A 57,336-nucleotide genomic window follows, 5' to 3' on the forward strand; every position below is an offset into this window, starting at 1 on the left:
TACGGGTGAAGTCCAGCTTGGCCGGATTCTGGAGTTTTTGCAGCAGGCCCTGGCCATAGTAGAGGTCCAGGTTCTTGTAGGCTCCCAGACTGTCCAGGCCGTGGGCCAGCAAGACCGATGCGGAGCGGGTGGTGGTCTTGCCATAGGACGCCCAGGCCATCTGCGCATAGAGCGTGCGAACCTTTTCCTCGCGCAGCAAGGAGGCCTGGCTGTCGGCCAGCTCGCGGCTGTAGTTGATGGCATACAGGCCTGCCGTGGTGCTGAGCTGGGTGGTATTGCTCAAGATCCAGGGGTGGCTGATATTGAAGTCCAACTTGCGCTGCTGCGTCAGGTCGTCGATGCCGGGAATACGCGTTGCCGGCGGGTTGAAGCTGCGGTAGTCGGAATAGCTGACGCGTGCCTGCGTGCCCTCCGGGGTCAGCTGCTGCGTGAAGCCAATGCTGCCAAAGCGCTCCTTGTCGGGGTTTTGCAGCATGGCTGAGGCCTGAAGTTGGCTGCCAGCCCACAAGGGGTCGTTCAGGGTGAGAGAGGCAATGATGCGCGGCGTGGGCTTGCGCGCCTCGCCCCCGACGGTGACGGCGATGGGCTTGTGCTTGGATTTGATGATCAGGGGCACGGCACCGTCCGTGGTGGTCGGCAGATTGGCCGATGCCGTGATCTGCACTCCGGGCAGGCGCGCCATCAACTGGGTCTGGTGCTGAAAAGTCTTGGTGGTCAAAGGCCTTTCGTTGAGCAGCGGCTGGGCAATTTCGCGTATCTGATCCTCGGAGCGGCCAAAATTGCCCTCCAGATTCAGGCTCTGCACATAGCCTTCGACCACGATGACCTGCACCGCGCCATTGGCAAAATCCTGTGGAGGAAGGTAGGCAAAAGACAGGGCGTAGCCATGGCGCTGGTATAGCTCGCTGACCTTCTGGGTTGCGGCATTGAGTTCACCGACCGTATGCGTGCCATTGATGAAGGGTGTGAAAAGCGCGCTGACCTCTTCGAAAGGAATCGCCGTGCTTCCCTGCACGTTGACGCCACGTACTGCGACCTGGAGGTTGATGAGATCCTGGGGACTTGGCGGGGGCTTGTCGATCTGCACCGGAACCTGCCTGGGCTGCTGTTGCAGATTCCTTGCGGATTCGGGTGTCTGGGGCAGGCTGTTGAGCGGATTGCCGCCCTGCTGTGACCAGGCCAGAGGAGCCCAGGCCGCAAGTGCCAGTGCCTGAATCCTGTAGCCGACGCGGCCCTGTGGTTTTGCTTTTGACTGCAAAAGTCCCTCCTGTTCTATTTTTATGGCTCTCATTGTTCCCTACATCCCCAGAACTGGGTATGGGGCTGTCGTAAAAAAGCCCGCCTGAAGGCGGGCCAGGCTCAAGCGGTGCACTGGCCACCGCCGTTTCCCTTACTTGCTGGTGGCTACCGCTCCACCGCCCAGGCCAAGCGCCAAGTTGCCACCCAGCAGACCGCCCAGCAGGCCGCCCGAGGCGCTTGTGCCACCTGCAGCACCTGCGCCAGCCGTGACATTGGTCACGCCGCCCAGCACGCCGCCCACGAGGCCGGTGACCGTGCCCACGGTATTACCGACCAGGCCCGTGACTGCGGTGCCGGCGTTGCCACTGCCTCCTGTTGCTCCGCCTGCTGATCCTGCGACACCGCCGACCAGCCCGGTCACGCTGCCCAGCACGCCGCCGACCAGATTGCCTGCTCCTGCAACTGGGCTGCCAGTATTGCCGCCGCTCACGCCACCGGTCACGCCGCCCACCAGACCCGTGACCGAGCCCAGCACGCCGCCGACGATATTGCCGGAGCCGCCGGCAGAGCCACCTGTGCCGCCCGTGACATTGCCGAGTACGCCACCGAGCAGGCCGCCGCTAGGCGTGCCGGGGCCTGTCGCCACGCCACCCAGGCCGGCCACGGTCTGGCCGACACCCGAAACCACGCCGCCCAGCGGAGCCACAACGGGAACTCCGGTGCTGGTGACGGAAGCTCCCACATGATTGACCACGCCGCCCACGGTGCCTAGCAAGCTGTTCACTGGCTGGCCCAGGCCCGTGGTCTGAACCAGGTTCTGGGTTGTGCCCAGGACAGTGCTCAACACCGGCGTTGCGACCTGGCTGACCTGAGTGGTCAGACCCGAGACCAGCGGGTTGCTGGTTAGCTGAGCAACCGTGCCTTCGACGCCGGAAACGGTGGTGCCGAGGATTTGCACCGTGCCGCCCGCCAGGCCCGCCACATCGCCGACCACGCCAAGCTGAGGGGTGTCCAGCGCACTGACCGTCTTGCCTGCCGAGGTGACCGCAGCGCCCAGATAGCCGACGGCGGGAGCCACGCCTTGCAAGGTGGTGCCTATGGGGTCGGCCGTCTTGCCGATTTGGCCCAGGCCCGCACTGACGCCACTACCGACGCTGTTGACGGCATTGTTCACGTTGCCAAGAATGCCGCTGGCAGGCTGGGCCACACCGCTCAGAGGCGTGCCGCTGGTGGCCGTGCCCAGAGTGGAGGTCACGATATTGTTGACATCGCTGATGACGCCGGTGGTGCCGGTCAGCGTTCCTGTGACATCGGCCACGGTTTCGCGCACGGGAGTCAGTGGGGTGCTTGCAACCGGCGGATTGCCCGTGCCGCCATCGCCGCCACCGGTGTTGCCGCCACCGGTACCGCCGCCCGTGCCCCCACCCGTACCGCCGCCGGTACCGCCACCTGTGCCACCGCCTGTGCCACCGCCTGTGCCTCCACCTGTGCCTCCACCGGCAACAACGTCGCCGCCGCCGGTGCCGTCGGGTCCGAGATCACTGCGCAAGGAGCCGCTGGAGCCGCAGGCTGCCAGGCTGGCAACCAGAGCCACGGCACACAGGCTTCGCAGACTTAACGGGGTCTTGCCGTTGATAGCGACAGACAAGGCCTTGCTGGTAAAACTAGTACGCATAAATCCTCCATCCCAAAAACAAGTGAAAAAATCCGTTAAATACGCGGTCCGTGGATCGGTAGGCGTATGTTCTTGTCAGAGGCGTGGCGCTGTCCAATTCAAAGTTTGAGACACGAAGTTATGCGCAATTAACAATTGCTATCAACTTCAAGATATCAGTAGGAGTTTGATTACTTGATGCATGGAATAGCGCCTACATAAAAGCCACTTCCTGTCTCTGGGGCGTTTCGCGCGCCACAATGGAAGCCTGCCGCTCAAGCAGCGACGAGATTCCTGTAGCGCTTTAACCAAAAAAACGTATGCAATTTGCCAAACGACTCGATAACGTAGAAACCTCTGCGATCCGCGAACTCTTCAAGCTGCTGGGCAAGCCCGGAATCATCAGCTTCGCGGGCGGCTTCCCAGACAGCGCCATGTTTGACGTAGCCGGCATCAGCGCAGCCTCTGCCGCAGCCCTGCAGCAGGAGGCGGGCGCCGCTTTGCAATACGGTGCGACCGAGGGCTATCAGCCGCTGCGCGAGCAGCTGTCGGCCTTCATGGCCGGCAAGGGCGTGCCCGATGTGGCGCCCGATCAACTCGTCGTCACCACGGGCAGTCAGCAGGCACTGGACCTGTTGGGCAAGACCATGCTGGGCGAGGGGGACAAGGTCATCGTGGAAGGGCCGACCTTTCTGGCCACGATCCAGTGTTTCCGCCTCTATGGCGCGCAGGTGATTTCCGCGCCTGTGGATGAGCATGGTGTGAAGACCGATGAGTTGGAAAAGCTGATTGCCGAGCACAAGCCCAAGCTGGTCTATCTGATTCCCACCTTCGGCAACCCCAGCGGGGCCATGCTGAGCCTGGAGCGCCGCAAGAAAGTGCTGGAACTGGCCGTCAAGTACCAGACGCTGGTGGTGGAAGATGACCCTTATGGCGATCTGTACTTCAACGAAGCCCCGCCTGCCAGCCTGCTGTCGCTGACGCGCGAAGTTCCCGGCAGCCGCGAGTGGCTGGCCCACTGCGGCTCCTTGTCCAAGGTGCTCAGCCCCGGCCTGCGTATCGGCTGGCTGATCGCCCAACCTGAATTGCTGGCTCGCGCCGTGATGTGCAAGCAGTTCAGCGACGCCCATACCAGCACCTTTGCCCAGGCCACCGCCGCCCAGTACCTGAAGTCCGGCGTCATGCCTCAGACCCTGGCCCATGTGCGCGAGGTCTATGCCAAGCGCGCCAAGATCATGGGCGATGCACTGCGTGAGCAACTGGGCGATGCCATCGAGTTCGTGCAGCCTGAGGGCGGCCTGTTCATGTGGGTGCGTCTGACGGGCGCTCGCGGCCAGCTGGCGGATGCCGGAGTGCTTGCCAAGAAGGCCATCGAAGAGGGCGTGGCCTTTGTGCCCGGTGCTCCGTTCTATGCGCAAAACCCCGACGCAGCGAGCTTCCGCCTTTCGTTTGCCACTGCCGATGAAGACAAGATTCGCGCAGGTATTGCCCGCCTTGCCAAGGCACTCAAGGCATGAGCGACAGCCAGGAAGCGCTGCAAGAGCGAATCATGGAGCTGGAGATCAAGGCCAGCTACACCGAGGATTTGCTCGAGCAGCTCAATATGACGATTTATCGCCAGCAGCAGCAGATCGAACTGCTGATTGGCGAAGTGCGAGAGCTGAAGCGCCAGGCGCCCGAAGGCGGCGGTGCCGCGGTGCGCAATCTGCGCGACGAATTGCCACCGCATTACTGACTGCGGCCGTGCCTGGAATTGCCGCTTGAACTGCGGCAGATTCAAGATGCCTGCGGAGGTTCGAGCCGCAGGCATCTCCGCTGCGGCTGCCTTCTCTGTTGGCGCAAAGCGGGCTTTGCCCGCATGAGATCGTGGGCCAGCGCATCACAGAGTGCCTATTTCTGAGTTTGAGGGAGGCCGGCGGCTCCAGCCAGGGATTGCCGGCCCGGCAACGGCCGCAGGGCCTTATTTTAGCGCCGCAAACTCTTTTCGGAGCGCCTGGTTTTTGCGCTGGTAGGCGCGTGGCGGCAGGCCGCACCAGCGCTTGAAGGCGCGGGCAAAGACGCGCTCCGATTCGTAGCCGCAATTCTCGGCGACCTGTACCAGGGGCAGGCCCGATTCCAGCTGCTGGGCAGCATGGGCCATGCGCTGCTGCAGCAGATAGGCCATGGGCGATGCGCCGACCAGTGCCTTGAATTTTTCGGCAAAGCGCGAGCGTGACATGGCGGCTTCCCTGGCCAGGGTCTGCAGGGTCCAGTCATGGCTGGGGTTGCCGTGGATGGCGGCCAGGGCCGTGGCAATCTGCGCATCGGCCAGGCCGCGCACCCAGCCCTGTTCGCTCTCCTGCTGAGCTGCAAAATAGTTGCTCAGCACATGGACCATGGCCAGTTCGCCAAGGCGCATCGCCGCCAGGCGCCAGCCGGGGCGCCGTGCCAGCGAGTCCTCTATCAGCGTCTGCAGCACATGGCCCAGGATGGCCGGCGGTGAGGCTTGCTGTGCCGGTATATGCAGCAGCGGTGGCAGCAGGGGCAGGATGGTGTGGCGGCAGTGGGCCGATATCCATAGCAGCACCGAATCGATGCGGCTGCTGGCCCCGCTGCCGCCATGCTCGAAGGTGAGGGGGTTCTCGTCCTTGGGACCTTGGGCAAAGCGCTCGATCATCTGGGCGAACGAAATCGGAGGCAGCGCCAGATCCGAGGCCATCACATGCGGGCTGCCCAGCGGCAGCAGCACCAGATCGCCCGGCATGACCTGTACCGGGGCCTGGCCTCGTACCTGCAGCCAGTATGGCTGCCCCTGGCCGATGCGGATCATGGTGCCAGGCACGCCTTCGGAGGCCAGCGCCCAGGGGGCGTTCAGGAAAAAGCGCGCCGTTACCGCACGCTCGGCCCGGCAGATGGCCAACACATCGCTTAAGTGGTCGCTGCTTTGCTTCATGGAGGATTTGGGACGATTTGTGCCATTTTAAGGATGTGCTGCGCTTCACGCCGCAGCAGCTCTTGCCGACACTGGCTGGCACCGGAATCGGGGTGCCTGCATGGACCGACCCGAGAAACCCATACCCATATCAAGGAGCAAACATGAGCAAGACAGGACTGAAGATAGGCATTGTGGGAGGCGGCATCGGCGGCCTGGCCGCCGCCAATGCGCTGCACAACTGCGGACACCAGGTGACGGTGTTCGAGCAAAGCCAGCAATATCTGCGCGTAGGGGCCGACATCAATCTGACGCCCAACGCCGTGCGCGCTCTTGATGGTCTGGGTGCCGGCATCGCGGCAGCCACCCGTGCCTCGGCGGCGCGTCCCACGCACCGCATCAGCCGCAACTGGGACAGCGGCGAGGAAACCTCGCGTCTGACGATGGGCAATGAAGCCGAGCGCCAGTACGGCGCGCCGCAGCTCACCATCCATCGCGCAGATCTGCTGGCGGCACTGGCCGATGCCTTTCCCGGTGATCAGGTGAAGTTCGGCAGACGCGTCAGCCGGATTGCCCAAGACGATGCCGGCGTTGCCGTGGAATTTGCCGACGGCGCGCAGGTTGAAGGGCTGGATGCGCTGATCGGCTCGGACGGAATTCATTCTGTGGTGCGTTCCGCACTGTTCGGTGCCGAGAATCCGCGCTTTACCGGTGTGGTGGCGTTCCGTACCGTGGTGCCTACCGAGCGCGTACGCGATGTTCCTGATATCGGGGCCTTCACCAAATGGTGGGGACCGACTGCGGAGAGTCAGATCGTGACCTTTCCGCTCAACCAGGGGCGCGACACCTTTATCTTCGCCACCACGACACAGGAATCCTGGCACGAGGAGTCATGGACCACCGAAGGCAGCGTGAGTGAGCTGCGCGGCTTTTATGCGGGCTTTCACCCTCATGCGCGAGCCTTGCTGGACGCCTGCGACAGTGTGCTCAAGACCGCTTTGTATGAGCGCGATCCGCTTGCGCAATGGTCGCAGGGCCGTGTGTCGCTGCTGGGGGATGCCAGCCATCCCATGATGCCGTTCATGGCCCAGGGCGCCGGCATGGCGATCGAGGACGCCGTGGTGCTGGCGCGCAATCTCGATGCAGCGCAGGACGCCGACGGCGTGCCGCAAGCCCTGCAGAACTACGAGGCCATGCGCAAGCAGCGCACCAGCCAGATCCAGATCGGCTCGCGCGGCAACAACTGGCTGCGGGCCGGCGGCAATGCCGACTGGGTCTACGGCTATGACGCCTGGCAGGTGGCCTTGCCGTCCGAGACCTCGGCCTGCGCGGTCTGAGCGGCCGCTGCCCCGGGCAGCCGTTCTGGTCGATGGCGTGCTGCTGCGAGGCCTTGCAAGCTCGCTTGAGCGAAATCCGTGGCATGCAGGCCTGCGCTGCGGCCAGATCTAGCCAAAGGCGCTGGACGGCCGCATGGCGAGGCGGGATGTCTTGCTGCGGTCCGACTAAGCCTGCATGGCATTTCAGAACTTGCCTAGCGCTGACTTTTTGCGCGAGAGAGCGGGGCAAGGATGTGCGCGCTGGCTTGGACGGCCTTGCGGCGAGCGAGGGCCAGCGGTTTCTGATACCGCGCGGGAAGCTGCGGCTTAGGGCCCTATTTCCCGGAAATACGTGCCACTGGCGCTTTACTGACGCTGCGCCGCCCTGTGCGGCCTAACCTGCTGGCCCGGCGCTTGCGTGTGCATGTATTGCAGCAACTGCTCGGTGCTTGCCCGACACGCTGCATCCCGCTTTACTCCAGACCCGCTTCGTCTTCGGTAGACCCGTTGGCTGTTTGTTCGCAATGTGCACGCAAGCGCATCAAGGCCCGGTACATGGCGTTGCGCTCATCTTCGGGCAAGGCCCGAATGGCGGCAGCCTGACTGGCACGCGCCAAGGGCATGACCTGTGCATGCAGGGCCTCGCCCTGTTCGGTGATCCGGCAAAAAATCTTCTTGCGCGGCGTATTGCCTTCACCTTGCAGATCCACCAGACCTTTGGTTTGCAGCCGCTTGAGAGCGCGGCTCACCAGGGCCTTGTCCGAAGTGGATTGGATGACCAGATCCGAGAAGGCCAGCCGCCTGGCGTGGGCAATCAAGGCCAGCAAGCGCCACTCCGAGACCGTCAGATCGTGCTTTTCGGCATAGGGCACGGTAATCGTGCGCCGCAGAGCATTTCCCACCTGGCTCATCAAGGTGGTGATGAAGTCGTCCACCGTCAATCCGTCGCCTTGCGCATTGAGCTGCGACCAGGGCGTTTCGCATGTTTTCTTGGTCATGCGCCATTGTTCCATCTGAAATAACAAATTCAGATGTCAATAGTGAAAACGGCAATTTGATCGATCAACTATAAGCGTATAACTCCGTGTATTGTTTCTCTTGCGATTCAATGTTTCATTAATGAATCAATTGAGATGAGGCACCAGATTTATACCCACGGCCCAAGGAGAGGCGACCATGTCAGTTGATAGACGCCAGTTTTGCTTTACCGCGCTTGCCTGCGGCACGCTGCTTACGCAGCCGGTGCTTGCTGAAGAGACTTATCCGAGCAAGCCCATCACGGTGATCGTGTCTTACCCGCCAGGCGGGGATACCGATGCAATCGCCCGCCTCTTTGCCGACAAGCTCAGCCACAGGCTCAAGCAGACCGTGCTGATCGACAACCGCCCGGGTGCTGGCGGCGCGATAGGCAACGGCATGGTGGGGCGTGCACGTGCCGATGGCTACACCTTGCTGTTCACTCCCAACCCCTTCACCACCGCGCCCTTGGTCATGAAGCTGTCGGGCGCTGCAGCCTACGACGTGCTCAAGGGCTACGAAGCCATCATCAATACCGCCACCCAGCCCCTGGTGCTGGTCACAAGCCCCAAGCTCGGTGTCAAAAATCTGCCCGAGCTGATTGCCAGGGCCAAGAGTGGCGCCACCGTCTCCTATGCCAGCCCCGGTGCCGGCTCGCCCATGCACATCGCCGGCGAATGGCTGAACAAGGCCGCAGGCGTCAAGCTGTCCCATGTTCCATACCGCGGCGTCGGGCCCTCGGTGACCGATGTCGTGGCCGGCCATGTCGATACTGCCTGGGTCACTTTCGGGCCGGTGCGCCAGTATCTGGACTCCGGCAAGCTGCTGGCGCTGGCCATAGGTGATACCCGGCGCTCATCGCTTGCACCTGCCGTGCCGACCTTGACCGAGCTGGGCTACAAGGATGTGGTGGTCGGCGCCTGGAACGGCTTCTTCGCGCCGAAGAAGACGCCTCCAGCGGTGATCAATCTGCTCAATGAGCACCTCAATGCCATTTTGCGAGAGCCCGAAGTCGTGGAAAAGCTCGCGGTCTTCGGTGCCCTGCCTGCAGGCGGATCGCCCAAGGTACTCAGCGATCTCAATCAACGCGAGTACATGGTGATGGGCCAGGCCATCAAGGAACTCGGCATCGTGGCCGAGTGAAACCGGTGAATCGCGCAGGCGCAGGCCTGGGCGATTCGAACTGACCTCTATATGACTGACGTGGCACAAGCCTGGGGTCCGCAGCGACCCGGGCTTTCTGCCGCGAGGCACGGATATGACATCTGCTCTTTCATCTCGATCCACGCTGGGCATGGACACTCCACAGGTAATGGCCAAGGCCAAGGTGCTTGGCCGGGCCGTCTACGCGGGAGATATCAAGCTGGCCGGCATGTTGCATGGCAAGGTTCTGCGCAGCCCTTACCCGCATGCGCGCATCGTTCGCATAGACACTGCCGAGGCGCGCGCGCTGCCTGGCGTCAAGGCGGTTCTGACCGGCGAGGATGCTCCCGCCACTCTCTGGGGGGCGCATCACAAGGAACGCGCTGTCCTGGCCAAGGGGGTGGTGCGTTATTGCGGCGAGGAAGTGGCCGCCGTGGCTGCCGTGTCCGACGAGATCGCACGCGATGCGCTGGATCTGATCCGGGTCGAGTACGAAGAGTTGCCCGCCATTCTCACGCCCGAGGAGGCCATGGACGAGGAGGCTTTCGGCATCCACCCGGACCGCAACAATGTGGCCCAGCATATCCAGTTCGAGCGCGGGGACGTGGAGGCAGGCTTTGCCGCCGCAGATCTGATTCACGAAGCCACTTACACCACGCATTCTCAGTACCCCGGCTATATGGAGCCTATGGCCACGGTGGCTTCGCTGGACCCTGATGGCCGGCTGGTGCTCTATACCTCGACCCAGGCCGTGAATCTGGTGCGCATGCAGGTGGCCATGACCCTGGGTCTGCCCATTTCCCGCGTGCGCGTGATTCAGGCCGCTACCGGAGGCGGCTTCGGCGGCAAGATCGTGGAGGACGACAACCAGTTGCTGGCCGGCCTGCTGGCCTTGCATACCCGGCGCGCCGTGCGGCTGGTCAACAACCGGCTGGAGGACTTCCAGGCGGCATGTGCCAGCGTGCCCGAGCGCATCACGCTCAAGCTGGGCATGCAGGCGGACGGCCGCATAGTCGCCAAGCAGGTGGGCATTGTTGCCGAATGCGGTGCCTATGCCGGCCTCGCCGGCGATGTGATGCATGTCAGCGCCATGCGCAGCGACAATATGCACCGCAATCCCAATGTGCGCTCGCAAGCGACGCTGTACTACACCAACAATCCGCCGCGCGGCGCCTTCCGCGGCTTTGGCGGAACCCAGATGCAGTTCGCGCTCAACAGCCATATCCACACCATGGCGGAGAAGCTCGGGCTGGACCCGGTGCAGGTGCACAAGATCAATGCACTCAAGGCCGGTGAAGTCTCGATCCACGGCTGGCATATCGGTAGCACCGGGCTGCTGGAGTGCATAGATCAGGCCACCGAAGCCATCGCCTGGTCAAGCAAGCGCCAAGAGGCCAAGGACACGGGCACCAAGCGCCGTGGTGTGGGCATGGCCGCCGCCATGCATGTGAGCGGCAACCGCACCATAGGCAATTGGGACGGATCGACGCTGGTCATCAAGATCAACGAAGACGGCCGCGTCTTTCTCATCAGCGGTGAATGCGATATGGGCCAGGGGGCGAGCACCATGCTCAGCCAGATCGTGGCCCATGAACTGGACCTGCCTCTTGCCGATATTCATGTGCTTGCGCCCGATACCGATGTCTCTCCGGTGGCCGTGGGTACTCTGGCTTCGCGCGTCACCATGTCGGGCGGCAACGCGGCCATCATCGCTGCGCGCAAGGCGCGCCAGGAGTTGCTAAGCTTGGCTGCCGAGCGTCTGGGCGCGCGGCCCGATGCGCTGACGCTGGAAGGCGGTGCGGTCTACGTGAGTGCGGAGCCAGAACGCCGCAGCACCGTGGCCGAGTTGGCACGCCAGCATATCTGGCGCCATGGTGGCGGTGGCATCCAGGTCACCGGGACCTGGGACCCCAAGACCGTCATGCATGACGACAAGCTCTACGGCAATATCGCCGCTGCCTACTCCTACGCTGCCCAGGCCGTCGAAGTCGAAGTGGATATCGAGACCGGCCAGGTCAGCGTCATCGACAGCTATGTCGCCGACGACTGCGGCAAGGCGCTCAACCCGATTGCGATTCATGGCCAGACCAATGGCGCCACCGTCCAGGCCATAGGCTGGACGCTGTATGAGCAACTGCACTACGAGGGTGGACGGCTGGCGAACGGCAACTTCGCGGACTACAACATGGCCACCGCCGATGCGGTTCCCATGCTGCGCGGCGGCGTTGTGGAATCCAACGATCCCAACGGTCCCTATGGCGCCAAGGGGGCCAGCGAGACCGCCATCCTGCCAGGCGCACCAGCTATCGCCAACGCCGTCTATGACGCGATTGGCGTGCGCATCACCGATCTGCCCATCACCCCGGAAAAAGTGCTGGCTGCATTGCACGCCAAGCAGCAGCAAGGAGCAAGCCATGCGTGAGTTTGATTTTGCGGAGCCCCGCTCGGTTGCGGAGGCCAGCCAGATGCTGGCCGAGTACGGTGATGATGCACGCATCATCGCGGGCGGGTCGGCTCTGATGCTGGCCATGCGCCAACGCATGCTTGCGCCCACGCACCTGATCTCGGTGGCAGGGCTGCCCCGGCTGCATGGCATCGATTTCGATCCGCGCCAAGGTCTGCGTATCGGGGCCATGAGCCGTCATATCGATGTGGCTCGCTCCGAGCTCGTGAAAGCGCATGCACCGGTGCTGGCCCGGATGGCCGCCCAGGTGGCCAATCCCCAGGTGCGCAACCAGGGAACGATTGGCGGCAATCTCTGCTATGCCGACCCTTCCACGGACCCGCCCGGCTGCCTCATGGCACTCGATGCCTCGGTCGTTCTGGGCAGCACGCGCGGAGAGCGCGTGTTGTCGATGGAAGAGTTTTTGGTCGACTACTACACCACGGCCATGGAGAGCGATGAGCTGCTGCTGGAAATCCGGGTGCCGCTGCAGGCGCCCGGCACCCAGGGGGAATACACGCGCTTTTTGCGCACGGCAGCAGAACACCGGCCCCTGGTCAGCGTGGCCCTGGTCGTGCAAAGAGAAGGGCAGACATGCCATCAGGCACGTCTGGCCGTGGGCGCATCCACACCCATTCCCACCAGGCTGCGCCGCGCCGAGGACTGCTTGCGTGGCAAGACCGTGAATGCGCAGCTTGCTGCGCATGTCGCCGCCATCGTGGCCGAGGACATCCAGCCGGTCTCGGACCTGCGCGGCAGCAGCGAGTACCGCCGTGCCATGGTGCGCGCGGTGACTCGCCGCACGGTGTCCACGCTGTTTGGAATCGATATCAATGAAGGAGTTGCCGCATGAGCACGCATCGCATCGAATGCCAGGTCAACGGCGAATCGCACAGCGCCGAAGTCGCATCACGGCGACTGCTATCGGATTTCTTGCGGGACGACCTGCATCTGACCGGCACCAAGCGGGGTTGCGAGACCGGAACCTGCGGTGCCTGTTCGGTGCTGCTGGACGGTGAAGTCATCAAATCCTGTCTGATGCTGGCCGTGCAGGTTCATGGCCGCAGCATCACCACCATCGAAGGGCTGGCCGCCGACGACCAGCTGCACCCCCTGCAGAAGAACTTCATGCAGTGCGGCGGCCTGCAATGCGGCTACTGCACGCCGGGTTTCATCATGGCCTCCTGCGACCTGCTCAAGAACACGCCTCAGCCCAGCTGCGAGGAAGTGCGCCACGGCCTCAGCGGCAATCTCTGCCGCTGCACCGGCTACACCCAAATCGTCGAGTCCGTGCTGCATGCAGCACAGGAGATGCATCATGGAAATTGAAAAAACCCTGACCGTTTCAGCTCCTCCCCAGCAGGTCTGGGATCTGCTCCTCAACCCCCAGATCATGGCCGGCGCCGTGCCCGGAATGAAGTCCATCGAGGTCATCAGCCCCACGGAATACGTGGCTGAGATGCACCAGAAGATTTCCTTCATCAGTGCCAAGTTCAAGCTCAAGACCAGGATCGTCGAGCAGAAGGCTCCGGAATACATGCGCGTCGAAGGCACGGGCGAGGATGCGTCGGTGGCCAGTTCGCTCAAGCAGACCAGCGAAGTGTTTCTGACGCCTGCGATCAACGGTGGCACGGAGTTGCGCATCAAGGTCAATGTGGACGTACTGGGGCGGCTCGGGGCTTTTGGCCTGTCGGTCATGAAGACCAAGGCCGACCGCCTGTGGGAAGAGTTCGGCAGCAATCTGGCGGCGCGCATAGAGGCCGGTGGCCTGGCTCTCGATGAGCCCGGTGCGGTTTCACTGGCGCCGGTTGCGCCTGCTGTTGCCAGGCAGGCCGTCACCCGGCCCGAAGTGGCTCCTGTTTCTGCGCCCGATCCTGCTCCAGCGCCGGCTCCCGGCCCGGTTCCGCGAGATCTCATGGATGCGGCCGTCACGGCCAGCACCGAGGACGCAAGCCCTGATGCCGGCTGGTGGGCGCGCATCTTCGGTACTGCCCGCAACACGCGCAACTCCGGCCAGTTCATACGCGTAGAGGTGCGTCAACTGGACAAGACGCTCTGTGTCGAGTGGCCTGTCTCGGCCGCGTCCGAGTGCCGGGAATGGCTCAGGTCGCTGCAGAAATAAGCGCGTTTCCCCATAGACCCGAAAGGAGGTTCAGGACCCAAAAGACCAATCACATCAAGCCACGCATGCAAATAACTAAACGAAATTGGAAACTGGAGACATTCATGCTTAAAAAAATAGCAGGCGCTGTTGCGCTACTAGGGGTGGGAGGTTTCGCCCATGCACAATCGTCGGTGCAGATCTACGGCATCATGGACACGGCCGTCGAGACCATGAACCATGTGGGCGCGAGCAGCTCCACCTTGACGCGCATGCCCAATCTCTCGGGCAGCGTTCCTTCGCGCCTGGGATTTCGCGGCCGCGAGGATCTGGGCGGTGGCCTGAGCGCATCCTTCACGCTGGAGATGGGCATAGGTCCTGACAGCGGTGCGCTCAACCAGGGAGGTCGCGGTTTCGGCCGCCAATCGTTCGTCAGCCTGAACGGGCCCTGGGGCTCGCTGGGCCTGGGCCGCCAGTACACCATGCTGTTCTGGTCCGTGCTGGATGCCGACGTGATCGGCCCAAGCCTGCACAGCATGGCCAGCCTGGACAGCTACTTCCCCAATGCACGGGCCGACAATGCGATTTCCTACAAAGGCACGTTCTCGGGCCTAACCATTGGCGCGACCTATAGCTTTGGGCGAGATGCCGTCAATGCCGGCCCCAGTCCTTCAGGCACCAACTGCGCAGGCGAGAGCAGCACGGCCTCCAAGACCTGCCGCGAATGGTCGGCCATGCTCAAGTACGACGGCGCGACATGGGGTGCAGCATTAGCCCATGACGAGCTGCGTGGCGGCCCCGGCGCTTTCGCAGGACTGAGCAGCAGCGACAAGACCGACAAGCGCAGCATGCTCAATGGCTACGTCAAGTGGGGCGGCGCCAAGATTGGTGCCGGCTTTATGCGTCGCAAGAACGACGGATATATCGCCTCACCGCGCAACGACCTGTGGTTTGTCGGCGTGAGCTACCCCATGGGGTCCTGGACGCTGGATGCCCAGTACAACCAGCTCAAGTACAAGGACAACGCGGACAAGGGTCAACTGATGGTCCTGCGTGGCACTTACAACCTCTCCAAGCGCACGGCAGTCTATGCCTCGCTGGGCTATATGAAGAACAGCGGCAATGCGGCTTTTGGAGCCAGCAGCGCTCAGGCTGGAGGAACGCCAATGCCGGGTGTGAACCAGACTGGCTTTGGCGCGGGCTTGCGCCATACGTTCTGACTTCAGAACTAAACAGGCGAGTGCAGGAAGCCTGGTGGCCTGCACTCGCTTTCTTGAGAAGATGCAGCAGCCTTGACACATTGATGTCAGGCGGTGTTTGCTTCGTGATACCCAGTGCGGCATCGATGTAGAACAGTGCAGTGTCCTCACTTCCCTTGAAGCCACTGCCGATACAGGTCATCGTCAGCAGCAGCTTGCCCATTAAGAGCCGAGGCAACGCTCTCCCCAATTCTGGAATGCCAAGCCCGGTATAGCGACAGGCATCGAACGTCCACACAACCGTGGCGATGACGATGCCACCTGGAACAGGGTGCAGGGGAACGGAAGTCACATGGCGCTGCTTCCAGTCACAAGCAGGATGCTTCGATGTAGCGTTCAGGGCTGGAATCTCTGTTGATTACGTGTGCACTCAACCCGCGCTGTAAAGCGCCTTGCTGAAGCTCCTCCCAGGCTGCAGGAGGCCCTTCCTTCCTGTGAGCTGCTGAATGTGTCAGTGAAATGGCTTCACCATTGCTTTGTCATGAAATCGCCATATAGCGTGCGTAACATTTACTCACAATGATTCCTTTGGCGATGCTGCATGCCTGAAATCCCCGAGTATCTGAGCGACTTCCGGCCACGCTTTCGCCCACCGAGTGCTGCCGACCTCTGCACCGAGGTCCCGTGCATGACGACCGATGACACTAATGAGAAAGTCATGGAGGTTTTCAACCGCTACCGTGACCTTGTCAGCCTTCCCGTTGTTGAGGGCAAACAGCCCATCGGGCTCATCAACCGCAACATCTTCCTGTCGCAGATGAGCAAGCAGTTCCGTATGGAACTCTATGGTCGCAAGAGCTGTATTGCATTCATGGACAAAGAGCCGCTGATCGTGGATGCAGCTTTGGACATCGAGGCGCTGACTTTCAAAACAGTGGAGTACGGCGAAAAAGCGCTGTCCGACGGCTTCATCATCACCCGAGATGGTGCATTTGCCGGAACAGGCAATGGGCTCCAGCTCATGCGGGTGGTGGCGGATATGCAGGCTTCGCGCAATCGCCAGATCATGCACAGCATCGAATATGCCAGCGTGATTCAGCAGTCGACACTTCGCAGCTCCCTGGATGCGCTCGCAAGAGCCTGTCCCGAAGCACATCTGGTGTGGGAGCCACGTGACATTGTCGGTGGCGATTTCTACCAGTTCAGCACCAACACCGATGGCTGGTTTGCGACCGTGGCGGATTGCACGGGGCATGGCGTGCCAGGTGCTTTCATGACCTTGATTGCGTCGACCAGCCTCAACCAGGCGATAGAGCAGAACGGGTCCCGCGACCCGGCCAGTCTGCTGGGCCATGTCAATCGCAGCATCAAGCAGATGCTGGGTCAGGTCGACGGTCAGGACGCAACACCGGGCTCGGACGACGGCATGGACGCGGCCTGCTTCTGGTTTGAGCCCGTGAACGGGCGCTTGACTTTCGCGGGCGCACGGCTGTCCATGTTCCTGCTGCGTCCCGATGCGGACACTGTTGAGATGCTGGAGGGACAGCGCAAGGGAGTCGGCTATGTCGACAGCGAAATCGATTTCGCTTGGCTTAACCAGGAGGTAAGCCTTCCCCGCGGCACGCTTGTCTTTGTGAGCACCGATGGGCTGATTGACCAGATCGGCGGTCCACGCGGTATCGCCCTTGGCAAGCGCCGGGTGCGGGAATCACTGCTTGAGCATCGGCAGAAGTCTCCTTCAGAGGTCAATATGGCCTTGCTCGAATCTCTGCGCGTCTGGCAAGGTGAACACCACCGCCGCGACGATCTGACTTTTTTCTGTTTTCGTACCTAGTCTCAAGGCCCATATATGCCTTCCCCCATGATTGCCGAGAAGTACGGATCCTTCTTCAATTTGGCGCGCCAGCACCAAGTCATTTTCTACTACGTCGGGTATTTCTCGCAGCACATCGTTGCGGCCATGGCCGATGCAGTGAAGTTGCAGCTTGAAGTTGCCGGGGTTCCCGCTCCAACCCGACGCAAGCTGTTTTCCTCATTTGTGGAGATGGCGCAGAACATCATTCACTACTCAGCTGATGCGCTGACTCCCTCCAGTCTGAACAACGGGGAGCTACGACATGGCTCTGTCTGCATTCGACGAGAGGAGGACGGCAGCTTTCTGCTGCTCTGCGCCAATCCTATCGAGCCACTGATGGCCGAGGCTTTGCGGGTGAAGCTGAACGCACTGCGGAGCATGACGCTCGAAGAAATCAAGCAAGCCTATAGACAGACACTTCGCGAGGAGACGCCTGAGGGGAGCAAGGGTGCGGGCATGGGTTTCTTGACCGTTGCCCGGGATGCCAGGGAACCGTTGGAGTTCGACTTCGACGCGGAGTCTGGCGACTCGCCTGTTTTCTACCTTAAGGCGGCCATATAGGCACGGCGAGACCGTCATCGAATAAAGAAAACTGATGGAAAACCTCTACATTGCCCCAACGCCCAGCTCTCCCGAGGTGGATTTCATTTTTGATGCGCATACCTTGAGCATGCGCGGCGAGTCGTATCCGGAAAATGCTGCAGCTTTCTACAGCGACATCATTTCTCGGCTCAAGGGCTACTTGTCCGCACAGACAGAGACAAAGATCGAAGTGAATATTGCGCTGGCGTATTTCAACAGTTCCAGCACCAAAATGCTCTTCAATTTGATAGAGGCTCTGAGCAATTGCGCAGAGGCCGGTAATCGCGTGGTGCTCAACTGGTATCACGATGAAGAAGACGACACGATTCTCGAGTTCGGGCAGGAGCTGAGCGAGGATTTTCCCGCTCTCGAGTTTGTCGCCCATCCAGTTGGAGCAACCTGAATGAACAGCCCTGGCACTTCAGCGTCGCCAGATCTGTTTGAAGCAGAGAATCAGGCTCTGTTGACTGCGCGAGCGGCGCATGCCGTCTGCGCCTGCACAGCGCCAACTCAATGCAGACAGGCATTGGGTGACCTGCTTCTTGCATACGAGAGGCTTTTGCGAGAAACGCGCCGACTGGTGCGCCGCAGCGATCGCGCGGAACTGGAGATGAATCAGTTGAATTCCCGGCTTCAGGATCTGGCGGCAGAGCTTGAGCATCGGGCTACTCACGACACGCTGACGGGTGTCCTGAACCGAGCTGCCGTTATCGAGCTGGTGAACCAGTATTTCGTGCATGATGATCTTTCACTGATCGTGCTGGATATCGATCACTTCAAAAGAATCAACGACAGTTTTGGTCATCCGACGGGTGACAAGGTCATCCTCGGCGTTGTTGCCTGTCTTCAGGCCGTGGTGCCTTCCTCAGCGGAGATCGGCCGGGTCGGCGGTGAAGAATTCACTGTTGTGCTACCTCGTCAGAGCGCGGACGTTTCCGAGAGACTGGCACAGGATCTCCGGCGCGCGATTGAAATCTGTGATTTCGATCTGCCCGATGGAAGTGGTGTCACTGCCAGCTTTGGTGTGAGTTGGGCACCTCCGGGCGGCGATTTCGACAGCGCGTATGGCTTCGCTGACGAAGCGCTTTACGTCGCAAAGCGAGGCGGACGCAACCAAGTCTGCCTCTCGTCGTGTTTTTTGCAGTCTCTCGAGCATGAGACCTGAGCCAGCTCCAAGGGGGGATCAGTCGCGCCTGGTCTCAGCCGACACAATGCCAAGCGCAGACCCGGCCTTTGGTCCAAGGTGGCGCATCCTCGTTGTGAGCGCAGATCCAGAGGTTCACGCGGCAAGCCGTTCCTCTTTGGATGCGCAGATGCTGTTCGAGCGCCCGCTGCTGTTTTTGAATGCGTTTTCTGGCGACGAGGCAAGACAGCTGCTTCTGAGCGAAAGTGACCTGGCCGTGGTCATACTCGATCTTGCGATGGAGCGGGCGGGCGTGAGAATCGATCTGGTGCATTTCATACGCCATGCTGTGGCCCTGCGCAATACCCGCATCATTCTTCTTTCCAGCCAACCGGGGCAGGAGCTCGGGCTCGATGCACTGATTGAAAATGACATCAGTGACTACAGAACTAGAGCGGAATTGACTGCTGATCGGTTGCACGTCATCGTTGCCACGGCAGTTCGCTCCTACAAGCAGCTGTGCGCGGCGGACACAAGCCGAGGCGGCCTGGAGCATGTTCTGCGATCCAGCGCATCTCTGCTGGAGATCAAGGACTGCTACGAATTCGCATCCGGCGTACTGACACAACTGGCGGCTTTGCTGAAGGTTGCACAAGTGGGTGTGGTTTGTGCCCAGGAGTTGGTCAATCCTGACGGCTGCTACTTCGTGCAGGCGGCAACGGGCCGATTCTCCGAGCTGATCGGGCATCCTCTGGAGTTGTTGCCGCAGACCTCGGAGTTGGGCTTGCTAAGAAAGGCCGTTGAGGGCCGCTGCAATGTCTACGGCGAGACTGGCGGGCTGGCACTGCATATCGGCCATGACGATGGACAGAACTTCGTGGTGTTCATCGACGTGCCCAGGCATCATGCCGTGCTGCATCCGCAACTGCTGGATGTCTTCTGTGCCAATCTGAGCACATTGCTGCATAACCGCGGTTTGCTCGGGCGCCTGAAAGAGAGTGCCTATCATGATCCTCTGGTGAATCTTCCCAATCGCGCCCATTTCGTCGAGGCAGTCGATGAATGCGCAAGACAAGGCCTGCACGACTACATTCTGGCGCTCATCGATATTGACGATTTCAGTGCTACGAACGACCTGATGGGGCATCTGTTCGGGGACCGTCTTCTGGAGCGCGTTGCTCGCTGTCTTGAAGATGTGCTGCCAGACGATGTGCTGTTGGCCAGGCTGGGGGCGGACACCTTCGGGGTCTTGGGGGCCACCGGACAGGTGCAGCCCAGGCGTCTGCTGGAGTGCGTGCGCCAACCGCTGAGTATTGATGGGGTTCCTTACAAGGTTTCGCTCACCTGTGGCTATGTGCTTTTGCCTCAAGAGTTTCGAGCAGGGGCGGACTTGGTCAAGGATGCCACGATTGCACTCAAGCGTGCGAAGCGAGATCACCGCGGTCAGGAGCTGAGGTACTCCGATCAGATGGGAGCCGAGGCGCGGTCCAGGGCATTGTTGCTGTCCGAACTCAGAGAGGCGATCGAGAACCGGGAGCTGTTTCTGGTCTATCAGCCACAGCTCAATTTGGTGACGCGTAGCGTCGTTGGAATTGAGGCGCTGCTGCGATGGCGTACGGAGGATGGCCGATTCGTGCCTCCGGACAAGTTCATCCCCGTTGCTGAGCACTCGGGTCTGATTGTGGCCCTTGGCCAATGGGTGCTCATGGCCGCATGTGCAGCGATGCGCGAATTGCTGGATGCAGGAGTCGCGCCTCAGCGCATTGCAGTCAATGTCTCGACGGTGCAGCTTCAGGACCCTGGATTCCTCGAGATCGTCTGCGCAGCACTCGCCAGCAGCGGTTTGCGAGGGGATCTCCTTGAGCTGGAGATCACCGAATCTGTGGCGGCGCTTCCCACGGATTTGCTGAAATCAACGCTGTCGGCGCTGAGGGCAGAGGGCGTCTCCATCGCCATCGATGATTTCGGCACCGGCTACTCTTCGCTGAGTTATCTGGAGCAGCTTCCTCTGGATCGAATCAAGATTGACCGATCCTTTGTGTGCCAGCTGGGCGAGCCGGACGGCGCACGGATAGCGGAAATGGTCGTTCAACTGGGTCGCAAGCTCGGATTGAGCGTGCTGGCCGAAGGCATCGAGGACGCCACCGTGTGCCAGGCATTGCTCGCCATGGATTGTTATGAAGGACAGGGCTATTACATCGCGAAGCCCATGGACAAGGACATGCTCCTGGCATGGCTTCAGGCGCATTGCCTCGATGCAGACGCAGAAAGTTGCAACCAGCTGATGGCGCCACCGGTTGAACTCTCTTTTGATTCACGGGGTGTTGCCGCGTTCGGCGCGGAAGAATCGGCAGTGGCTATCCTCCCCGCAATAAGCGGTTCTTCAAGGCATGTGATGCGAGAGAGGGACCGGCATACATGCGCTTGACCTTGGCACTTTCTTCCTGCTTGTGCACTGGCGCACAGGCATTCCGGGATGTCGGTCTTTATTCGGCCAACGCGGTGCTTGCCGCTGGCACGGTGGATCGTGGCGATAAGCTCGAAGTGCTGGGGGCCTGTGGCGCGCGCTTCACTGCAGCTGGATTTTCTTCGGTAAGTAAATGCCCCAGGCACTCTTGATCGACTCTTGCTTCTTGACGCGTAGAGATTCAAGAATGCCTTGAAACACCGTCGCCAAGTCTTCGACACCCATCCGCAGAAACTCCAGGCAAGAAAAAGCCCCTGCAAGAGGGGCTGAGAGTGCTTGCAATGATTCACTCATCCTGGATATATAAATTGCCGGGGAATAGCGAGATTTCCCGTTTTTTTGCGTTCAATTCACGTTATCCCGCCAGCAACTCAAGGCAGTACATATGCAGCATGCAGCGAGGATCGCGATTATTCCAGCGGGGTATTTGCAACGTTTTTCATCTTGCCCAGGAAGAGGCGTGTGAAGAACGCGGCCATGACGATAATCAGCACAATCACGGCCAGGCTCATCAGACCGTAGTCGGTGGAAAAGAGATCGATCATCAGCTTCATGGTTCCTCCCTGTTGAGTCTCCGCAGTCTTGCGGGCATGTCTCACTATGGCTGCGGGCGCCGCCGGAGGGCTTGTGCTGTATCAAGCTTTGGCAGCCGTCGCTTTGAGGCAGAGCAAGCAGGAGTACAGGATGAACGAGCAATCCTGCCAGACGCCCGTAGGGGGGTCTGGCTGTGCTGTGATCGCTTTCAGGGAAGTGGGGCTCTCTTCTCTCTTACTTGCGCAGAAAAGGCAAGGCTACCTCGGCGGGAATGGGGCAGACATAGGGCTTGCCTTCACGACGTTGCAGCAACTCCTCTTTGGCGCGTTCCAGCAGTTCGGGTCGAGCCAACAACTCCACGGCGGTGGCCGTGAGAATTTTTGCAGCATGCACCATGCCGGTGTGAGCCAGGCCGGACTGGCCTTGCGACACCATCTGCCAGGAGTGCAGAGGCGTGCCAAAGGCATAGCAGGCCACCCAGGCCTGAACCGTGGGCGTGATCCAGCTCACGTCGGCTACGTCGGTGGAGCCGAACATGATGTCGCTGGCATCGGGGTCGTAGGGCATCAGACCTTCAAAAATGGCCGGCACCTTGCCGCGCAGCACACTGGCGAGCGGGCGGCTGACGGCATCGACATCATTTTTGTCTAGCGTGGCCTGGAACTGGCCGGCGACTGCATGTGCCTGCGCGTCGGCCTGCAACTGTCCCAGTGCTTGCATCTGCGCATACATCACCTTGTTGAGCGTGTTGTTCTGCAAGAGATTGGAGCAGGCCTTGTCGAAGACGATTTCGAGCCTGCAGTCCGTCATCAGCGCGGCGCCGCGAGCTACGTTCTGCACGCGTTCATAGAGTTCGGCGGCTTCGTGGTTGCGCGCTGCCCGCACCAGGTACAGCACTTCGGCGCGCGCCTGCACCACATTGGGTGACAGACCTCCGCTATCAGTGATGGCATAGTGCACGCGCGCGTCCGAGGGCATGTGCTCGCGCAGATAGTTCACTCCCACGTTCATCAACTCCACTGCATCCAGGGCGCTGCGGCCCAGATGGGGCGAGTGAGCGGCATGCGAGGCCTTGCCATGGAAGACAAACTTGGCCTGGATATTGGCCAGCGTGCTCTGGCTGAACAGGCCGGTGTAGCTGGCCGGATGCCAGGTCAGTGCGGCATCCACATCATTGAAAACGCCGGCGCGGGCCATGAAGGTCTTGCCAGAACCGCCTTCTTCGGCCGGGCAGCCGTAGTAGCGCACGCGTCCGCTCAGGCCTGTGCGTTTCAGATGCTGCTGCAGTGCAATGGCGGAAAAGTGTGCCGAAGTGCCCAGCAGATGGTGGCCGCAGCCGTGACCGGCCAGACCAGGGCTGTCGATGGATGGGGTGCACACCAGAGCACCGCTTTGCTGGTTCAGGCCTGACAGCGCGTCGTACTCACCGAGCAAGGCAATGACCGGGCCAGCATCGCCCCATTCGGCCATGAAGGCGGTGGGAATGCCCGCCACATCACGCGTGATGCGAAAGTCAGCCTGCTCCAGGGCATTGCTGTGCAACTGGGCCGAAGCATTTTCGGCATAACGCAGTTCGGCCAGTGACCAGATCTGGTCGGCCAGCGCCGTCATGCGTGGTGTCTCGCGTTGAAAAAAGTCCTGCAGGGCGCTCATCGCTTGCATGGCAAAGGGTCCTTGAGCTGTGGTGAAGAAGACAGGGTATGAAAAGCAGGCAACCGGGCGAGGTCGTGCCCGGTGCTGATTCGGCTCTTATTCGGGCTTGACGCCGGCCTTGTCGAGCAAGGCTTTGTTGCGCTTGAGTTCAGCAGCAATCTGGGCCGGGAACTGGGAGGGTGCGGTCTCGGTGGCCGTGGCGCCCAGATTCTTCAAATGCTTTTGCACCTCGGGCAGGCGCACGGCCTTGACGGCCGCGTCCTGCAGTTGCTTCACGATGGGCGCCGGTGTGTTGGCGGGGACGACCAGCCCGAACCAACTGATGCCGAGTTCGTTGAGTTCGTCGTAGCCCAGTTCCTTGAAGGTCGGCACGTTGGGCAGATCGGGCGAGCGGCCATGCGAAGCGACGACCACCGGAAGCAGCTTGCCGCCCTTGATCTGGGGCATGGCCGAGGGCAACTGGTCGGTCATGATCTGAACCATGCCGGCCAGGGCATCGTTGAGCGCAGGGCCGTTGCCGCGGTAGGGCACGATCTGGATCTGGGTCTTCATGGTCTCGTTGAACGAGGCAACCATGAGATGACCCAGCGTTCCAAGGCCCGGCACCCCGGCGCTGTAGGCGCCAGGCTGGGCCTTGATCTTGGCGAGAAAGTCCTTGAAGTTGTTCACGCCCATCTTGGGGTGAGCCATGTAGACCGACGGCATGGTCACGAGATTGGCCACCGGCAGCAGCTTGCCTTCGATCTTGCTGGCGCGTTGGTAGAGCAGGGGATTGATGGTGGCCGTGCTCACGGTCGCCATGCCGATGCTGTAGCCATCGGGAGCGGCCTGGGCAATGGCTTCGCTGCCGATCAACCCGCCGGCGCCGCCCTTGTTGTCCACGATCACAGGCTGCCCCAGCGTGGTTCGCATGCCTTCGGCAATCACGCGGGCCACGATGTCGGTGGAGCCGCCGGCCGCAAAAGGCACGATGAGCTTGACGGGCTTGCTGGGGTAGGCGTCGGCGGCAAGCGTCCGCGAGGCAGGCAGGGCCGACAAGGCGCCGGCCACGGCCAGAGAGAGCAGGCCGAAGCGGCCGATGAGATCCTTTGTGCAGCGGCAGGTGCGTGAAGAGTTGGGCATGGAAGGCTCCTGAAAGATATCGGCCGAGCCGTGTCCACACCATCAGTGCTGTTCACGAAGTTCTGCCGTCATGGAAATGAAATATAGAAATTCCGGAGCCTTGGCAGTAGATGCTATTTGCTTGTAGCTATAAGCGTTGCCGATATCTGATGCGAGCTTCCCTCTGGATGTGTTGACGCAACTGTTTTTCTCATCAAGGTTCGTCGCTTTGAGCAAAGTTCGTCGATGCTTTTTCACAACAAGGTTAGTCGTGAGGATGTAAGAGTGAGACGTCCATCACAGAAATGCTCAGGTGTACTCGAACCTTCGCTGCAGGCAATAGTAGAGCTGACTGTTGATTCCCCCCCGGAACCGACCCACTAGCGCCAGGATTACTCATCTCGATCTGATCCACGCATTAACACTAGTCTGCTGCTTTCTTGTGTAGCGGGAGACTAGGAGCGATTGATGTGACCACTTTGAGTGTCATCCGAAGCTGCGCTCTGCGTGAGCACTTGTCCATCCGAGTGATTACCCGCAAAACCGGGCTTTCTCCCAATACCATCCATGAGTGTTTGCCCTATGACTCTGTGCAAGCTCAGCTTGTAAAGCGCACTATCGTCACCCAGCTCTACCCCTTCGGCAACAAGCTGTCAGGCTGGTTGCCTGCGCCGGAGAAAAAGTATCTGCATCCAATCGAAATAGGCCACTGCTACCGATCATCGTGATCTCGTCGGGTTGCGTTATTACTTCAGCCTCAATACCTGACTGTCCATCGAATCCCAACTATCCATCCAGTTCATCTGAACGCTCGGTATCAGTCATTCGTGCCTCGGCGGCAAATGTCTGTTACGTAGCGATTGCTGCCGATCCTAGACGAGACTTCGACGACTGCTTTGGGGCCAGAAACTGACGCCCATTCAAGGGCAGTATCGGAGACAGTAGCCGACGCTCGACAGCGATGCGGAATTACTCCTGCTCGTGCTTGGCGCTATTTGCCCTGTCCTAGTCGATGTGAAAGCTAAGCAATCGACCGCGCCCGAGGATTGAAGGGCTATCTAATTACCGTTCGTCAGAACTTCTGCGCTGGCAAGAAAAGTCATCGTTAAAACGCATAGCTGACCGCAATGTGTGCATTGGCGTTGATGGACTCTGATGGAGATACTTTTCAGGCGAGCCTCACCACGCTGTTTTAGCAAATTTGGCAGTGTGGCTCTAAATAAAAAGCTTGTTAATGCAGCGCTATAGATGCGTGCATAACAAAGCTCCGGAGACAACCTGTTCCTGATAAGGACCTGTATGAAAGACATTCGCAAGACGATGGACGAAGGTTCCATGACGTCATTTCAATGGCTGGCCATCAGCATATGCATTTTGCTCATCATGCTCGATGGCTTCGATGTGCTCGTGATGGCCTTTACTGCGTCATCGGTTGCGGCCGAATGGAAGCTCAATGGCGCTCAGCTGGGCGTGTTGTTCAGTGCTGGGCTGATTGGTATGGCCATTGGATCGCTGTTTGTCGCTCCCGTAGCCGATAGACGCGGTCGCCAGCCTGTCATCGTGCTGTGCCTCGTCGTGGTTTCGGCAGGCATGCTGATGTCAGCCATGGCCCGAAGTTATATCGAGCTGGCTGCCCTGCGAGCCATCACCGGCGTCGGCATCGGCGGCATGCTGGCTAGCGTGGGGGTCATCACTTCCGAGTTTTCGTCGCAAAAGTGGCGCAGCACTGCGATTGCGCTGCAAGCCACCGGCTATCCCATTGGCGCGACTTTGGGGGGGCTCATGGCTGCCTGGCTGCTGACACATTACGGCTGGCGCTCGGTCTTCGTTTTTGGTGGCCTGACGACAGCTCTGATGCTTCCCATTGTTTTGTGGCGTTTGCCCGAGTCGGTGGACTTCTTGCTTGGCCGTCGTCCGGTTCATGCTTTGGAGAAACTCAATCGTTTGATGGTGCTCATGGGCCATGCACCGCTGACGCAATTGCCCGCTCCGGTTGCCGGCGAGGCCGTTCAAGGCAATACGGTTGCGGCACTGTTCAAAAATGGTTTGGCACGTCCTACTCTGATGCTGTGGGCAGGCTTTTTCCTGCTCATGTTCAGTGTCTATTTCTCCCTGAGCTGGACGCCAAAGCTGCTGGTGCAAGCCGGTTTGTCTGCCCAGCAGGGCGTGACAGGCGGGGTTCTGCTCAATCTTGGCGGCATTGCTGGCGGCAGCTTGTTCGGTCTGCTGGCCGTGAAGGCGAAGTTGCGCAACCTGGCCATTGGCAGCCTGCTGCTCAATGCGCTGTTTACAGCCTTGTTCGGCCTCGCTTCGACCAGCTTGGGTTGGGCATTTGCGGCTGCGGTCGGTGTGGGCGTTTTCCTGTTCGCTTCCATGGCCGGTCTGTACGGCCTAGTGCCCGCCACCTATCCCGCTCAAGTCCGAGCCACAGGCATGGGGTGGGCGATTGGCATTGGTCGTATTGGCGCCATTGTTGCACCCACGATGGCCGGTCTTTTGCTTGATGGAGGCTGGCAGCCGGCCTCGCTGTATTACGTATTCGCTCTCCCCTTGGTTGTCGCCGCGCTTGCCGTCATGGCCACAGGCACAGGCCGGAGCGCTGTTGTTCGCGGTTCAGTCGCAGCAGCGCACTGATTTCCAACGAGCGTGTTTCCTCACTCTTTGACAACTATCCCCTTATGTTTTTGCTGAACACTTGGTATGTCGCCTGCAAGGTCGATGAAATCCCGCAAGACAAGCCCTTGGGCCGCACCATCTGCAATGAGCGCATGGCTTTTTACCGAGGCCCGCAGGGTTTTGCCGCCGTTGAAGACTTTTGCCCTCATCGCGGTGCACCTCTATCGCTAGGCTTTGTTTGCGAAGGAAAGCTGATCTGTGGCTACCATGGACTGGAGATGGGCTGCGAGGGCAAGACCATCGCCATGCCGGGCCAACGCGTACGCGGGTTTCCAGAAATTCGCAGCTTTCCTACCGTGGAGCGCTATGGCTTTGTTTGGGTCTGGCCGGGCAACAAGCTGGAGGCCGATCCCAAGCTGATTCCCGAGCTGCACTGGGCTGACAATCCGCAATGGGCCTACGGTGGTGGCTACTACCACATCAAGGCCAGTCATTTGCTCATGATCGACAACCTCATGGATCTGACGCACGAGACTTATGTTCATGCCAGCTCTATCGGGCAAAAGGAGATCGATGAGACGCCTTGCGTGACCAAGGTGGATGGCGACCATGTCACCACCAGCCGCTTCATGGAAGGCTTGCCTGAAGCTCCACCATTTTGGCGCATGGCATTGCGCGGCAACGGCTTGCCCGATGACCAGCCGGTGGATCGGTGGCAGATATGCCATTTCGAGCCGCCTAGTCATGTGATGATTGAGGTGGGCGTGGCTCTTGCTGGGCATGGCGGTCATGGTGCGCCGGCAGACAAAAAAGTTTCGTCCATCGTCGTGGACTTCATTACCCCGGAAACCGAAACCACCCACCATTATTTCTGGGGTATGGCTCGCCAGTTCAAGCCACAGGATGCGGCTTTGACGGCCTCTATCTGCGAGGGGCAGGGCAAGGTCTTCAGCGAGGACACGGAAGTGCTGGAGCTGCAGCAGCAGAACCTGCTTCGCTGGCCTGAGCGTAAGCTGCTGATGCTCAATATCGATGCAGGAGGTGTTCAGTCGCGCCGCGTCATTGAGCGCTTGCTGGCGCATGAGCGTGCGGAGGCTGCATGACCGTCGGCAGTTATTTGCAAGTTCGAGTCGCGAGGCGCACTCTAGAGGCTCAGGACATCTGTGGCCTTGAATTGGTGGCTATCGATGGCGGTACATTGCCATCTTTTGCTGCTGGATCACATATAGACGTCTACCTTCCCGGCGGAATCGTTCGTCAATATTCGCTGTGCAACGATCCTTCGGAAGGTCATCGTTACCAGATCGCCGTGTTGCGCGATCCAGCCTCACGTGGGGGTTCATCGGCTGTGCACGAAATTGTGGCCGAAGGCGATGTGCTGCAGATCAGTGCGCCTCGAAATCATTTCGCGCTGGAACCTGATGCGCCGCACCACTTGCTCCTAGCCGGCGGCATAGGCGTGACGCCCATCCTGTGCATGGCGGAGCGACTTTCGGTACTTGGCGCCTCCTTTCGCATGCACTACAGCGGCCGTTCCAGGCAGCGCATGGCTTTTCAGCAGCGTATTGCGAACTCTGCCTTCGCTGATCGGGTGCAACTGCATTTTGACGATGGCGATGCTTCGCAGCGCTTGAATATAGAAGCCGTGCTTGCCGATGCTGCGACGGACACGCATCTCTACGTTTGCGGTCCTCAGGGCTTTATCGACGCAGTGCTGGAAGTTGCGCGCCAGCAGCGCTGGAGCGAGAAGCGATTGCATTGGGAGTTCTTTGCGGCCGCCAATGCGGGCCTGCGCGGCGAAGACACTGCTTTCGAGGTGCAGCTCGCGAGTTCGGGACGCGTCGTTCCCGTCGCTGCTGGGCAGAGTGTGACGCAGGCGCTGCTGGAGGCGGGCGTGGAGGTCATGGTTTCATGTGAGCAGGGGGTCTGCGGAACCTGCTTGACTCGGGTTCTGTCGGGGCAGGTTGACCACCGAGATGCCTACTTAACGGATGAGGAACAAGCGGCCAACGATCAGTTCACCCCTTGCTGCTCAAGGGCTCACTGTGAACGACTGGTACTGGATCTTTGAGTCCGCAGGGACGTTTTTATGGCATTGAACAAACCTTATCTTGATGTGCCTGGGACCACGGTGTTTGACGCCGAGCAGTCCCGCAAGGGCTACTGGCTCAATCAGTTCTGCATGAGCCTGATGAAGGCCGAGAACCGTGAGCGCTTTCGCGCCAACGAGCGTTCCTATCTCGACGAGTGGGCGATGACCGAGGAGCAGAAGCAGTCCGTGCTGGCGCGCGACCTCAATCGCTGTATCGCACTGGGCGGGAATATTTACTTCCTGGTGAAGATAGGCGCCACCGACGGCATCAGCGTACAGAACATGGTGTCGACCATGACGGGCATGAGCGAAGAAGACTACCGTCAGATGATGCTTTCAGGTGGGCGCGGCATAGAGAGCAACAGATTCCTCCATGAAACAGGGAGGCAAGCCTGATGGCACGCATCACCGCATCCGTTTTCACCTCGCACGTGCCTGCCATCGGCGCCGCCATGGACATGGGCAAGACCCAGGAGGCCTACTGGGCGCCCCTGTTCAAGGGTTATGACTTCTCCCGCCAGTGGATGAAGGACAACAAGCCCGACGTGATCTTCCTAGTCTACAACGACCACGCCACGGCTTTCAGCCTGGACTGCATTCCGACCTTCGCCATCGGCACGGCTGCGGAATTCCAGCCTGCCGATGAAGGCTGGGGCCCGCGCCCCGTGCCCAAGGTGGTCGGCCATCCCGATCTGGCCAGTCACATTGCCCAGTCCGTGATTCAGCAGGACTTCGACCTGACCATCGTCAACAAGATGGACGTGGACCACGGCCTCACGGTGCCGCTGTCGCTGATGTGCGGCGAGCAGGACCCCAAGACCGGCTCCTGGCCCTGCCCGGTGATCCCCTTCGCCGTGAACGTGGTGCAGTATCCCGTGCCCACCGGCCAGCGCTGCTTCAACCTGGGCCGCGCCATCCGCAAGGCCGTGGAGAGCTACGACCAGGACATCAACGTGCATATCTGGGGCACGGGCGGCATGAGCCACCAGCTGCAGGGCGCGCGCGCTGGCCTGATCAACAAGGAATGGGACAACCAGTTCCTGGATCTGCTGGTCGAGAACCCGCACGGACTGGCGCAGATGCCGCATATCGACTATGTGCGCGAAGCCGGCTCGGAAGGCATCGAGCTGGTGATGTGGCTGATTGCACGCGGCGCCATGTCCGATGTGGACGGCCCCGCACCGCTGCCCAAGGTGGCGCACCGCTTCTACCATGTGCCCGCATCGAACACCGCAGTGGGCCATCTGATTCTGGAGAGCATTGCATGAGCAAACCCTGCATCGTATTTTTGCCCGGCTTGCTTTGTGACGAGGTGGTATGGCAGGAGCAGAGAAAGGCGCTTTCCTTCGCGGACAGCATCATTCCATCTTATGAGCATGCGGCTTCCATCGAAGACATGGCCCATCTGGTGCTGGGCGAGGTGGGTGCACAGCGCTTTTCCTTGGCCGGGCATTCCATGGGAGGGCGTGTGGCACTGGAGATCGTCAGGATGGCTCCGCAGCGCGTAGAGCGTCTGGCTTTGCTGGACACCGGCATGGAGCCCATCGCGGCTGGCGAAGCCGGTGCCAGCGAGCGTGCCAAACGAATGGCCTTGCTACACAAGGCGCGTGAGCATGGCATGCGGGAGATGGGGGGGCAATGGGCGCGCGGCATGGTGCACCCCGGTCGCCTTGACACTCCGCTGTTCGAGGAGGTCCTGGACATGGTCGCCCGCTTCACTCCGGCAATCTTTGCCGCGCAGATTGATGCTCTGCTGGGCCGACCCGACGCGACAACGGTCTTGCAGGCGCTGAACTGCCCAACCCTGTTGGTCTGTGGGCGGCAAGACCTCTGGAGTCCTTTGTCCCGCCACGAACGCATGCAGGAGCTATGCCCTGGAGCAGAGTTGGTGGTGATAGAGGATAGTGGTCATATGAGCACCATGGAGCAGCCTGAACAGGTGTCAAAAGCCCTGGCCGACTGGATGCTTCGCTAGGCGAATGAACTATCTGGGCATGTCCGCCATGGTCTGGCGGCAGGCCCGTATGAACAGTTCCAGATTCTGTGAGGCGGTTCCCTGTGCACGTATCGCAAGGCCAATGCCTCGGCGAGTGGAGGGCAGTTCCACGGGCAAGATAGACAGCAGGCCGCCATGGTCGTCCCGCATGGCCTGTCCGCGCGAGGCTAGGGCCAGCCTGCCCGTCTGCAACACGAATGCCAGCGTCATGGTCGGGCTGCTCGCTCGGAGATTGCTGCGCGGCGGCTCCAGGCCGTGCGAGCGGAATAGCTTGACCATTGCACTGTCTGCCGGTGTGTTGGGCAATGGTGTAACCCATTGCCATTGCAGCAGCTCTCTGAGTGTCAGTTGCTCACGCTGCAGGCTTTCGTGATCGCTGGGGGCGACGACAACCAGGTCGTCGTCGAACATCTGAAGCTGCTGCACCTCATCCCCTGGCACTTGTGCACGCAGCGCGCCGGCAATGACATCAATATCTGCACTCATAAGGCCTTGCATCAGGCTTTCGTAGGTGCCGTCAACGATGCTGATCTCAATGTCGGGGTGACTTGCGGAGAGCATGTCTACGGCACTTGGCAAAAATATGCCCACGGACAGCGGCAATACCCCGACCACCACACGCCCCTTGATCTGACCATGCCAGGCCGAGATATCGCTTTCCATGTCCCTGATTTCCGCCAAAGCCAATTTGACTCGCCGCAGCAGAGCTTCTCCCGACGGTGTGAGCCTAGTTCCGAAGGTGAGCTTGTAAAACAGCTGCATGCCCAGGCTGGCTTCCAGGCCTTGTAGCGCAGCATGTATGGATGGCTGTGTGACGCCTATCTCCTGCGCCGCGAGGGACTCACTGCCGCAGCGGGCGATAGCCAGCAGGGCTCGTAAATGCCCAGGAGGCACCACCTCTGCGAAGCGGTGAGGCAATGAAGAACGCCGCGTTGTGAGGGCTGATGCGGCCTGAGCTTCGGCGGCTCCGCTGCCAAGATGCTGGAGCATTGTCTCGATACGTGCAGCCAGTTGATTTCCCAGTGCGGTCGGCATCATGCCGCGTGCACCGCGAATGAAAAGCGGAAGCCCGCAGGCCTCCTCAAGCTGCAGCACTGACCTTGCAACAGCTGGCTGGGATAGGTGCATCGTCTGCGCAGCGCGAATGGTGCTACCTTGACGCACAACAGTCAGTGCAGCTCGCATGGATCTCAACTGGCTGGCCAAATCCGGAAAATGCGATGTCTCATGCGTAATGACGCTTGGCGGAGATAGGGATGGAAGGTTCATGGCCCGTCTAGATTAGCGTAACGGCAGTCCTTGGTGTCATTGCCCCATAAGTAAAACGCATTGATTGAATGGATGGTGGCATTGGCTCTAAATGCTGGCTCGTGGAATCCTTGGGTCTCAAATAAAAACGGCATAACTGAGACGGCCGATCCGAGGAGACAAGTGATGAACAACGACCTGCAGCAGCTGAACCGACAGGCTTGCATTGATCTGGTTTTACGTGCTGCGGCCTACGCCGACGCTGGAGATGCCCTGCGCTTCTCACAGTTGTTTGTCGAAGATGCCGTGCTTCAGCGCCCTAATGGTGAACCATTGGAGGGTCGCAGTGCCATTGCAGCTGCCTATCAGAAGCGAACAACCGGCCGCATGACGCGACATTTGCTCACCAATATCCTGGTCGAAATGCAAGGAGCGGACACCGCCAGCGCACATAGTCAGGTGCTGCTTTGGTCTTGTGACGACTCGGAGCCGGTGACAGTGCATGGTCGTAAGGCCCATGCGCGACAACTGCTGGGTGAGTTCAACGACCACTTTTGCCGCACTGCCGATGGCCATTGGTTGATTGCACGGCGCGAGGCGCGCTTTGTCATGTTCCACGAAGCGCTGGCGCCCTGAATTAGGCGCATTTCTCACATTTTTCCGCAGAGCATCTGCAGCTAACACTCTAAAGATGGGGGTGGCGTTGCGGCGTGCTGACTTTTATTACTACATCAACAGGAGACAAAAAACATGAAACATCACTTCAATCCAGTGCTGTTAGCTTCGATATCGTTGGCTGCAGCCATGGGGGCGCAGGCTCAGACCGGTTCTTCGGTCACGCTGTATGGACACCTGGATACTGGAATTGAGCACCTAAGCAATGTGCAGGGCGGAGGGTCGTTGACGAGAATGCCTGGGTTGACCGGTACGGCGCCCTCGCGCTGGGGCGTTCGCGGCAAGGAGGATCTGGGCGGTGGTCTGAACGCCGAATTTGCGCTGGAGTCGGGATTCGGCGTGGATTCCGGAACCCTCAACCAAGGTGGTCGTGGCTTCGGGCGTCAAGCTTGGGTCGGCTTGAGTGGAGGCTGGGGGAGCGTATCGGTGGGACGGAACTACACCATGCTGTACTGGGCTCTGTTCGATGCTGATCTGCTGGGGCCCAATGCCTTCGGACTCAGCAGCCTGGACAGCTACATTCCCAATACACGCACCGATAATTCGCTGGCCTACCGCGGCCGCTTTGGAGCCTGGAGTCTGGGAACTTCCTACAGTTTCGGACGTGATACGGTCAACGCTGGTCCCAGTCCATCAGGGGCCAATTGCGCAGGGGAATCGAGCACGGACAGGCAGGCTTGCCGCCAGTGGTCTGCCATGCTCAAGTACGACAGTGCTCCTTGGGGGGCGGCGATAGCTGTTGACGAGATGCGTGGCGGCGCAGGCGCTTTTGCGGGGCTGGTGCGTTCGGACATGAAGGACCGGCGCATCATGCTCAATGGCTATGCCTCGCTGACTCCTTCGCTCAAATTCGGGGCTGGCGTGATTCGCCGTGACAACGACGCGGCTGCAGCAGCAGCGCTTACCAATGGCGCGACTCGACGCAGCAACCTGGCTTGGGCGGGACTTTCCTGGAGTCCGTCTACAGCCGTTACCGTAGACGGGCAAATACAGCAGCTGCGCTATTCGCAGGGCGGCGATCATTCGACACTGGCTGCATTGCGCGGCACCTACAAGTTCTCCAAGCGAACGGCTGCGTATGCCCAGGTCGCGCACATAAACAATGGAAAACGTTTGGCCATTTCCGTCAGTTCAGCTGCTGTAGGAGGCAACCCGCTCGCGGGAGATTCTCAAACTGGTGTGATGCTGGGTTTGAAGCATTCGTTCTAAGTCTCGAGCCAAACAGGACACTCACCATGCAACGAATCAAAAACATGCCTTCTTTGAAAACAACTCACAGCTTTTACTTGGGCTCGATTTCTATTGCCGCAAGCTTGTTGTTGGCGGGCTGTGGCGGCGACGACAGTAGTTCGGGATTTACCACGCCACTGGTTGTAAAGGACGCAGCCAAGACCTGCGCGGCATTGCAGAGTACTCAGGTTGATGCAGCGCGCATTGCCGAGCCGACTCAAGGAGCGGTTGTCACCAAGGCAACGTATCGAGCTGCAGTGTCTGAAGCTCCTAATGCGGCCGGAACGGCAATGGTTGCAGCAACGCCAGATTACTGCGAGTTGTTGATCGATATTCGTCCTGTAGATACGACGGCGCCGTTGATCAAATCCCAGGTTAACCTGCCCGTTTCGTGGAATGGCAAGAGCGTGCAAATGGGCGGTGGCGGACTCAACGGGACCTTGGTGACTGGGCTTGGGCCAGGCCGTGCAGATGGCCCTGAGACGCCGCTGCCGCTTACAAGGGGCTATATGACTCTTGGCACAGATTCAGGGCACCAAGTTTCGGCCGACGTGGATGCAGGAGCCTTCGCTCTCAATGATGAAGCGTTGACAAACTATGCCTATGCCGCGTACAAGAAAACGCGTGATGTGGGCGTTCAGTTGTCGGAGCGGTTCTATGGACACCGAGCACTCAAAGCCTACTACATCGGAGGCTCTGAAGGCGGCCGCGAAGGCATGCTGATGGCACAGCGCTATCCGGCAGACTTTGACGGAATCGTTGTCATAGACCCGGTTATTCGGTTGATGGGCTTATGGCAATTCCAGTTAAGCATGGGCCAGGTGCAAAGCCAGCCTGGAGCTTGGCTGGGTGGCAAAGTCCAGCTCTTGCATGACACGGTCCGAAAGGCTTGCGATGCTATTGATGGCATTGAGGATCAGGTCGTCAGCAACTACAAGGCCTGTCGGCCCCTTGCTGAGGCCGCAATTGCATCCCTCAGATGCTCCAGTGGCAACGATGAAGGAAATTCCTGCTTTTCAGACGCACAGCTAGCGACGCTGCGTTGGACATATGGCGGGCAACGCTATCCCTTCACATTGGCCAATCAGCTGCAGTCTTATCCTGGATACCTGTACGGCAGTGAAGCCGTTGACGGTGCATTTGAGCGTTGGGTTACAGGCACGGTAGCTCCCGGTGCAAATCCCGACGCAGTGGGAGGAGGGCGCAGCTACTCTGTAGGAGGGAGCTTGGTTCGCTACTTCGTGACAAAAGACGCGAAATACAATCCGCTTGACTTCAAAGCCGAAGACCATAAAGCAAGACTGAAGCAGCTTTCGCAGTGGATGGACATGACGGATCCCGATCTCAGCGCGTTCCATGCGCGAGGAGGCAAGTTGATCATGCGCGAGAACCTTTCGGATAAGGGTAACAGTCCCCAGACTGGTATCGATTACTACGATTCGGTGGTGGCAAAAATGGGACAGGAGAAAGTCGATCAGTTCTTCATGGCTTATGCCGTGCCTGGATTGCCCCATACATCAGCTGGTTTGCCAGCAGGATCTGCCAATGCACCGACCTATGGAACGCCAGGTGCCATTGACTTCATTGGTCTGATTGATGACTGGGTGGAAAAGGATAAGAAGCCGGCTAATGATTTGTTGCTGACTAGCCGCAAACCATTGCCGCCCTTTGACCTTGTGTCTTCCAAGCCCATGTGCCGCTTTGGATCGTATCCTCACTACATTGGCAGCACGCCTCAAGGCGGCGCATTGGCTACTAATTATGCTTGCCGACCAATGTGAGAAGCTTCTGCTCGCTGGACCTTCTCTATAGGGCCTGTTGATATTGATGTCCCGACCTCAGAAGGCATCACAATAGCGCCCCTGATTCAATATTTTTGACGGATAAGCAATGGGCTCGATCGAGCCCGTTGCGTTATCAGCGAAGTTGGCTACGGAGGTCGCAGTGGTGCAGAAAGCAGCCTGTTCGTCGACGCAGTGTGCTGAAAGACGTGCGCTAACTTCGCTGTCATTTGTTGTGCACAGCATCGCAGCACGCACAAAGGCACTCCTCTGGCTACTCTGCGTGGATGCCTAGCTCACGAATAGCATCGCTGTATCGTTTGACGTCTGAAGCAATGATCTGACCAAAGGCTGCCGGGGTAGAAGGTGTGTGCTCAATTCCAAGTGACAGCAGGCGTTCACGTATAGCCGGCTTTACCAGCGCGGCATTGATATCTTTGTTTAGACGAGCAATGACCTCGGTGGGGGTGCCCGCAGGAGCCATGATGCCGAACCAGCCGGTGACCTCGAAGCCAGGAATCTCTGTTTCGGCCACGGTGGGTACATCGGGCAGTGTGGCCGATCGGGCCTTGGTCGTTACGGCCAATGCGCGTAGTTTTCCGCCACGCATCAGAGGCAGAGCACTGGATGGGATGTCAAAGGCGAAATCCAACTCACCGCCCATTAAGGACACAAGCGCAGGTCCTGAACCTTTGTACGGAATCAATTGCATGCTGGTCTTGGTTTTATTCTTGAGGAACTCTGCAGCCATCGCAGGGGTCGTTGCACCACCGGCACCTGCTGCGTAGTTAAGCTTCCCGGGCGTCTTGCGGGCGGCTGTCAATATGTCATGCAGGCTCTTGAATGGCGACCCACTAGGCACAACCACGACGATGGGCGATGCTCCCAGATTGGCAACAGGGCTGAAACTCTTGAGGGTGTCGTATTTCAGTTTGGGATATAGAGCATTGCTGCCTGCAATGCCGGCGGTGGTCAACAGCAGGGTATAGCCATCAGCAGGAGCAGTAGCGACGGCCGTGCTAGCGATCGCGCCGGCTGCACCTGGGCGGTTGTCTACGATGACGGGGTGTCCCAGAGAGCTGGTGAGTTCCTGTGCCACGATGCGCGCGATGATGTCGGCGGATCCGCCAGGTGCGAAGCCGACGATGATGTTAGTGACCTTGGCTGGATAAGGCTGCGCCTGGACAGTGCTGATGAACCCGCCGAGTGAAATGCTCATTGCGGTAAGCAATGTCCTTCTGGATAGATGCTTCAAAGCTGTCTCCTACTTCTGTTTTGGGACTGATATTCATCGGACACCGAGGCCCGAAATCATGGGAGATAATCCTAAAAAAAGCTGGGAGGCTGCACCAATACCAATGCGTTTGCGCACCATAACCTCAGGTTCTCACTCAGGGTTTTCCTGGGTGAAAGCAGCTTGTGGGCTGCGAGAACGACCATTGCAGTCGTATTAACTGACATATGAATCTTCGACAGATAGAGGTGTTTCGAGCCGTCATGCTGACAGGCTCCATGACAGATGCGGCAAAGCTGCTTCATGTCTCTCAGCCGGGTGTGAGCCGCCTCATTCGACACCTAGAGATTCAACTTGGCGTCGCTTTGTTCGAGCGCCGTAATGGTCGGGTAGTTGCGACGGCAAAGGCTCGCGCGCTATATGCTGAAGTTGAGAATGTCTATCGGGGCGTACACCATCTGCAGGACATTGCTAGCCGTCTGAGCTATGCAGAAAACACCATGCTCAGGGTGATCGCGAGCGCCAGTGTCGGCCTAGAAGCAGTGCCCAGGGCTACAGCTCAGCTTTTGGACGAGAAGCCAAACATCAAAGTTTGCTTTGAATCGCTGCCGACCCGTGAGATATCCAGGCTCCTGTTGTCCGAGGAGGCTGACTTAGCAATTTCCACGGCTCCCCTGGAACATCCTGCTTTGGATGTTCGGGTCATCGGACATTGGTCGATGTTGTTTGCGTTGCCTAGTGGACATCCTTTGGCAGATCGTCCCGAGTTCAGCTTGGGCGAAGCCTTGAGCCAGAGACTAATCGTATATAGCCATGAAGCCCCGCAAACCAAACTGATTGACTTGTGGATGGAACAGCAGGGGGGAGGTCGCCAGGCCTGTGTGGAGGTTAGATCCGGTAATGCCGCCTGTGCCATGGCGGCTGCGGGAGCAGGGGTGGCCATCGTGGATGACCTTTCGGCGCTTGCCTTCAAACAGCACGATCTGGTGTTCGTGCCTGTTCCTGGGGCTCCACAGATTTCCAATCTACAGTGCCAGCAACCTCAGCCAGCCGCTGTCGAGCATCGGCCAACAGTTCTTGGGGCTGGTGCAGGATCAGTTGCAGGCACTGCAGGCTGGAGCACCCTGGCATCAGCGCTCAGTTGAGTCACTGATGCCGTAGGTTTAACGCGGCACTGCGCGGCCGTGAACTTCGATCCAGTCCACGCGCGAACCGCCTGCATCAGCCTTGCCAGTGCCGACCATCAGATCGGTGAAGCCGATCTCGTCGACGCGGCTCAGGTCGGGGTTGGCGACCGGTGGGTAGACGACCATGATGTCGGGTGCAAAGCGGTGCCAGATCAGGCCGAACAGCGAGAACTCGCTTTCCTGCCAGTCTTCGCTCGCACCTATCGATTTCTCGCTGATCAGCCAGGAGCCGTCGGCCAACTTCAGGAGTACATGCAGCCGATGGAAATGCGTCTGCTTGGTGCGCCAGCGGATCTTGGCATAGCCAGTGAGATCTGCGAACAGGCTGCGGTGGCGCAACGTGAGGGCTGCGGGCAGCTTGCAAAAGCCCGTGTAGGCATAGAACGGATCGCTGAGCGGCAGCGCATGGTTGCTTTTCTTCAGCCATTCCTTGCCCGGGCCATAGGTGGCCAGCAGCAGGTCGGGATTGGCCACATGCTCTTGAGTGATCGGCATCGCTGCCGGCGTTTCGGCCCAGTCTTCACGGAACAGTAGGCCCGGGCGATTGTCTGCGTGTTGGAACTGCTGGCTGCGGAAAATCTCGCCGGGCATGGTGGGATCGGGAATTTGGCTCATTGCGATGACTCGAATAGTGGAAGGGAAATGTGCGTTGACTCAGACATTCGAAGTGCCGATGCTTCCGCCGCCGCAGACAAATAGGTTCTGCCCCGTGATGAAACCGGATGAAGGCTGCAGAAAGAAAGCGACGGCGTTGGCCACGTCCTCGGCCGTGCCTATGCGGCCCACGGGAATGCCCGACAGCAGCTTCACAGTCTGCTCAGCACCCGGTGGGTGGACCTGGCGGAAGAACGGCGTCTCTATGGGCCCCGGGCTGACCATGTTGACGGTAATCCCATGCGGGGCGACTTCAAGCGCCAGGCTACGGGACATGCCCAGCAGGCCGGCCTTGACCATGCTGTAGATCAATCGCCCCTGACGGCCTAGCATCATGCGGCTGCCGATTTGGACGATGCGTCCGTAGCCTCTGGCTTTCATCCCGGGAATGAGGGCCTGCAGGCACTGCAGGGCAGCACGGTTATGAATTTCCACCATCTGCTGCATGCGATCAAGTGAGAGCGTCTCGATCGTAGTCTGATAACTGATGCCTGCGTTGTTCACCAGGTGGTCGACCTTGTGTTCGTTTGCAATCTGCTCCAAAGTTCGCGCGGTGGCCTCTCGATCCATAAGGTCCACGCAGTAGGTCACTGCTGGTAGAGGTTCGCTAGGTTCGTCCAGAGACAGATTGATGACCTTGTGGCCCTGGGCCGCAAGAAGTTGGATGAGGGCAGAGCCTATAGCCCCGCTGCCGCCGGTGACCAAGCTGGTGGGTGTATGCATTGAGTGTCCCCTGATTTCTCATGTGGACACGGGGCTTTTGAGGCCTCCGCTCCACTGTTTCCGAATGGCTGAAATGCCTGCGGAAATAGTAGGAGGGACGGCGAAATCAAGCCAATTCTTTGACGTGCAAGGGTCATAGCATCAGGTTATGGCCCTTAGAGGGAAACCTAGGCGATACAGGTGAATTCAGGCTAATTGGCGCGCGATAGAGGGCCTAACGACGAGGCGATATAGCATGGCGGTGGCCGCTAGTGCGATTCTTCCCATCGGCTGCGTATTCTGGTCAAACTGACCGCGTGTGCCGGTTGTGGCTGACCAGGCTGCTGGTCGTGACTGACTGAGTTCGGCCAGGAGCAATCCTTGACGGCATTGTCTTTGGTGAGGGCTTCTGCTAGGTTGAGGCAGCTCATTTCAGAGGCACCAACGGCTGCTGCAACGTGTAGCAGAACTTGCGTGTAGATGTTTAGACTTGCTCTACTAGTGGGCGTTGATTGCCCCAAAGAAAAAGGCCCATAGATCTACGATCTCCGGGCCTTTTTGCGCTGATATTTTATGTAGAACTACGGTTTCAGAGTTGATCCACTTGCTGGCTATGCAAATCGCTCAATACTTGTCGGATATAACGACCAGCGGCTTGAATCTTGGACATATTCACGCCGGTTTCATAGCCCATTGCATGCAAAGCATGGAGCAGCTTTTCGGTGGCCAGATTACCTGAAGCACCCTGGGCATAGGGGCAGCCGCCCAGGCCTGCCACAGAGCTATCAAAAGTGCGCAGTCCCATCTCCAGCGAAGTACAGACATTGGCTTCCGCCATACCATAGGTATCGTGAAAATGGCCCGCCAGACGCGCGCTGGGAATGTCCCTGAGGCAGACTTCCAGCAGCTTGCGTGTGGACTCGGGCGAGCCGCAGCCAATCGTATCGCCCAGAGAAATCTCATGACACCCCATGGCCAAAAGCTCTTGCGCAACCTGCAAGACTGCCTCTGCAGCCACATCGCCTTCATAGGGACAACCCAACACGCAGGACACATAGCCACGCACAGGGATGCCGGCCTCCAGCGCCCTCTGCACCACAGGCCTGAAGCGATCCAGACTCTGCGCAATGCTGCAATTGATATTGCGTTGCGAGAAGGTTTCCGAAGCCGCACCAAAGACCGCCACCTCGTCACAGTGAGCAGTCAGAGCAGCCTCCAGTCCTTGCAGATTGGGCGTCAGTGCGCTGTAACGAACTCCAGGGCTACGGTCGATCAAGGCCATCACTTCGGCGCTGCCGGCCATTTGCGGCACCCATTTGGGCGACACAAATGAAGCCGCTTCGATAAAGCGCAGGCCTGCGCGGCTGAGCTGGTTGATCAACTCGATCTTGACATTCAATGGCACCGGCAGCTTTTCGTTTTGCAGGCCGTCGCGTGGCCCGACTTCCACGATCTTGACCCGGCGGTCTGATGCATTCGACATTGCGGCCCTCGCTTTCAGAACAGCTTGAGCAGCGCAGGAACGCTGAGCACGGCTGTGTAATAGCCCATGAACTGCACGCCAGTGTTAAAGCCGAAGGTGCGTGAGAGCAAGCCACCCATGAGGCCCATGGTCAAGATAACCAGCAGGCCCAGCAGACCGCCTTCCCAGACGCTGATCACGATGATCAGGCCGACAAAGGTGGCAATGATGGCTTCGTGGCTGACTTTGCGCGAGACAAACAGTGCAGCACGGCGCGCGTAGTTCATTGCAAACGGATAGGACACCACTGCGGCAAGCAACACCGACAACATGCCGTAGCCCAGAAACTCCCAGTGGCTCAGCAGGTTGTGCAGATTGTGGGTCTGGCCCGTGGCAGCATCCACCGTAAAGCGTGGAGGTGCATTGAACAATGGTGCAGCAGGGCCGGCAGCCACAGGACTCAAGGGCAAGCCAAAGGCGATCAGCGGAATCAGTGCTTCAGCAATGTAGGTGGCTTCTGTCACGCCGTTACGAGCGCTCAGCACCGTGGTCAGGCGGTGATAAGCGTGTTTGATGCGAGAGCCCACCAACTCGCCCAGCACCACGGTCATGGCCACAGGGCTGAATACAAAGGTTGCGCTGGAAATGGCGGCAGTCGTCAATGTCCAACGTGTCTGGGTTCGATCCAGTACCTTGAGTGGATTGGGGAAATAGCCTGACCAACCTTTGACATCAGGAGCCAGGTTGAACTGGCGAACCTTGTCGCGCAACATGCTCTTGCGGCCTGCGGGCGCCATGACGGTAAAAAGATCAGCAACCAGAGGTCCAATGGCGATACCCAGGAAGTAGCTGATGCTGAGCTTGGTGTCGTACTTGGCAGTCAGTGCCTGCAGAGCCAGAATCACCACCACAAAAGGCACGAGCAAGGCAATTGCCCCCCAGCGGCCTTTGGAGAAATAAGCAATCAGCACGGCTGCGGCTAGAAAAATCCAGGGTGCAGTCTTGGTAATGGTTGAGCCGAACGGCGCCAACATCACGGCAAACAGCACCGCCAGCGGCACGGCAACAAAGGCCGCGACGATGGCGCCCGAGACCATTTTGCGTAAGGCAATATGCGGCACGCCCAGTTTGCGCAGCAAGTCTGCATCCTGCAGCAAAGGCGTGGCGAGTGTATCTCCGGGAATTCCCAGCAGTGCTGTCGGAACGGCATGGGTCATGTGCTTGGCAACGGCACCAGCCAGAAAGAAGGTAAAGACACCTGCGGGCGGAACGCCGAGCAAAACGACAAGCAGGGTGAGTGGTGCGAGTGTAGTGGTTTCGTCGGTGCCGGAAACCAGTCCGATTGCAGCAAAGACGATGGCGCCGATCAGGCCCATGCCCGCAGCGACGCCGATTTGTTCAATGAGTTGAGGATCCATGCCGTGTACTCCTTGGGCTACTGGCCATCACGGCTTCTGGATGTGCCGGGCGTGACGAAAAGCTCATAGAGCTTGAGTTCCTTGAGCTCCTGCACCACGACTGGGGGCAGGTCAGACACCGAACCAAGACCACCGGGCTGCTGCTCCAATTCACGCAGCACCTCGGCGCGCCACTCGGGGTCGCTGAAGATGTCCTCTTCGGTCACCACACGTTTAGGAGGGAAGATGCGGGCGCAAATAACGCCAGCCAGCACACAGCCGGCCAGGCCGGCGAGCATGGCGTACGCATGTGCCAGCTGTTTGGATTCGACCACCGAGCTCAGCCAACGGATGGCTGCAAAAAAGCCGAGCACGCTGATGCCGATGCCGATCAGGATGGACCAGCTCAGGTGCTTCAGGTCAACGGTATCACCCCAGACCTCAGCGAGTTGCCAGTGCGAGGCTTGCTTGTCGGAACTCATAGCCTTGTCTCCTTGCTTGTTGTTGTTCCCGTTTCGGGTAAGAAAAGCCTCGCCCGGATGTGCCTGGCGAGGCTGAGGATGCTTAGCGCTGGGCGCGAATTTCTTGCAGCACTTCCAGGGCGCGATCGGTGCGCACGTCATGCTCGGCAGCCAGGCGTTTGGCGACGATCTCTACTTCTTCACCCACGGCACCTGCGACCAGTGCAATATTGCGAGCGTGAAGTGCCATATGGCCGCGCTGAATGCCTTCGGTGGCCAGCGCGCGCAAAGCACCCAGGTTCTGGGCAAGACCCACGGCGGCGGCAATCTCGCCCAGTTCCTGGGCAGACTTCACCTCCATGATCTTGAGCGCCAGGCGCGCCAGCGGATGGGTCTTGGTGGCACCGCCCACCATGCCCACGGGCATGGGCAGCTCGATCGTTCCCACCAAGGCGCCGGCATTGTCTTTTTCCCAGTGCGTCAGCGAGGTGTATTGGCCGTTGCGGCTGGCATAGGCATGGGCACCTGCTTCCACCGCGCGCCAATCGTTGCCTGTAGCGACGATGACGGGGTCGATACCGTTCATGATGCCCTTGTTGTGGGTAGCGGCGCGGTAGGGATCAATGGCGGCGAAAGTGTAGGCGTCGAGCACGCCTTCAATAATTGCTTCGCCGCTGCGCTCTTTGGTTGCCAAGGTTTGCGGTGTCAGGCGTACACGAGCACGGGCCAGGCGCAGGTCTGCCAGGTTCGAGAGAATGCGCAGGCGCACCGAACCACCGGTAATTTTCTCCACCAGTGGCGAGACTGATTCGGCCATGGTGTTCACGGTGTTGGCACCCATGGCGTCGCGCACGTCCACGATCAAGTGCATCACGACCATAGGGCCGCGTGGAGAATCGGGGAAGACGTGGATTTCGATGTCCTTGCAGCCACCGCCCAGGCTGATCAGCACCTTGTCTCGACTATTGGCTTGCGCGAGGATCTCATCGCGGGCCTTGAACAACGCCAGTCTTGCACCATAGGGGTCGCTGATGCCGACGATTTGCACTTGCGCACGCATCAGCGGCAAGGTGCTCGATGTTTCAAAGCCTCCGTCGTCACGGGCCAGCTTGGCCATATACGATGCAGCTGCAATGATTGAAGGCTCTTCCACCGCGAGCGGAATCAGCACGTCGCGGCCGTTGATGCGGAAGTTGCCTGCGACGCCCATGGGTAGTTCGAACGTGCCCACCACATTTTCGATCATGCCGTCAGCCAAGGTGGCGGGCAGGGCGCCCGCCTGGGTCAGTAGATTGCGCTCTTCGGCACTGAGATTGCATGCGGTGGCGACATGCTCCCAGCGCTGTGCGGGGGTGAGAGCTCGGAAATTGGGAAGACGCGAATCGACGGCCATGAAAACTCCTACAGATCCAAATCTGGATATCAATACAAGGGGACGGTTGGCCGATAATTTATTCAAACTGTACCTTTTAATACAGGTACAGTTTGCAAGAACAGTACTGCCGCAATGCAACATTAGACCCATCTGCATACATACTGACGGCTCACGATCCAGGAGACTTGAATGGCGGGTGGTAGCAAGCGTCAGGCCCCTATTGCAGAGCGTTTGGCTGATTTGATAGGGCAGCAAATAACCGATGGTGTGTATCGTGCAGGGGACAAGCTGCCGTCCTTGCGTGAGCTGGCACATTTGCACAGTTACGCCAAAAACACCGTGGTGGCAGCCTTTGATCTTTTGGTCTCGCGCGGTCTGGTGGAGTCCCGGCGCGGCTCTGGGTTCTATGTTCAAGTGCAGGCACGCCATGCACCTCAGGATGAGGACGCAGGCCAGCTCAACCGTGCGATGGATGTGGTCTGGTTGATGCGCGAGCAACTCAAGACCCAACCAGATGCGGTCGCGCTGGGCGATGGATTTCCGCCCATAGAGTGGCTGGCCGATATGCGCATGGATCGCTATCACCAGAAAGTGGTGCGAACCGGACTAGGGTCCTTGTTTCGCTATGGCAGCCGCTTCGGCTATGCGCCGCTGCGCGACAGCCTGGTGCGCAAGCTGGGCGTGTTCGGCCTGGGAGTCTCACCTCAGCAACTGGTCCTGACCCAAGGCGCGAACGAAGCCATGGATCTGGTGATTCGCTACTTCGTCCCTCCCGGCGCGACGGTGCTGGTGGACGATCCCGGCTACTACCTGCTGTTCGGCAAGCTCAAGCTGGCAGGAGCGCGCGTGCTGGGAGTCCCCAGGCAAGCCGATGGCCCCGATGTCCAGGCTCTGGAGCAACTACTGTTGACTGAGCGCCCTCGTCTGTTTTTCACCCAGTCTGTGGCGCACAACCCCACCGGTTCAGACATCAGCGCGGCCAAGGCTTACCGTGTTCTTCAGCTTGCAGAACGGCACAATCTCTTGCTGGTGGAGAACGACCCATTGGCTGACTTCAAGCCGACCTCGTCGGTGCGCTTGTCTACGCTGGATCAGCTGGAGCGCACGATCTACATCGGCAGTTTTTCCAAGTCGTTTTCTGCGGCCCTTCGCGTGGGATTCATCGCGTGCAGCGATGCTTTAGCCAGCGACCTTGCAGATTTGCGATCACTGATCCATGTGAGCGGGTCCGAATACTGCGAGCGCATGGTCGATGTGATGCTCCGCGAAGGCCATTACGAACGGCATCTCGTGCGCTTGCGCCAACGTCTGGGCAAGGCAACGCAGCAGGCGCTGGATTGGTTGGAGGCGCACAACTGCGAGGTGTTTGCGCGTAACCCTCAGTCGCTTTACCTCTGGGCTACGTTCCCCGGCAACCCCGATGCCGTGCGTCTAGCCGAACGTTTGCTTGCCCACAAAGTCACCATGGCTCCGGGCCATGTTTTCAATCTCGATCCGAGCCAGACATCGCCTTGGTCGCGCTGCAATGTAGGTGCCATGCTGGACCCCCGCTTTGAGGTGGCCTACAGAGCAATGCAGGCGATGCGCTAGCCACTCTCAGCCATGCTGATGACACCGGTCATTGTTCACAACGCTGTTTGCTCGCAGTCCGAAAAGTGCCGTTAAGGAACCCGAGCCGCGCTATTGTGCCAAGCACTAGCGTCAGTGAATGGCCGATATTGGTGTCCCGCAGTCGTTCAGCCGGAGATCACTTTTAGTGACCGTTGCGGCGTTGCTGCATAAATCGCCTGCTGCCCTCGGGTAGTCATCGAGCGATGAGTCAGCCCGCGTCGCCCGAGCCTCGCTACCGCAGCACCAACTGGAAGCAGTACAACGCAGCATTTAAGGCTCGCGGCTCCCTGAGAATCTGGCTGGACAAGACCATGTCTCGGTTTGCCCCTGCCAGCGGCAAACGCATGCGCAGCCCGAAGTTCTCCTGTGCGGCCATTCATTTTTGCCTGACCATCAAGAACCTCTTTGGATTGGCCTTGCGCCAGACCACGGGCTTTGTTCAGTCACGACTAGCGCTGTCTGGACTGCTGTGGCCAATTCCCGACTTCAGTACATTGTGTCGCCGCCAACGCAGTCTGGATGTGTAGGTGGCGTACCGCTCTAGCGCAGCCGGTCTGCACCTACTGGTTGACTCCACAGGCATCAAGTTCCTTGGCGAAGGCGAGTGGAAGTGCAAAAAAGCATGGGCCAGAGCGCTGCCGCCAATGGCGCAAGCTGCACATCGGTATTGATGCGCAAACGCTGCAGGCACGGGCTATCTGCGTTGCTTCTAACAATGCACTGACGCTGCAGTGTTGCCGTAGTTGCTGGAGCAGGTTCCTGCCGAGGAGCCACTGCTGACAGTGACAGGCGATGGCTCTTATGACACGAAGCTCGTGCATGCGGCGGTCATTCAGCGCAATGCCACGCCCATCATTCCCCCGAGAAAGAATGCCAGAGTGCGCAAAGGTGATGCTTTTGCACGCCGCAACGCGTCTAGTGCCGCATGCAAGCGCTTCGGTCGCAAGCTCTGGAAAAGCTGGAGTGGTTACCACCGGCGTAGCCTGGTAGAGACCAAGATGAACTGCGTCAAGTGGCTGGGTGAACGAGCGATGTCACGCACGTTTGAGCGGAAGGTCAACGAACTGCACATTAGAGCCGCCATCGCGAGCACGCATGATGTGAGTGAGGTTGTATGGAGTGCGATGGAAGCTGATGCATGGCTCAGCGAAGGGAGGAGCCTAATTCCTGCGATGCAATAAGGTTGGCTGCTTTGATCAAAGTCAGACGGACAATTTGCGCTTAACCAAACTGCTGCTAAGTCGACCTTGCAGTGAGTCATCTTTAGACTAGCTTCTCAGACGCAGTACAAGTGCAGCCAGTGCCGTGGTCGTTGCCAATGCAGTCACCGCCATCCAGCCGAACTGTGCGAACAGCCAGGCAGCCAGTGCTGACCCGATGGCCATACCAATGAACATGCCGGTGAACAGTACCGCGTTGAGACGGCTGCGAGCGCTGGCATCGATGCCGTAGACGATGGTCTGATGGGCGACCAGCGAGGCCTGAATGCCCAGGTCGAAACCAATGGCGCTCAAGACCAGCAGACACAGTTGGGCGTCGGGCGCCATGAGCGGTGCCAGTGCCATGGCCGCGAAGGACACAGCGACCAGGCCAGCACCCAGGCGGGTGACGAGCGGCGAGCCGTAGCGGTCGGCGATGCGTCCGGCAACAGGCGCAGCCAGGGCTCCGGCCGCTCCGGCCAGTCCGAAAGCGCCTGCTGCTGCCGCTCCCAGATGGAAAGGCTCACCATGCAGCATGACCGCCAGGGTGGACCAAAAGGCGCTGAAACCGATGGACAACAGACCCTGGGCCCAGGTGGAACGACGCAGCGCTGTATGTTGCTTCCACAGCGTGCCGAGTGATTGCAACAGAGCGAAGTAGGAGAGGTGCGTGGTGGGCTGAAAGCGCGGCAGCTGGCGCCATGCGGCCAGGCCCACCAACGCAATGCTCAAGGCAGCGCCGCCGAACATGGCCCGCCAGCTCCAGTGCTCTGCGACGAAACCGCTGACCACCCGTGACAGCAAGATGCCTAGCAGCAGGCCGGTCATCACCGTGCCCACGATCTTGCCGCGGTGCGACGGTGGTGCCAGCGTTGCGGCTGCCGGAACGATGTCCTGCGCCATAGTCGCTGACAGACCGATCACCATGCTGGCGACCAGCAGAGTCATTAGCGAAGGTGACAGTGCCGCGAGCAGCAAGGCTGCAAACAGGACGACGGCCTTGGTCAGAATGATCTTTCTGCGGTCATGCCGGTCGCCCAGCGGCGCCAGAAAGAGGATGCCCAGGGCATAGCCCAGCTGTGTCAACGTGGGCAACAGCCCGACCGACTGGGTCGAGGCACCGATGTCCGATCCCAGCACGCCCAGCATGGGTTGACTGTAGTACAGCGAAGCGACCGACAGGCCGGCACCGCTGGCTAGCATGAAGATCAGGGGAAGCCGGAGCCCGGAGGGTGCGGCAGGTGTCAGGTTCTTGTCGGCAGTTGCGTTAACGGAGGTCATGGTGGTAGTCCTGAAAATGTTGGGCGGTGAGCCATGCGATGGTTTCTGGCATGGCCTGTGCGGACACGGCAGGAGGAAGATTAATCTTTGCATTCATATAAATGAATGCATAATCATCGCAATCAACCATTGCGAATAATGCAAAGATCAATATGGATAAATTGCATGCCCTGCGCGCCTTTTTGGACGTGGCTGAGTCGGGTGGCTTCTCCAAAGCCGCGCGGCGACTGGGGGTCGCGACATCCTCGGTCACGCGGCTGATCGGTGGTCTGGAGGAGTCGCTTGGCACTGCGCTGCTGACTCGGACGACGCGTCGGGTAACGCTCACAGACGCCGGGGCGGCCTACATGGAGCAAGTCTCCAGGGTGTTGTCGGATCTGGAGGAGGCGGACAGCAGCGTGTCGGACACAGGGGCGGAGGCGGTCGGCCCCCTGCGGGTATCCCTTCCGGTGACCTTCGCGCGTCTTTGTCTGGGGCCTTATATCCCAGGCTTTCTGCGTGAGAACCCGCGCGTTTCACTGGACCTGGTGCTGTCCGATACGCATGTTGACCTGGTCTCGGAACGGATCGATGTCGCGGTCCGCATCGGCACGCCGGCCTTGCAGCCCCAGTTGATCGTGCGCAATCTGGCAGAGCACCGACGCTATGCGGTGGCAAGCCAAGACTACCTGGAGCGCCACGGCGCTCCTTTGACGCCCGAAGAATTGACGAAGCACGAATGTCTGCGATTCAGCTACCAGTCCGGCCCGCAGCGCTGGTCGTTCCTTCGCCGCGACGGACAAGTGCAGCACGTGGAGGTGCAGGGACGTCTGGCCGCGAACAACGCGGACATTCTGCGCGAGGCTGTGCTAGACGGATTGGGCGTTTCGCTGCTTGCTGAGTGGCTGATCCGGGAGGACGTACGCGCCGGACGCCTGCAGCGGCTTTTTGAAGACTATGAAATCAACCCCCAGGAGCAAGGCGTTTGCGTCTATGCAGCTTACCTTCCCAATCGTCGGTATTCCAAAAAGGTGCAGGTGTTTCTAGATTTCCTACACACACATCTCACGAGGACTGGGAGAGGTTAGCGCCATATTTCGCAAGCCTTTTCTTTTCCTTGACTATGCAATTCCGCTTTCATGTTATCGACGAACTTTGCGAGCAAAGAAACTGTGAAAGTACTGCGACGAACCTTAATGAGAAGAACAATCTAGAGAAAACCCTGTGCTTCTTGCCGCCTGTGTGGCACACAGGACGGGACCGATTGCGGTCTTTGAGGCACAGTTTCGGGGGCTGTTCCTGATGTGCGGGCACCCCGGCCCCGACTGGCGGCAGTGGCTGAGCGTGCATGGGCGCAAGATTTCAGAAAACACCAGGGCGGGGCTCGAGGCCGGTTGGCAGCGTCTTCCGTATGGCTGCAGCTCAGTTCGATGCGCTCAGTTGCCTCAGTTCAAGTTGCCTGGCAGCACTGGCTTCGAGGTTTGCCCGCTCTTCATCGAGATACCGATAGATGCTTTTGAGGTCGGTGATTTTCTGCCGGATTTCTGCCATCTTTTTTTCGATGAGCTTGGCACCCTCGGCGCAATCGATAGTCTGATTCCGCTGCGCATCCAGAATCTGGCCTATTTCCGCTAGCGAGAACCCCATGCTTTGGGCGCGCTGGATAAAGTCCAGCTCCTGCAGTGTTTGCGCGGTATAGACGCGGTAGTTGTTGCTTCGTCGCATGGGCGAGATCAGGCCGATCTGCTCGTAGTAGCGCAAGGTGTGGCGGCTGGCGCCGCTGCGGGCTTCGAGTTCGCCGATTCTCATGAAAATACCGCTTGACTATAGAGTGAGGTCGACACTCTACATTTGATTCCTCACCAAACCAAGGAGCGGGGAAATGAGTGCGGAGTGCTTTGTCACGGGGGGGACCGGTTTCATCGGTCAATATTTGCTGGCGAACCTGAGTGCGAAAGCTCACAACGTCAGAGTCCTGATGCGTCAGCCCGAGCGTTTGGCTGAATTGCGCGAGCAGGTCAACAAGCTGGGAGGGGCGGCAAGCCGGATATTTGCGGTTGCCGGCGACCTGGAAAGGGAAGGGCTGGGGATCGGTCCTGCCGACCAGGCGGTGTTGAAGCAGGCCCGGGTCGTATTCCACCTTGGTGCCCACTTCGCCTGGGGGCTTTCACAAAAGCAGGCTCGCGCCGTGAATGTGCAGGGGGCAAAGCGCGTGGCGCTGCTGGCGGCCGGGCAAAACAGCCGCTTGGTCATGGTAGGCGGCTATATGTTGAAAAACCATGACCATCTGCAACGCATAGGCATAGATCCTCGCCGACCGGAGCTGACAAACTGGCCAACCGTCTACCGGCAGGTCGGTGCTTACGAGGCGAGCAAGCTGGAGGCATATTTTGCGACCCTGGAGCTCATGGCAGCCAAGGACGCGCAGATGACTGTGGTCCACCCCGCCACAGTCTGTGGCCACAGCCGCAGCGGCCATATTCTTGGCGCTCAGCCGCTGGTGGTGCTGATACGCAATCTTGCGCAGGGCAAGCTTGCTGCCGTGCCCGGTACGGCCGAGCATTGGCTGCCGCTGGTGACCGTGGATCACCTGGCCGAGCTGGTGGCGGCTTGTGCCTTCGATCCCGCCATGGCGGGCCAGGAGTTGCTGGCGCTGGATGCCCAGACCCCGAGCTTGCGAGAGCTGCTGGCAGAGCTCGCGCAAGCCATGGGCCTGAAGCCTCCCAGGCATCATGTTCCGCTGCCATTGCTGAGGCTGCTGCTGCGCATGCCTGCGGTCGCGCGTTTCCTCAATACCAGCGCCGAAGCCCTGGACTTCATACAGACCACCCGTTTCGAGACGACTGCCTTGGAGCAATTTTCCATGCGGCATGGGATCGCCAAGCCGGACATAGGCCGGGCGTTGCAGCACACGGCAGCGTTCGTCAGCTCCTGCGGCCTGGCCGGGAACAAGGTCCGCTGATTGCCTTCTTCGGGGAGCAAAGCCCCTGACGGCAGCGGAATGCACAACCCATGACGCACATGGGGCAGCCTGCTTCAGGGCGTGCCGCAGCGAGTGCCAGTAGATGCGCTGCAACACCGGTCAGCCCAGGCTGCATCGGGCAGGTCGCCGTAATATCCGCGGCTTGCCAGCCGGCCGTTGCAGCAGGTGCAAGGACTTGCAAATCCCTTGCGCGGGCTGAGTTCTAAGCCGGCTTTTGTGTGCTGATGTAAATGAGAATGAATTAGAATCACACCCTCAAGCATCTTTCAAAACCAGTGGCCAGCCCTTATCGAGCTGGCTTGTGCCGGCAGCCTGCGGCATCTCCTCTCGCCACGCCATCGTGACCCTCTCTCTTCGCACCACACTGGGCCTTTATGGCCTGGCCGCCTGTGCTGCCGTGCCCGCTCTGGCACAGACCACAACCGAAACCCAGACCCAGCCCACGGCCGAGCAGCACCAATTGCCCGAGGTCATCGTGCAGGAGAAAGCCCAGGAAATCGGCTACCAGCCCAAGCGCGCGACCACGGCCACACGCTCCGATGCCGTGCTGCGCGATCTGCCCCAGGCGGTGGCTGTAGTGCCGGCACAGGTGCTGCAGGACCAGCAGGTGCGCAATATCGACGAGGCGCTCCACTATGTCAGCGGCATCACCCAGGCCAACACCCTGGGCGGCACGCAGGATGCGCTGATCAAGCGTGGCTTCGGCTTCAATCGCGACGGCTCCATATTGCGCGACGGCGTGCGCACCGTGCTGGCGCGAAATCTGACCTACACCACCGATCGCGTGGAAGTGCTCAAGGGACCGTCCTCCATTCTTTACGGCAGCATGGATCCGGGCGGTGTGGTAAATATGGTCACCAAGAAGCCGCAACTCGAATTTGCGGGTCAGGCTGCGCTGAGCGCGTCCAGCTATGGCGGCGGTGGTGCTTCGGTGGACCTCACCGGCCCCATCGGCAACAAGGGCCTGGCTTACCGCCTGATCGCCGACACCAGCCATGTGGATTACTGGCGCAACTTCGGCGTCAACAAGCAGACCGTGATCGCGCCTTCGCTGGCCTGGTATGGCCGCGACACCTATGTGCGCATGTCCTATGAGCACACCGAATACGAGCAGCCCTTTGACCGCGGCACCGTCATCGACAGCCGCACCGGCAAGCCTGTGGCCATCGACCCGCGCCGCCGCCTCGACGAAGCCTATAACCGCACCATCGGGGATTCGGATTTTTTCACCGTCCAGGGCCAGCACACGCTGAATTCGCAGTGGAAGCTCAACGCCACCTATAGCTACAACCGCAATCGCTATGACGACTACCAGGCCCGCCCGGTATCGCTGAACCCGGTTACCGGCGTGCTCACCCGCCGCCCGGACGGCACGCGCGGAGCGCTCAGCCAGCAGCATGTGGCCCAGCTGAACTTGCAGGGCAATCTGCAGTGGGGCGGCGTCCACCACGAGATACTGACTGGTCTGGACATCGAAGACAGCGATATCTACCGACGCGACCTGATTCGCGGCAGCAACAGCACCGGCTTCAATGTCTATAACCCGGTCTATGGCCTGCTACCGTATTCCACCACCATCAGCGCGGCAGACAGCGACCAGCGCGACAAGATCAGACAGCAGGCGTTTTTCTTCCAGGACAATATCCGCTTGTCCGAGCAGTGGATGGTGCAGGCCGGAGGCCGCTGGCTGCACTACGACCAGGAAGCCGGCAAAGGCAGGCCTTTCGTCGTGGGCAGTGCTTCCGACGGCTGGCAGTTCGTGCCACGCGTGGGCCTGGTGTGGCAGCCTGATTCCAACTGGTCCTTCTATGGCAGCTACAGCGAGTCGTTCAAGCCGCAAAGCAGCGTGGGTACGGTGATAGGCGCATTGCCGCCGGAAGAGGCCAAGTCCTGGGAGCTAGGAGCCAAGCTGGAGCTGGCGCGCGGCATCAGCGCCACGGCAGCGCTCTACGACATCCGCAAGCGCAATGTGGCGGTGAGGATTCCCGTCAACGGCGATTTGGCTACCCGCGCCGCTGGTGGCGCCCGCTCGCGCGGCCTGGAAGTGGATGTGGCCGGTCAGATCAGCCGCCAGTGGCAGCTCATAGGCAGCTATGCCTATACCGACGCCTGGGTGTCCGATGATCCGCAGCTGCAGGGCAAGCGCCTTGCCAATGTGGCACGCCAGAGTGCCTCGGTGTTTGCGGCCTATACCTTTGAGCGCAGCAGCTACGGTCAGTGGCGTGCTGGTGCCGGTGTGCGCCACGTGGGCAAGCGTGCCGGAGATGCAGCCAACACCTTCGACAACGATGCCTACAACGTCGCCGATGCCTTTGTCTCCTACGAAACCCGCTGGGACAACCGCCCCGTGCGCCTGCAGCTGAACATCAAGAACCTGTTCGACAAGAACTATGTCGTTTCCTCGGGCAGCAATATCTATGTCTCGCTGGGCGAGCGCCGTCAGGCCGTGCTGCGCGCGGTCATGGACTTCTGACGTCATGCAGCGCTCGCTGTTGCGCTGCGCAACCAGGCCGCAAGGCGCTGTATCCGCGTGCGGGCTGCAGGTCCGGCGAGCGGCAACCGATACCAAGCATCACTGATTTTCTATGCCGTCCTTCAAGCAACTCTGGTTTCAGCTGCACTGGTTTGTCGGCATCACGGCCGGCACGGTGCTGATCGTTCTCGGTCTGTCGGGGGCGGTGTTTTCCTTTCATGAGGAAATACTGGACTGGCTGAACCCCGGCACTGCGCGCGTGCAGGCGCGCAGCGACCTGGCGCCCATGACGCCTGCGCAATTGCTGCAGACGCTGCGTGCGCAGGGCGAGGAGCGTGTGGTGCAGCGCATCACCGTGCATTCCGAAGCGGGCCGATCGGCCCAGATCAGTTTCAAGCCGCTCAAGGGGCAGCGCCGCGGCGAGACGGTCTTTGTCAATCCTTATACAGCAGCCCAGCTGCCGCCTCAGAAGGATGCACAGTTCTTCGAATGGGCAGAGCGCTTGCACCGCTGGCTGCTGCTGTCGCGCGATGACGGCAAGCCCATCACCGGTACCCTGGCGGGCTTGTTGGTGCTGCTGTCGCTGTCCGGCCTGTATCTGCGCTGGCCGCGCAAGCCCATGGACTGGCGCAGCTGGCTATGGCTGGACATGCGCCTTAAGGGACGTGGCTTTCTGTGGAATCTGCATGCCGTGGCGGGCACTCTGGCGCTGCTGGTCTATCTGGTGCTGGCTCCCACGGGCATGTACTGGGCTTTCGACGGCCTGCGCCGCACGGTCGATACCTGGGCTGGGGTGCCGCCGCGCGCCGCTGCTGCCACGCCCGCCAAGCCCGACAGAGAGCTGGCCGCGCCGACGCCGGACCTGACGAGCGCATGGCAGAGCTTTCAGCATCTGGCACCGGGCTGGCAGTTTGCCCAGTTGCGCCTGTCCGAGCGCGCGGGCGCGTCCGTGCAGATTGCCTGGTTCGACGAGACAGCGGCCCACGAGCGTGCGCGCAACCAGTTGCGTCTGACTCCCGAGGGCCGCGTTCAGCAGGATGAGCGCTATGCCGATCTGCCTGCCGGCCGCCGCGCCGTGGGTGCCATCTACCCGCTGCATATGGGCACGTATTTCGGGCTGCCGGGGCGCATCATCGTCACCTTGGCGGCGCTGATGATGCCGCTGTTCGCCATCACCGGCTGGCTGCTCTATCTGGACCGCCGCCGCAAGGCTCGTGCCCTCAAAGGTGAACGCCGGGCCTTGGCCGGCAGTTCCCCTGCAGTCCAGGGACAGGACAGCATTCTCGTGGCCTATGCCAGCCAGACAGGCCATGCCGAACGCCTGGCCCTGCGCACTGCGGCCGCGCTGCGCGATGCGGGACTGGCCACGACGCTCAAACCCATGGCACAACTGGACACGGAGCAGCTGCGCCACCATGGCCGGGCTCTTTTCATTGCCAGCAGCTTTGGCGACGGCGAAGCACCTGACAGTACACGTCGCTTTGCCCGCGCGCTGGATGCCGCCGCGGCCAATCCTCTGGCCACGCTGCACTACGGCCTGCTGGCGCTGGGCGATCGCCAGTACACGCGCTTTTGCGGTTTTGGCCGTGCACTCGATCATCAGTTGCAACGCCTGGCTGCGCAACCGATCTTCCCCCGAATCGAAATGGACGGCGAAGATGGCAAAGCCTGGAGCGCCTGGCAGCAGATGCTCAGTGGCCACTTTCGCACTGCCCGGCAATTGCCCGATGCACCCGCTGTTCCTGCGTTTGCGCCATGGACGCTGGCAGAGCGCAGTCTGATCAATCCCGGCAGTCTGGGCACACCGCTGCACAGCCTCACGCTGACGCCGCCGGCAGGACTGGACCTGGACTGGCGCCCGGGCGCGCTCGTGGAAATCTGCCCGCGGCATGCGCCCCAAACCATTGCCGCCTGGCTGCAGCAGCAGGCGCTGGACGGTAATGCCGTGGTTCGGTGGCAGGGCCGGAGCCAGCCGCTGCAGGCCGCACTGTCTGCAAGCGTGCTGCCCCAGTCCGGTGACCTGAGCGCGGATGCTTCGGCGCAGTCCGTGGCCGATGCGCTGCAGCCACTGGCCGCGCGCAGCTATTCCGTGGCATCTTTGCCGGCTGACGGCCATGTGCGGCTGCTGGTACGCCAGGCCCGCCATGATGCGGGTCTGGGCCTGGCCTCGGGCTGGCTTACGGCCTATGCGGCACCGGGCACAGCGCTGATGCTGAGACTGGTGGACAACTGCGCATTCGCGCCCGTCGATGATGCTGCCGCGCCATCGGATGTGCCCGCGATCTTCATCGGCAACGGCTCGGGCTATGCAGGCCTGCGCGGCCACCTGCTGGCGCGCATGCGTGCGGGCCAGCATCGCAACTGGCTGCTGTTTGGCGAACGCCAGCAAGCCCATGATGGCTATGCCCAGGCCGAAGCCTGCACCTGGTTGCAGGCTGGGCAGCTGGCGCGAGCAGACTTTGTCTATTCACGCGACCAGGCCCAGCGCCGCTATGTGCAAGATGGTTTGCGCGATGCAGCGGACCTGTTGCGCGGCTGGATCGATGAGGGCGCCGTGATCTTCATCTGCGGCAGCCTGCAGGGCATGGCCGCAGGCGTGGACACGGTGCTGCAGGAGCTGCTGGGCCGCGACGCCCTGGACGAGCTGATTGCCCGGGGGCGCTACCGCCGGGACGTGTATTGAGCGCCTGGACCGCAGTGGGCCGCAAGCAGGGGGGAGGCGAGGGCAGGGCTGCAAGGCATGCAGCAGGCGGGCCGGATGTCCTGCAAGAGTACTCCAGGGTTGGCCTGTTCCTGGCCTATGGGGCCGGATCTGGCCCGTGGCGCCAGGCACCAAGGCCGCGCTACCGTACGAGCCGCTCCATGACCAGCCAGCGCTGCGCAGCCGGCCTGGGTGGCGTCTCTGGAGGGATCTCGCAATCCATGTAAGTTGTCATAATCGGCCCTTGTCGCAGGGCGCGAGGCCTGTATTGTGTGCACAATGGTGTTCGGCCCGGACCGGCGGCATGTGCATTCCGTCGCTGCTTTATATTGATTCGCATCACCGACCATCCAAGAACACCGCATGTCGATCCAATCCATTTTCAAATCCACCGTGGTGGCGCTGACGTTCGCGGCCAGCGGCTCGCTTTTCGCACAGGGCACGCCCATCAATGCAGCGGCCTACGACGCGCTGGTAGCGCAGGGCCCTGTTGCCGATGCGGCGACGATTGCGTCCAGTACCTGGGCCAGCAAGATCAAGCAGGCCGGCACGCTGCGTCTGGGCAGCACGCAGACCTCGAATCTTTTCTCGTTGCTCAACGAGAAGGACGGCAAGATCCGTGGCTTTGACCTGGGCCTGGCCCAGCTCATTACCCGCTACA

48 protein-coding genes and 1 pseudogene (2 of these 49 only partly in view) are annotated in these 57,336 nt (G+C 60.1%); 31 read left to right on the forward strand and 18 right to left on the reverse strand.

The window, feature by feature from the left end; genetic code table 11:
• Both ACLBXN_RS06135 and ACLBXN_RS06140 read right to left on the reverse strand, forming a co-directional pair.
• Nucleotides 1–1,258, reverse strand: partial view of a ShlB/FhaC/HecB family hemolysin secretion/activation protein gene (locus tag ACLBXN_RS06135; protein WP_447611492.1) — the 5' portion only. Its footprint begins 452 nt before the window's first position; 1,258 of the gene's 1,710 nt are visible here — the first part of the coding sequence; it begins with the start codon at nt 1,256–1,258; the stop codon falls past the left edge of the window.
• A 132-nt stretch (nt 1,259–1,390) separates the two neighbouring features.
• The gene (locus ACLBXN_RS06140; protein WP_447611493.1) at nt 1,391–2,914 is read right to left on the reverse strand and encodes a collagen-like triple helix repeat-containing protein; all 1,524 of its coding nucleotides are present in this window, start codon (nt 2,912–2,914) and stop codon (nt 1,391–1,393) included.
• A gap of 299 nt (nt 2,915–3,213) precedes the next feature.
• Here ACLBXN_RS06140 and ACLBXN_RS06145 point away from each other — a divergent pair, with 299 nt between their 5' ends.
• Entirely contained in the window at nt 3,214–4,410 is a 1,197-nt protein-coding gene (locus ACLBXN_RS06145) for an aminotransferase-like domain-containing protein (protein WP_447611494.1), read from the forward strand.
• Nucleotides 4,407–4,628, forward strand: coding sequence for a SlyX family protein (locus tag ACLBXN_RS06150; RefSeq protein ID WP_447611495.1), 222 nt, complete (start codon nt 4,407–4,409; stop codon nt 4,626–4,628). Before ACLBXN_RS06145 ends, ACLBXN_RS06150 begins: the two co-directional genes overlap by 4 nt.
• 225 nt (nt 4,629–4,853) lie before the next feature.
• Here the strand turns inward: ACLBXN_RS06150 and ACLBXN_RS06155 are convergent, their stop codons facing one another.
• Nucleotides 4,854–5,825 (reverse strand): cupin domain-containing protein, encoded by a 972-nt coding sequence (locus tag ACLBXN_RS06155; RefSeq protein WP_447611496.1) that lies wholly within the window; start codon nt 5,823–5,825, stop codon nt 4,854–4,856.
• A gap of 143 nt (nt 5,826–5,968) precedes the next feature.
• On the opposite strand from ACLBXN_RS06155, the gene ACLBXN_RS06160 reads away from it, so the two are divergent.
• Nucleotides 5,969–7,141 carry an FAD-dependent monooxygenase gene (locus ACLBXN_RS06160; RefSeq protein ID WP_447611497.1) on the forward strand — a complete coding sequence of 391 codons (1,173 nt, stop codon included), beginning with the start codon at nt 5,969–5,971 and terminating at the stop codon, nt 7,139–7,141.
• Nucleotides 7,142–7,593: 452 nt separating this feature from the next.
• Here the strand turns inward: ACLBXN_RS06160 and ACLBXN_RS06165 are convergent, their stop codons facing one another.
• Nucleotides 7,594–8,118: a MarR family winged helix-turn-helix transcriptional regulator gene (locus ACLBXN_RS06165; RefSeq protein ID WP_447611498.1), complete on the reverse strand. Its 525-nt coding sequence runs from the start codon at nt 8,116–8,118 to the stop codon at nt 7,594–7,596.
• A gap of 178 nt (nt 8,119–8,296) precedes the next feature.
• Here ACLBXN_RS06165 and ACLBXN_RS06170 point away from each other — a divergent pair, with 178 nt between their 5' ends.
• The 11 genes from ACLBXN_RS06170 (at nt 8,297) to ACLBXN_RS06220 (ending at nt 21,011) form a co-directional block, all read left to right on the forward strand.
• Nucleotides 8,297–9,280, forward strand: coding sequence for a Bug family tripartite tricarboxylate transporter substrate binding protein (locus ACLBXN_RS06170; RefSeq protein ID WP_447611499.1), 984 nt, complete (start codon nt 8,297–8,299; stop codon nt 9,278–9,280).
• Between the two features lie 115 nt (nt 9,281–9,395).
• Nucleotides 9,396–11,702 (forward strand): xanthine dehydrogenase family protein molybdopterin-binding subunit, encoded by a 2,307-nt coding sequence (locus tag ACLBXN_RS06175; RefSeq protein WP_447611500.1) that lies wholly within the window; start codon nt 9,396–9,398, stop codon nt 11,700–11,702.
• Nucleotides 11,695–12,576, forward strand: a complete 882-nt coding sequence (locus tag ACLBXN_RS06180; protein WP_447611501.1) for an FAD binding domain-containing protein — start codon at nt 11,695–11,697, stop codon at nt 12,574–12,576. Before ACLBXN_RS06175 ends, ACLBXN_RS06180 begins: the two co-directional genes overlap by 8 nt.
• On the forward strand, nt 12,573–13,052 hold the full coding sequence (locus ACLBXN_RS06185) for a (2Fe-2S)-binding protein (RefSeq protein ID WP_043004150.1): 480 nt from the start codon (nt 12,573–12,575) through the stop codon (nt 13,050–13,052). Before ACLBXN_RS06180 ends, ACLBXN_RS06185 begins: the two co-directional genes overlap by 4 nt.
• Nucleotides 13,042–13,845, forward strand: coding sequence for a CoxG family protein (locus ACLBXN_RS06190; RefSeq protein ID WP_447611502.1), 804 nt, complete (start codon nt 13,042–13,044; stop codon nt 13,843–13,845). The genes ACLBXN_RS06185 and ACLBXN_RS06190 overlap by 11 nt, the downstream gene beginning before the upstream one ends.
• Nucleotides 13,846–13,949: 104 nt before the next feature.
• Entirely contained in the window at nt 13,950–15,044 is a 1,095-nt protein-coding gene (locus ACLBXN_RS06195; RefSeq protein ID WP_447611503.1) for a porin, read from the forward strand.
• Nucleotides 15,045–15,624: 580 nt separating this feature from the next.
• Nucleotides 15,625–16,857, forward strand: coding sequence for a SpoIIE family protein phosphatase (locus ACLBXN_RS06200; RefSeq protein WP_447611504.1), 1,233 nt, complete (start codon nt 15,625–15,627; stop codon nt 16,855–16,857).
• A 15-nt stretch (nt 16,858–16,872) separates the two neighbouring features.
• A complete protein-coding gene (locus tag ACLBXN_RS06205) occupies nt 16,873–17,439 on the forward strand; it encodes a SiaB family protein kinase (protein ID WP_447611505.1) in 567 nt (188 codons plus the stop codon).
• A gap of 34 nt (nt 17,440–17,473) precedes the next feature.
• On the forward strand, nt 17,474–17,863 hold the full coding sequence (locus tag ACLBXN_RS06210) for a DUF1987 domain-containing protein (RefSeq protein WP_447611506.1): 390 nt from the start codon (nt 17,474–17,476) through the stop codon (nt 17,861–17,863).
• A complete protein-coding gene (locus tag ACLBXN_RS06215; protein WP_447611507.1) occupies nt 17,864–18,625 on the forward strand; it encodes a GGDEF domain-containing protein in 762 nt (253 codons plus the stop codon). It abuts the gene before it with no gap.
• 148 nt (nt 18,626–18,773) lie between these two features.
• Nucleotides 18,774–21,011: a putative bifunctional diguanylate cyclase/phosphodiesterase gene (locus tag ACLBXN_RS06220; RefSeq protein ID WP_447611508.1), complete on the forward strand. Its 2,238-nt coding sequence runs from the start codon at nt 18,774–18,776 to the stop codon at nt 21,009–21,011.
• Between the two features lie 141 nt (nt 21,012–21,152).
• On the opposite strand, the gene ACLBXN_RS06225 is transcribed toward ACLBXN_RS06220, so the two are convergent.
• The 4 genes from ACLBXN_RS06225 to ACLBXN_RS06240 all read right to left on the reverse strand — a co-directional run bounded on the left by ACLBXN_RS06225 (nt 21,153) and on the right by ACLBXN_RS06240 (nt 24,359).
• Nucleotides 21,153–21,344: a hypothetical protein gene (locus ACLBXN_RS06225; RefSeq protein WP_447611509.1), complete on the reverse strand. Its 192-nt coding sequence runs from the start codon at nt 21,342–21,344 to the stop codon at nt 21,153–21,155.
• A 116-nt stretch (nt 21,345–21,460) separates the two neighbouring features.
• Nucleotides 21,461–21,604 (reverse strand): DUF3149 domain-containing protein, encoded by a 144-nt coding sequence (locus ACLBXN_RS06230; RefSeq protein WP_003056033.1) that lies wholly within the window; start codon nt 21,602–21,604, stop codon nt 21,461–21,463.
• A gap of 214 nt (nt 21,605–21,818) precedes the next feature.
• Entirely contained in the window at nt 21,819–23,246 is a 1,428-nt protein-coding gene (locus ACLBXN_RS06235; RefSeq protein ID WP_447611510.1) for a M20 family metallopeptidase, read from the reverse strand.
• Nucleotides 23,247–23,333: 87 nt separating this feature from the next.
• Nucleotides 23,334–24,359, reverse strand: coding sequence for a tripartite tricarboxylate transporter substrate binding protein BugE (locus ACLBXN_RS06240; RefSeq protein ID WP_447611511.1), 1,026 nt, complete (start codon nt 24,357–24,359; stop codon nt 23,334–23,336).
• A 1,278-nt stretch (nt 24,360–25,637) separates the two neighbouring features.
• Between ACLBXN_RS06240 and ACLBXN_RS06245 the strand changes: the two genes are divergently transcribed.
• From ACLBXN_RS06245 to ACLBXN_RS06270, 6 genes are read left to right on the forward strand one after another with little or no spacing between them, the layout of a single operon-like run.
• The gene (locus ACLBXN_RS06245; protein WP_447611512.1) at nt 25,638–26,972 is read left to right on the forward strand and encodes an MFS transporter; all 1,335 of its coding nucleotides are present in this window, start codon (nt 25,638–25,640) and stop codon (nt 26,970–26,972) included.
• 44 nt (nt 26,973–27,016) lie between these two features.
• Nucleotides 27,017–28,057, forward strand: a complete 1,041-nt coding sequence (locus tag ACLBXN_RS06250) for a Rieske 2Fe-2S domain-containing protein (protein WP_447611513.1) — start codon at nt 27,017–27,019, stop codon at nt 28,055–28,057.
• Complete coding sequence (locus tag ACLBXN_RS06255; protein WP_447611514.1) at nt 28,054–29,025, forward strand: PDR/VanB family oxidoreductase; 972 nt, start codon at nt 28,054–28,056, stop codon at nt 29,023–29,025. The genes ACLBXN_RS06250 and ACLBXN_RS06255 overlap by 4 nt, the downstream gene beginning before the upstream one ends.
• Before the next feature lie 18 nt (nt 29,026–29,043).
• Nucleotides 29,044–29,442 (forward strand): protocatechuate 4,5-dioxygenase subunit alpha, encoded by a 399-nt coding sequence (gene ligA, locus ACLBXN_RS06260; protein WP_447611515.1) that lies wholly within the window; start codon nt 29,044–29,046, stop codon nt 29,440–29,442.
• The gene (locus tag ACLBXN_RS06265) at nt 29,442–30,314 is read left to right on the forward strand and encodes a class III extradiol dioxygenase subunit beta (protein ID WP_407715936.1); all 873 of its coding nucleotides are present in this window, start codon (nt 29,442–29,444) and stop codon (nt 30,312–30,314) included. Before ligA ends, ACLBXN_RS06265 begins: the two co-directional genes overlap by 1 nt.
• On the forward strand, nt 30,311–31,021 hold the full coding sequence (locus ACLBXN_RS06270) for an alpha/beta fold hydrolase (protein WP_407715937.1): 711 nt from the start codon (nt 30,311–30,313) through the stop codon (nt 31,019–31,021). The genes ACLBXN_RS06265 and ACLBXN_RS06270 overlap by 4 nt, the downstream gene beginning before the upstream one ends.
• Nucleotides 31,022–31,030: 9 nt before the next feature.
• On the opposite strand, the gene ACLBXN_RS06275 is transcribed toward ACLBXN_RS06270, so the two are convergent.
• Nucleotides 31,031–32,227: a LysR family transcriptional regulator gene (locus ACLBXN_RS06275; RefSeq protein WP_447611516.1), complete on the reverse strand. Its 1,197-nt coding sequence runs from the start codon at nt 32,225–32,227 to the stop codon at nt 31,031–31,033.
• Nucleotides 32,228–32,476: 249 nt separating this feature from the next.
• On the opposite strand from ACLBXN_RS06275, the gene ACLBXN_RS06280 reads away from it, so the two are divergent.
• The 3 genes from ACLBXN_RS06280 to ACLBXN_RS06290 all read left to right on the forward strand — a co-directional run bounded on the left by ACLBXN_RS06280 (nt 32,477) and on the right by ACLBXN_RS06290 (nt 35,976).
• The gene (locus tag ACLBXN_RS06280) at nt 32,477–32,926 is read left to right on the forward strand and encodes a nuclear transport factor 2 family protein (protein ID WP_447611517.1); all 450 of its coding nucleotides are present in this window, start codon (nt 32,477–32,479) and stop codon (nt 32,924–32,926) included.
• Between the two features lie 114 nt (nt 32,927–33,040).
• Nucleotides 33,041–34,174: a porin gene (locus tag ACLBXN_RS06285; RefSeq protein ID WP_447611518.1), complete on the forward strand. Its 1,134-nt coding sequence runs from the start codon at nt 33,041–33,043 to the stop codon at nt 34,172–34,174.
• A 26-nt stretch (nt 34,175–34,200) separates the two neighbouring features.
• Nucleotides 34,201–35,976: a tannase/feruloyl esterase family alpha/beta hydrolase gene (locus tag ACLBXN_RS06290; protein ID WP_447611519.1), complete on the forward strand. Its 1,776-nt coding sequence runs from the start codon at nt 34,201–34,203 to the stop codon at nt 35,974–35,976.
• Between the two features lie 274 nt (nt 35,977–36,250).
• On the opposite strand, the gene ACLBXN_RS06295 is transcribed toward ACLBXN_RS06290, so the two are convergent.
• Nucleotides 36,251–37,231 (reverse strand): Bug family tripartite tricarboxylate transporter substrate binding protein, encoded by a 981-nt coding sequence (locus ACLBXN_RS06295; protein WP_447611520.1) that lies wholly within the window; start codon nt 37,229–37,231, stop codon nt 36,251–36,253.
• A 206-nt stretch (nt 37,232–37,437) separates the two neighbouring features.
• On the opposite strand from ACLBXN_RS06295, the gene ACLBXN_RS06300 reads away from it, so the two are divergent.
• A complete protein-coding gene (locus ACLBXN_RS06300; protein WP_447611521.1) occupies nt 37,438–38,355 on the forward strand; it encodes a LysR substrate-binding domain-containing protein in 918 nt (305 codons plus the stop codon).
• A gap of 18 nt (nt 38,356–38,373) precedes the next feature.
• On the opposite strand, the gene ACLBXN_RS06305 is transcribed toward ACLBXN_RS06300, so the two are convergent.
• From ACLBXN_RS06305 to ACLBXN_RS06330, 6 genes are all read right to left on the reverse strand, one after another.
• Entirely contained in the window at nt 38,374–39,012 is a 639-nt protein-coding gene (locus ACLBXN_RS06305) for a hypothetical protein (protein WP_447611522.1), read from the reverse strand.
• A gap of 39 nt (nt 39,013–39,051) precedes the next feature.
• Nucleotides 39,052–39,774, reverse strand: a complete 723-nt coding sequence (locus ACLBXN_RS06310) for an SDR family oxidoreductase (protein WP_447611523.1) — start codon at nt 39,772–39,774, stop codon at nt 39,052–39,054.
• 568 nt (nt 39,775–40,342) lie between these two features.
• Entirely contained in the window at nt 40,343–41,236 is an 894-nt protein-coding gene (locus tag ACLBXN_RS06315; protein ID WP_447611524.1) for a hydroxymethylglutaryl-CoA lyase, read from the reverse strand.
• Nucleotides 41,237–41,250: 14 nt separating this feature from the next.
• A complete protein-coding gene (locus ACLBXN_RS06320) occupies nt 41,251–42,633 on the reverse strand; it encodes a tripartite tricarboxylate transporter permease (protein WP_447611525.1) in 1,383 nt (460 codons plus the stop codon).
• Nucleotides 42,634–42,650: 17 nt separating this feature from the next.
• A complete protein-coding gene (locus ACLBXN_RS06325; protein WP_447611526.1) occupies nt 42,651–43,094 on the reverse strand; it encodes a hypothetical protein in 444 nt (147 codons plus the stop codon).
• An 82-nt stretch (nt 43,095–43,176) separates the two neighbouring features.
• Nucleotides 43,177–44,466: a hydroxymethylglutaryl-CoA reductase, degradative gene (locus ACLBXN_RS06330; RefSeq protein WP_447611527.1), complete on the reverse strand. Its 1,290-nt coding sequence runs from the start codon at nt 44,464–44,466 to the stop codon at nt 43,177–43,179.
• A 171-nt stretch (nt 44,467–44,637) separates the two neighbouring features.
• On the opposite strand from ACLBXN_RS06330, the gene ACLBXN_RS06335 reads away from it, so the two are divergent.
• On the forward strand, nt 44,638–46,038 hold the full coding sequence (locus ACLBXN_RS06335; RefSeq protein ID WP_447611528.1) for an aminotransferase-like domain-containing protein: 1,401 nt from the start codon (nt 44,638–44,640) through the stop codon (nt 46,036–46,038).
• 224 nt (nt 46,039–46,262) lie between these two features.
• A pseudogene (locus tag ACLBXN_RS06340) lies at nt 46,263–47,240 on the forward strand (IS5 family transposase).
• Nucleotides 47,241–47,327: 87 nt separating this feature from the next.
• Here the strand turns inward: ACLBXN_RS06340 and ACLBXN_RS06345 are convergent.
• A complete protein-coding gene (locus ACLBXN_RS06345) occupies nt 47,328–48,539 on the reverse strand; it encodes an MFS transporter (protein ID WP_447611529.1) in 1,212 nt (403 codons plus the stop codon).
• A gap of 152 nt (nt 48,540–48,691) precedes the next feature.
• On the opposite strand from ACLBXN_RS06345, the gene ACLBXN_RS06350 reads away from it, so the two are divergent.
• Complete coding sequence (locus ACLBXN_RS06350; RefSeq protein ID WP_447611530.1) at nt 48,692–49,606, forward strand: LysR substrate-binding domain-containing protein; 915 nt, start codon at nt 48,692–48,694, stop codon at nt 49,604–49,606.
• A 334-nt stretch (nt 49,607–49,940) separates the two neighbouring features.
• Here ACLBXN_RS06350 and ACLBXN_RS06355 read toward each other — a convergent pair whose 3' ends face one another.
• Entirely contained in the window at nt 49,941–50,327 is a 387-nt protein-coding gene (locus tag ACLBXN_RS06355; protein ID WP_447611531.1) for a MerR family transcriptional regulator, read from the reverse strand.
• Nucleotides 50,328–50,400: 73 nt separating this feature from the next.
• Here ACLBXN_RS06355 and ACLBXN_RS06360 point away from each other — a divergent pair, with 73 nt between their 5' ends.
• The 4 genes from ACLBXN_RS06360 to ACLBXN_RS06375 all read left to right on the forward strand — a co-directional run.
• Nucleotides 50,401–51,480, forward strand: coding sequence for an SDR family oxidoreductase (locus tag ACLBXN_RS06360; protein ID WP_447611532.1), 1,080 nt, complete (start codon nt 50,401–50,403; stop codon nt 51,478–51,480).
• Nucleotides 51,481–51,841: 361 nt separating this feature from the next.
• Nucleotides 51,842–53,974, forward strand: coding sequence for a TonB-dependent siderophore receptor (locus tag ACLBXN_RS06365; protein ID WP_447611533.1), 2,133 nt, complete (start codon nt 51,842–51,844; stop codon nt 53,972–53,974).
• 112 nt (nt 53,975–54,086) lie between these two features.
• Nucleotides 54,087–56,657 carry a PepSY domain-containing protein gene (locus tag ACLBXN_RS06370; RefSeq protein ID WP_447611534.1) on the forward strand — a complete coding sequence of 857 codons (2,571 nt, stop codon included), beginning with the start codon at nt 54,087–54,089 and terminating at the stop codon, nt 56,655–56,657.
• Between the two features lie 381 nt (nt 56,658–57,038).
• Nucleotides 57,039–57,336, forward strand: the start of a protein-coding gene (locus ACLBXN_RS06375) for a glutamate ABC transporter substrate-binding protein (protein ID WP_447611535.1). The gene runs 605 nt beyond the window's last position; 298 of the gene's 903 nt are visible here — the first part of the coding sequence; it begins with the start codon at nt 57,039–57,041; its stop codon lies beyond the right edge, outside the window.

Source organism: Comamonas sp. C24C (assembly GCF_053345995.1).

Excerpts from the sequence above, each read along its gene's own strand:
- ACLBXN_RS06140 (WP_447611493.1), bottom strand. The coding sequence starts at position 2,914 with ATGCGTACTAGTTTTACCAGCAAGGCCTTGTCTGTCGCTATCAACGGC.
- ACLBXN_RS06145 (WP_447611494.1), top strand. The coding sequence starts at position 3,214 with ATGCAATTTGCCAAACGACTCGATAACGTAGAAACCTCTGCGATCCGC.
- ACLBXN_RS06150 (WP_447611495.1), top strand. The coding sequence starts at position 4,407 with ATGAGCGACAGCCAGGAAGCGCTGCAAGAGCGAATCATGGAGCTGGAG.
- ACLBXN_RS06155 (WP_447611496.1), bottom strand. The coding sequence starts at position 5,825 with ATGAAGCAAAGCAGCGACCACTTAAGCGATGTGTTGGCCATCTGCCGG.
- ACLBXN_RS06160 (WP_447611497.1), top strand. The coding sequence starts at position 5,969 with ATGAGCAAGACAGGACTGAAGATAGGCATTGTGGGAGGCGGCATCGGC.
- ACLBXN_RS06165 (WP_447611498.1), bottom strand. The coding sequence starts at position 8,118 with ATGACCAAGAAAACATGCGAAACGCCCTGGTCGCAGCTCAATGCGCAA.
- ACLBXN_RS06170 (WP_447611499.1), top strand. The coding sequence starts at position 8,297 with ATGTCAGTTGATAGACGCCAGTTTTGCTTTACCGCGCTTGCCTGCGGC.
- ACLBXN_RS06175 (WP_447611500.1), top strand. The coding sequence starts at position 9,396 with ATGACATCTGCTCTTTCATCTCGATCCACGCTGGGCATGGACACTCCA.
- ACLBXN_RS06180 (WP_447611501.1), top strand. The coding sequence starts at position 11,695 with ATGCGTGAGTTTGATTTTGCGGAGCCCCGCTCGGTTGCGGAGGCCAGC.
- ACLBXN_RS06185 (WP_043004150.1), top strand. The coding sequence starts at position 12,573 with ATGAGCACGCATCGCATCGAATGCCAGGTCAACGGCGAATCGCACAGC.
- ACLBXN_RS06190 (WP_447611502.1), top strand. The coding sequence starts at position 13,042 with ATGGAAATTGAAAAAACCCTGACCGTTTCAGCTCCTCCCCAGCAGGTC.
- ACLBXN_RS06195 (WP_447611503.1), top strand. The coding sequence starts at position 13,950 with ATGCTTAAAAAAATAGCAGGCGCTGTTGCGCTACTAGGGGTGGGAGGT.
- ACLBXN_RS06200 (WP_447611504.1), top strand. The coding sequence starts at position 15,625 with ATGCCTGAAATCCCCGAGTATCTGAGCGACTTCCGGCCACGCTTTCGC.
- ACLBXN_RS06205 (WP_447611505.1), top strand. The coding sequence starts at position 16,873 with ATGCCTTCCCCCATGATTGCCGAGAAGTACGGATCCTTCTTCAATTTG.
- ACLBXN_RS06210 (WP_447611506.1), top strand. The coding sequence starts at position 17,474 with ATGGAAAACCTCTACATTGCCCCAACGCCCAGCTCTCCCGAGGTGGAT.
- ACLBXN_RS06215 (WP_447611507.1), top strand. The coding sequence starts at position 17,864 with ATGAACAGCCCTGGCACTTCAGCGTCGCCAGATCTGTTTGAAGCAGAG.
- ACLBXN_RS06220 (WP_447611508.1), top strand. The coding sequence starts at position 18,774 with ATGCTGTTCGAGCGCCCGCTGCTGTTTTTGAATGCGTTTTCTGGCGAC.
- ACLBXN_RS06225 (WP_447611509.1), bottom strand. The coding sequence starts at position 21,344 with ATGAGTGAATCATTGCAAGCACTCTCAGCCCCTCTTGCAGGGGCTTTT.
- ACLBXN_RS06230 (WP_003056033.1), bottom strand. The coding sequence starts at position 21,604 with ATGAAGCTGATGATCGATCTCTTTTCCACCGACTACGGTCTGATGAGC.
- ACLBXN_RS06235 (WP_447611510.1), bottom strand. The coding sequence starts at position 23,246 with ATGCAAGCGATGAGCGCCCTGCAGGACTTTTTTCAACGCGAGACACCA.
- ACLBXN_RS06240 (WP_447611511.1), bottom strand. The coding sequence starts at position 24,359 with ATGCCCAACTCTTCACGCACCTGCCGCTGCACAAAGGATCTCATCGGC.
- ACLBXN_RS06245 (WP_447611512.1), top strand. The coding sequence starts at position 25,638 with ATGAAAGACATTCGCAAGACGATGGACGAAGGTTCCATGACGTCATTT.
- ACLBXN_RS06250 (WP_447611513.1), top strand. The coding sequence starts at position 27,017 with ATGTTTTTGCTGAACACTTGGTATGTCGCCTGCAAGGTCGATGAAATC.
- ACLBXN_RS06255 (WP_447611514.1), top strand. The coding sequence starts at position 28,054 with ATGACCGTCGGCAGTTATTTGCAAGTTCGAGTCGCGAGGCGCACTCTA.
- ligA (WP_447611515.1), top strand. The coding sequence starts at position 29,044 with ATGGCATTGAACAAACCTTATCTTGATGTGCCTGGGACCACGGTGTTT.
- ACLBXN_RS06265 (WP_407715936.1), top strand. The coding sequence starts at position 29,442 with ATGGCACGCATCACCGCATCCGTTTTCACCTCGCACGTGCCTGCCATC.
- ACLBXN_RS06270 (WP_407715937.1), top strand. The coding sequence starts at position 30,311 with ATGAGCAAACCCTGCATCGTATTTTTGCCCGGCTTGCTTTGTGACGAG.
- ACLBXN_RS06275 (WP_447611516.1), bottom strand. The coding sequence starts at position 32,227 with ATGCGAGCTGCACTGACTGTTGTGCGTCAAGGTAGCACCATTCGCGCT.
- ACLBXN_RS06280 (WP_447611517.1), top strand. The coding sequence starts at position 32,477 with ATGAACAACGACCTGCAGCAGCTGAACCGACAGGCTTGCATTGATCTG.
- ACLBXN_RS06285 (WP_447611518.1), top strand. The coding sequence starts at position 33,041 with ATGAAACATCACTTCAATCCAGTGCTGTTAGCTTCGATATCGTTGGCT.
- ACLBXN_RS06290 (WP_447611519.1), top strand. The coding sequence starts at position 34,201 with ATGCAACGAATCAAAAACATGCCTTCTTTGAAAACAACTCACAGCTTT.
- ACLBXN_RS06300 (WP_447611521.1), top strand. The coding sequence starts at position 37,438 with ATGAATCTTCGACAGATAGAGGTGTTTCGAGCCGTCATGCTGACAGGC.
- ACLBXN_RS06305 (WP_447611522.1), bottom strand. The coding sequence starts at position 39,012 with ATGAGCCAAATTCCCGATCCCACCATGCCCGGCGAGATTTTCCGCAGC.
- ACLBXN_RS06310 (WP_447611523.1), bottom strand. The coding sequence starts at position 39,774 with ATGCATACACCCACCAGCTTGGTCACCGGCGGCAGCGGGGCTATAGGC.
- ACLBXN_RS06315 (WP_447611524.1), bottom strand. The coding sequence starts at position 41,236 with ATGTCGAATGCATCAGACCGCCGGGTCAAGATCGTGGAAGTCGGGCCA.
- ACLBXN_RS06320 (WP_447611525.1), bottom strand. The coding sequence starts at position 42,633 with ATGGATCCTCAACTCATTGAACAAATCGGCGTCGCTGCGGGCATGGGC.
- ACLBXN_RS06325 (WP_447611526.1), bottom strand. The coding sequence starts at position 43,094 with ATGAGTTCCGACAAGCAAGCCTCGCACTGGCAACTCGCTGAGGTCTGG.
- ACLBXN_RS06330 (WP_447611527.1), bottom strand. The coding sequence starts at position 44,466 with ATGGCCGTCGATTCGCGTCTTCCCAATTTCCGAGCTCTCACCCCCGCA.
- ACLBXN_RS06335 (WP_447611528.1), top strand. The coding sequence starts at position 44,638 with ATGGCGGGTGGTAGCAAGCGTCAGGCCCCTATTGCAGAGCGTTTGGCT.
- ACLBXN_RS06345 (WP_447611529.1), bottom strand. The coding sequence starts at position 48,539 with ATGACCTCCGTTAACGCAACTGCCGACAAGAACCTGACACCTGCCGCA.
- ACLBXN_RS06350 (WP_447611530.1), top strand. The coding sequence starts at position 48,692 with ATGGATAAATTGCATGCCCTGCGCGCCTTTTTGGACGTGGCTGAGTCG.
- ACLBXN_RS06355 (WP_447611531.1), bottom strand. The coding sequence starts at position 50,327 with ATGAGAATCGGCGAACTCGAAGCCCGCAGCGGCGCCAGCCGCCACACC.
- ACLBXN_RS06360 (WP_447611532.1), top strand. The coding sequence starts at position 50,401 with ATGAGTGCGGAGTGCTTTGTCACGGGGGGGACCGGTTTCATCGGTCAA.
- ACLBXN_RS06370 (WP_447611534.1), top strand. The coding sequence starts at position 54,087 with ATGCCGTCCTTCAAGCAACTCTGGTTTCAGCTGCACTGGTTTGTCGGC.